Genomic DNA, 57,671 nt, shown 5'->3' on the forward strand with positions numbered 1-57,671 from the left:
TTAAGTTCTTTGCTATATTTTTTGTGTTTTTTAGACATAGAAAAACCCCCTTAGAGTATACACTTTTTAGACCTATTATAATGGCCTTTTATTTAAATGTCTACTATAAGGGGATTATACTAATTTTTAGACAGCCTCTTCTCATACATTTTATACCATGATAAAATGAATAATCTACTAATCTTCAATGTATATATTCACTTTACTAATGACACTCTATCACGTTTACAGCATCCAAACACTGCTCTATAATATTCTTATCACTTATACCTATTGCTGTTACTTTACTAGCTCCATTTAATATACTCTTATCACTTTTATTTGAAACTAAAGCTACAGGAACATTTTTTACAAGTGGTGATGCAACTAAAGCATAAACTAAATCATCTCCACTTGTTACATAGAACTCTTTTGCTCCATTATAGAACTTTTCAATAACATTTTTATTAGTTTGATATCTATCAGCACCACCAATTCTAGTTGCTCTATATCTACTCACTATGTAATTACTTAATGTAGACTCTCCTCCAATAGCATATACTGGAACAGGAGAAACTCCAAACCATGGGTCTAAATCCGTATCTTCTTCTGCTGAGGCTATGTCTTTTGTCAATATAATAGGAGCTCCATCTCTATACGCAACAGATGCAACACTCACTGCATCAGCTTCATCTTTAAATCCATTTACTAAAAACATTTTATCACTGCTTTTAATTTTTTCTATTTCAGCTGCAATTTTATAACTTGTATCTACTCTATCTACTCCATCAATTCTTATAACTTGCATTCTTCTCATAAGCAACATTTTTTCTACGTCTTTACTTATAGAATTTTCTCCACCTATTACATATATCTTAGTAACCCTATTAAGTCTTTGAAGTGTTGCTTCTGGTATATCATCCTTATTAGTTAATAAAATAGCTGCGTTGTTTACTCCTGCAAGACCACTAGCAGCAATACCATCTACCATTGTAGAATCAGAGTTGATAAGAACTGCTGTTGTAAAATCTTGCTTGTCTGAAATAAGCCCAGCTGTCTCATATTTATCTACCCCTTGAATATTTTCAATCTTATCTAGTGCGTTTATTGATGTTGGAAAACTAATACTTAACAATAGTGCTGAAATACCTAATGCTAATATCTTTTTACTAAGCCTCATGATTACCTCCCTAAAAACACAAATATATTTATTACTAGTATAATATAAAATCACTTAAAAATAGTATAAAAATAGTTACACTTTTTATATTTTAAATAATTCTAAATTAAACATAATTCATCGATTAAAATAACTTCATTCATTCTATATGCTAGCCCATCCCACGTTTTTTTTGACATATCTATAGACATCTTCTTATTTGATTTATTCAGTAAAGATTGTATTTTAGAATCTATTGAATTATACAAATTGTTTTCAAAAACATATAACTCTTCATCTTTTGGAATACCTTCTTTCTCCATAAAAGGTAGAGGAACATACTCTATCTTTCCAGAATCATTAATCTCACTACCAATCCATTCTTTAACACCAAGAATATCAGTACTAATTACATCTGTACCACAAGATAAAGCTTCTAAAACCACAACTGGTAATCCCTCATATAATGATGGTAACACAAATATTTGTGACCTGTTGAATAATTCAGCTAATTCTCTCTGTTCTAATTTACCTAGAAAATTCATCTTAAATGGAGATTTACTTGCTAGTTTGAATATCTCATTATATGATTCAATATCACTTCCAGTACCTGCAAAATTGACTTCTATTAAATCTTTACGATACTTTAATTTAGATATCGCTTTTATAAATGGAATAAGTCCCTTTGATTTGCATATCTTACCTGCAAATACTATTTTTATTTTATCATCTTTTACTTTGTAATTTTTATTATAAAAAATATCATCATTATAACCACTACCAATTACAACTACTTTATTTTCACTGACTCCAAAAGTCTTTATAATATCATATTTTTGATTTTCATGAAGGGCAAATATTAAATCCAACTTTCTTATATTTGATATTATGTATTCTTTCTCTAAATCAATAGTATTTAATTGTCTTAAACAAGTTCCATGACATATAGACATGACCTTTATATCTTTTACAATCTCTCTAACAAATGCAGTTAAAAGATATAAATGATGACATATTATAAGTTCTGGTTTAAAGTCATTCATAGCCTTATCTATATTTACTTTAAATTGATGTTTTAATCTATTTATCATGTCTATATTTAAATCTTTATATCTTGTACTTTCATATGGCATAGAATCACTCATGCCTACAACAGGAAAATTTAACTCTCCATAATTATACTTTACTGGATAAAAACTTACATCACTTGGAAAACAATTTACATCATCATTCACATCTATTCCTGCAATTACAGCTTGCTTATGACCTATCTTTTCAAACCCTTTTATCATGCCAGACAAGTATATACCACTACCTGTACTATTTGGTTTTTGTGTTATTATATGAAGAATTTTCACTTTTCGCTTACCTCCCTTCTAAAATTAAATAGTTTTATAAAGTCTAATCATTATATATATCTAAATATAAACAAGATGAATCATCTTTTACTTTAAATCTTGGTACTTTAATTGCTTTATAGTCATTATCTTCAAAATCTCTTACTTTGTTGTGTATATATCCTATACCAAATTTTTCTGCTATACGTATCAATTCTTCCTCTTTTATTAGATTATATCTATCGCATGCACTTGTAAAACCATCGCTCGTTAGCATCAATTGAAAATCTTTTTTTATTTCAATGTATCCATATATAGAATTTTCCACAGCTTCCTCATCAAAATCCAATATCCAATATCCATCTTTCGTATTTTTCTTCAACCTATTGCTTACTATTGTATCCATAACACTAGCTCTAATCTCATCAAATGTCATTTCTTCTAAGTTAGAAAGTTTGCTCATTTCATCAAATACAATATCATCAAATTTACAAATACTTCTATCTTTTATAACTTTAGAATCTCCATTTTTAATAAACAAAGCACAATCTCCTAATAAAAAATACTCTACTTTATTTTCATGAAATTTTACAACAGCTATAGAACTCGATGGTAAATCTAACTTTTTAACCTTAATCCCATTTAATCTTAATTCATACTCTTTTTTTACTTCTATTATTCCAGTATTAATAATACTCTTTAATGATTCTTCTTTATTTATATTTTTATATAGATACCTACTCCACCACTGAACATACCACCTTGCATCACTTTCATTTGATACTAAATTTTTTCCATTAAGTCCTGTAGCACCATCTAAAACCCATGCGCCAAATGGATTTATACCGACTACATCTTCATTGAATTTAGCTGTCCCTTGATTACATAATAGGCTATAGTTTCTTATATTTAAAGCCATATCAACCTCCAAATTGAATATCTAAAAATAAAGTTCTATTTAAAATTATACAGCAAATAAAAAAATCTACAACAAAACTTGTTGTAGATTTTTATTTAATCTATAATGTCTTTATATTTTCCATATTTTAATGATAGAATAATCTATTTTTAGTAAACGCCATAACTATATTGTACTTATTACAAGTCAATATAACATTGTCATCACGAATAGAACCACCTGGTTGTGCTATAAAGCTTACTCCACTTCTTTTTGCACGTTCTATATTATCTCCAAACGGGAAAAATGCATCTGAACCAAGTGCTACTCCTGTTAAAGTTTTAAGCCATTCCCTTTTTCCTTCTCCAGTTAAAGGCTCTGGTTTTTCTTCAAATAAGTTTTGCCATATACCATCAGCAAGTACATTCATATAATCATCAGAAAGGTATACATCAATAGTATTATCTCTATCTGGACGACCTATGTCTTTTTTAAATTTTAGGTTTAATACTTTAGGATGTTGACGAAGATACCAAATATCAGCTTTATTACCTGCAAGTCTAGTACAATGAATACGTGATTGTTGACCTGCACCTACTCCTATTACTTGTCCATCTTTAGCATAACAAACTGAATTTGATTGTGTGTATTTTAATGTAATAAGGGCTATAATTAAATCACGCTTTGCATTATCTGTAAAAATTTTATTATCAGTTGGAATGTCTTTTAATATGTCTTCATTTATTAATATTTCATTTCTACCTTGTTCAAAAGTAATTCCATAAACATCCTTTGTTTCAATAGGTTCAGGAGTATAATTTTCATCTATTTTTACAATATTATAGTTTCCGTTACGCTTTCCTTTTAATATTTCAAGAGCTTCATCTGTATATCCTGGAGCTATTATACCATCAGAAACTTCTCTTGCTATAATAGTTGCAGTCTCTTTGTCACATACATCTGAAAGTGCTATAAAGTCACCATAAGAAGACATTCTATCTACTCCTCTTGCCATTGCATAAGCACAAGCTAATGGAGAAAGCTCTAAATCATCAACAAAATATATTTGCTTTAAAGTATCTGATAAAGGTACTCCTACTGCTGCTCCTGCTGGACTTACATGTTTAAATGAAGTTGCTGCTGGAAGACCTGTAGCTTCTTTTAATTCTTTTACAAGTTGCCAACTATTAAATGCGTCTAAAAAATTTATATATCCAGGTTTCCCATTTAATACTTCTATAGGAAGTTCTCCATTTTTTATATAAATCTTTGATGGTTTTTGGTTTGGATTACAGCCATACTTTAATTCTAGTTCTTTTGCCATATACTCATCCCTCTCTATAATAAATTAATCATAAGTTTGATTAATCCTATATTAATTAAATTATTCGTACTAATAAAATTATATGGTATATTTATCCATTAATCAACTATATTTTTTAAAACTCCTATTCCTTCGACTTTACATTCAACTATATCGCCATGTTTTAAATATACTTGAGGATTCATTCCCATAGCAACACCTGCTGGAGTTCCAGTTGAAATTATATCTCCTGGCTTTAGAGTCATCCCTCTTGATAAATCACTTATTACAGTAGGTATATCAAATATAAAGTATTCTGTATTAGAATTCTGTCTTACTTCTCCATTTACCACACTACTTATATCTAATTTTAAAGGATGTTCAAATTCTTCTTTATGTACTATGCAAGGTCCCATAGATGTATGTGTATCTAAGCTTTTTCCTCTAAACCATTGAACATGTTTATCTTGAAGTGCTCTTTCACTTATATCATTCACTATTGTATATCCAAATATATATTCATTAGCATCCTCTTTTGATATGTTTATACCTTCCTTACCTATAATTACTGCAAGTTCTGATTCATAATCCAACTTCTCTACCAAATCTCCATGTAAACTTATCTTATCATCTACTCCGATTATTTTGTCTGCTCTCTTAGAAAAATAAATTGGATAATCTGGCATAACTACATTTTTTATAACTCCATCTGGGATTTCATTGACATGGTCTTTATAGTTTAGACCTAAACATATAATATCTTTTTTAGGTCTTACAATTGGGGAACATAATTTAACTTCTTCTAACTTATAACACTTTGCATTTTCAAATGAATTGTTTTTTATTTTTTCTAAATCTCCTGTAGATACATTTTCAATAAAATCATTCATATCTGTATATAATTTACTTAATCCCAAACTATTAATTTCATATATACTATTTGTTTCTGAGTTAAATACACCTATATTTTCTTCATTGCCAGTACAGAAAGTTACAAATTTCATTTTTATTCCTCCATTCAATAAGTTGATTAATAATATTTTATTTTTATTAGTTTATATAAATTGTAATAGTTGACTTTTAAACATATTAAATCTCCTCATTCCAATAATTTAAATTAACTTCTAGTGTTATCTACATTATACACTTTAATTCATAAAATAGATTACCTGAAATATACTATATATATTTATTCCAGTAATAATTATAGTCATATACGAGAACATATATTTAACTCTTTTATCATCCATATTTTTGCTAATAGATGAACCTATAATTCCTCCCAGCACTGCTCCTATTATCATAAAAGGTAATCCAGATAAATCATATATACCAAACCTTGTATTTATGAAAACTGTAACTAACTTTGAAATATTAGAAAATAAAATAGTTATAATAGAATTAAATGCAGCTTCTTTAGCTGATAATCCAAATAATATTGTAAATACAGCTACATTTATAGGGCCTCCACCTATTCCTAAAAAGGAAGATATAACCCCTAAAAAAATTCCAACAATAAAATATGTAATGTTAGTATTAAACCTAACATTTAAACTTTTATCTCTATATAAATATACCTCTACTAACAAAATAATCATTATAATATTTTGAGTTATTTTTATTAGAGAAGGATTATTTACATATGAAATAGATAAATCTAATAACCTTTGACCTATAGTCCCTCCTAATACTGACGCTCCAGCAATTAAAATAAGTCTAAAGTTTATTTTAAAAAGTTTTGATTTAATTTGCCTATATACAGAAACAATTGCCATCAATAACACAGTAAATGATGATAATATACTTATTGTCGAAATGTCAAATACCCCAATCAAATCTAGTACTGGCTTTATTATTACACCTCCACCAATACCTGTTATAGCTCCTATAGTTGTTGCAAGTATGGCTATTGAAAATAAAATTACATTCATTTAAAATCATCCTAACTAAATTTACTCTACTTAAAATCCTTTGATTATACATAATTTTTAATCACTTTAATTTAGGATTGTAAGTACAAAAACTATTTGTGTATTTGACACTTATATATTAACTCTGATATTTTTTCTAAGTCATTAAAAGTAGACATTAGAAAATCTTTATATCCACAGTAGTCGTTACTAGAATCAATATACATAGAACTTTTCATTCTTTTACATCCACCACCACATATTCTATAAAAATTACAATTTAAACAAATATTTTCTTTATTTATATCTTTATGTAAAAATTCTTGCATTGTAGATTTTCTTAAAATATCCAATAAAGTATTATCTTTTATATTACCTAAATTAAAGTTATCTAGTACATAAAAATCACATGGATATACACTTCCATCAGCCTCTATTACAAATTGTGGTTGGCATTTTCCGATTATCCCACAGGTGCTTGGAATTCCTGTAATTAAAATGGATATAAGGTTATCGAACAAATTAATACTTATATAATTACCTTTATTAAACTCATTTTTCCAAAACTTAAATATTATTTTATAAAAGTATGCAAAATATTTAGGTTCTAAAGAGTACTCTGACTTAGTTTCACAGTTTAAGTCATCTAAACAAGGGATAAATTGTATATATTTTACCTCGTTTACTTTTATAAAATTAAAAACCTCTTTGGGATTAAGCGCAATCTGATTTGTCAAAACACATAGTATGTTAAAGTCTATTTTATATGTTTCCAGTAGTTTTTTTGTATTTATTACATCTATATAACTTCCCTTATTATCTGAATATACACGATTTTTATCATGTAAATCTTCTAGTAAATCTAATGATAATCCTACTAAAAAATTATTTTTCTTTAAAAACTCACACCATTGATTATCAATAAGCGTTCCATTCGTTTGAATAGAGTAATTTACTGTTATATTTTTTTTCATTTTACTAACATACTCAATAAAATATTGGAAAAATTTTAATCCTGTTAAAGTTGGCTCTCCACCTTGAAAAGCAAATGTAACTATATCTCCATTATTCAAAATTTCAAATGTATTATTTACTATGTTTTTTACAGTATCTTCCTGCATAACACCATAGGATTTTACTCCTCTTAAATCACTCACATTTGCATAAAAACAATATCTACATCTCAAATTACATAACGATGAAACGGGTTTAATTAAAACTGATATACTTTTCATTATAAAAAACCTTCTTTATTATATATTTTTACTTGTTTAATGTTTTTACTTGTTTAATATTTTCTACTTATCAGATAATAGTCTATAATATTCATCTCTTCCTGGATAAGCTCTACCCTCTTCTATTTCTGTTTTCCATCTATTTGAACCTGTCCCTTTTACAGGACCTTTTAAAAGTGGGTCATGCGTTTCTAACATCCAATTATCAACTTTCTTTCTCAATTCATTTGCTATATCTTGATAATCTGAATCATTTATTAGATTATTTTCTTCTAGTGGGTCTTTTCTTAAATCGTAAAGTTCTTCTTTCTCATTAGGAACATAGAATTTATCTCTTACAGCTTTACCAGATAAGCTTAAATGTGAATCAACTGTAATATATATTTTAGGTCCATCTTCAAAGTTTCTAACATAGCTATATTCATTAGTTCTTATACCTCTCATTGGTCTATACTGGTCATGCCATGTCATTTCTGTAAAAAATGAATCTCTTCCTATATCTTCACTTGTCTTTAATAACTTAACAAAACTTTCTCCATCTATATTTTTAGGGATTTCAGCTTCAATTAAATCTAGTATGGTCGGAAGTAAATCAATATTACATAATAATGCTTCTTTTTTCACGTTTTTTTGAGAGGATTCAGGTAATACAATTATAAGAGCTGTCTCTAATCCTGCTTCTTTTAACATTCCTTTAGCTCCTGGAAAAGCAACACCATGGTCTGTTGTAAAGATAACAATTGTATTTTTATCTAATCCTGTTTCTTCTAATTTATTATATATTTTGCCTATTGCATCATCCAATACTTTTGCTGAACCATTGTATAGAGCTATATCTCTCCTTACATCCTCTGTATCAGGTAAAAACTTAAATACCTCTACTTCATCTAGTCCATCTGCATATGGTTCATATTCATCAAAATCTCTATGAGTCTCAAAAAATCCAACATTTAAATAAAATGGTTTTTCTTGATTTTTTTTATATGTTTCCAAAAATTTAATCACTTCTTCAGCAACTCTCGGAGCTCTATCACCTGGAACTGATATAAAGTTATCATATCCTAAGTCATAAGTTGAAGAAAATACTCTATCTTCTATTGGTGGAGCTTCATTTATAGTTTCATGACTTAATCCTATTAATGTTGTCTCATATCCATTTTTTTGTAACTCCATAGGAAGTGTTGTATGTTTAGCATCTATACAAAAACCTAGATGTGCAAGTCCAATTAATCCATTATTATGAGGATACAATCCAGTTAAGATACTACCTCTACTAGGGCTACATTGAGGTGCAACACAAAAATAGTTATCAAATTGAATTCCTTTTTTAGCTAGTTTATTTACATAAGGAGTTTCTACATTATATCCATAGCTATTAAATTTTCTTCCACTATCATGAGAAATCATAAGTAAAATATTTGGTTTCATTAATATTACCTCTTTCTATTATTGTCTATTTATTTACTGTAAAATGATACTGTTTCATAAGGTTTTAATCTTAACTTAGGTTCTAAATCTCTCTTTGTATAATTTCCTATTAAATATGTAAATGGTTTTTGTAAAAATTCTTCACTAATATCTACTTCAACTTCATAATCATAGAAATTATTAAATACTATTAACTGTTCATTTTCTAAGCTTCTTAAATAAGCATAAACCTTATCATTATCTAACAAAATCCCTTTGTAACTACCTTCAGATATAATGTCCAATTCTTTTCTTAAAGATATTAGACTTTTATAGAAGTTAAAAATTGACCCTTCTTTAAGCTCCCTTTCAACATTTATCTCTTTATAATTTTCAGCTATTTTAATCCATGGTATCCCATTTGTAAATCCAGCATTTAACTTACTTGACCATTGCATAGGCGTACGACTATTATCCCTAGACTTAAATTTTACAATATTCATTATTTCTTCTTTCTCAACTTCATTTCTCAACAGCTCATTGTATGCGTTATGAGTTTCAACATCCAAATAGTCATTGATTTCTTCAAAGCTTGGATTTATCATACCGATTTCTTCACCTTGATATATATGGTGTTCCTCTTAGTAAATGTATTGTTGCAGCTAACATTTTTGATGCTTCTACCCTATATTCTTCCTTGCAAAATCGACTAATTGCTCTTGGTTGGTCATGATTATTCCAAAATAAGGCACTCCATCCGCCACCTTTTTCGATTTGTTCTTGCCATTCATTTAAAATCTTTTTTAACAGTATAAAATCAAAGGGTCTGTTACTCCACTTTTCTCCATTTTCATAATCTACTTTTAAATGATGAAAATTAAATGTCATTGAAAGCTCTTTTTCTTTAGGATTGGAATATAATATACAATTTTTAATAGTTGTTGAAGACATTTCTCCAACAGTCGTTATACTTTCAAGCTTTCCAAAAGTTTCTTTGTTCATTTCTTTGATAAACTCATGAACAATAGGCTTGTCTGTATACATTTCTTTGCCTACATTATTTGTAGAATCCTTCAAATCTTCGTCTTTACCAATTACGTTTATTACATCAAACCTAAACCCTTTAACCCCTTTATCCAACCAAAAAATTTATAACTTTATATAGTTCTTTTCTGACTTCAGGATTACGCCAATTTAGGTCAGCTTGTGTAATATCATATAAGTGTAAGTAATATTTATCTGTATCTCCAAACTTAGCCCAAGCACTTCCCCCAAATTTAGATTTCCAATTTGTTGGTGGTCTATTATCTTTTTTTCCATCTCTGATAAAATAGAAATCTTGATATTTTTTATATATAATCAGCAATATCATATCCATTATCTTTTTGTGGTAACACAAAAAATGGGTTAATCCAAATTATATCCACCCCTAATTTATATAAATAAGGTAATTTATCTATAATTCCTTTTAAATCTCCTATTCCATCATCATTAGAATCATTAAATGACTTTGGATATATCTGATAAATAGCTTTTTTTTGAAATCCATGTATAAAACTTCCTTTCTTTTTGTCTAGACAAATTTTATATATTTATGATAAACCTTTTCGTTATCAAAATCAATATTTAATCTAAATAAAAAATATAATCTCAATCTTTTTTTATTAATCACATAGTATTCCTGTTTTTCCAAAGCTATACAATATATTTTATGACAATCAATATAAAAAACAACTAGGATAACGTTGACATAGGAAATTGTCTATGGTATATTAATTTCAAGATTTGTCTATACAACATTACATTTTAGGGGGAGGTAATTTTATGAGTATACAAAAAGAAAATGCGCACCATAAAGAACAGGTTGAACAAATTCTTGAAGCAATTGGTGGAATAGACAATATAATATCTGCAACACACTGTATTACTAGATTAAGATTTGCTCTACATTCAGAAAATAAAGTTAATGTAAAACAGTTAGAGCAAATAAATATAGTAAAGGGAAGTTTTACTTCAAATGGTCAATTTCAAGTTATTATAGGTCCAGGACTTGTAAACAAAGTTTATTCTATATTGTTAGAAATTACTGGACTCAAAGAAGCGACAAAGGCTGAGGTTAAGGAGATTTCTACTAAAAAATTAAACCCACTTCAAAGAGCTATAAAGGTGCTAGCAGATATATTTATTCCTATACTACCTGCTATAGTTGCCTCTGGTTTATTAATGGGTATAAACAATCTACTTGCAAATCCAGGAATTTTCTATGAACAACCTTTTTTAGAGGTTCATAGCAACTGGGCTGGCATATCTAATATGATTAATCTTATTGCAAATACTTCATTTGCATTCTTACCAGCACTAATAGGTTGGTCAGCTGTCAAAAAGTTTGGAGGAAATCCTGTACTTGGTATTGTATTAGGTCTTATTTTAATTAATCCAGATTTAATGCCTGGTGCACAATACTCTAAAACACCTGAAGCTGTTACTTATTGGAATATATTTGGGTTTAATATTGCTAAAATAGGTTATCAAGGCCAAGTAATTCCTGTTCTATGTTCTTCTTATCTTTTAGCAACAATCGAAAAGTTTCTGACTAAAAAAATCCCTGAGATGGTTCAACTTATTTTTGTTGCTCCTCTTACATTATTAATAACAGGTTTTCTAACTTTTTCTGTTATAGGACCTGTAACAATGTCATTTGCTAACTTAATCACAAATGGAATCCTTGGATTATTTGAAATTAATGCAATACTTGCAGGTGCATTGTTTGGATTTATATTATCTCCATTAGTTATAACAGGAATGCATCACTTATTCTTAGGTATAAACTTACAAATGATAGGTACTTTAGGATTTGCAACATTATGGCCAATACAAGTTATGGCTAGTCTTGGGCAAGGTGCAGCAGCTTTAACTATGTTTTTCATATTAAAAAACAAGAAAATCAAAGGAGTTGCATTAACAGCTGCAATTTCAGCTTGGCTAGGTATTACTGAACCAGCAATATTTGGTATAAACTTACGTTATCGTTTTCCTTTTATGGCCTCTATGATAGGTGCAGGTATCGCTGGAGGAGTTGTATCTTACTTTAATGTTAAAGCGGGTTCTATAGGAATATCCGGTATTCCAGCATTCTTATCTATATTTACAGAACAATGGGGTGTTTATTTCTTGGCAATGGGTCTTTCTATAACGATTACTTGTATACTTACATACCTATTCTCAAAGAGTAAATATTTTAATAAAGAATTTATAGAAAATTAAAGAAACACATAAATCAACTGTACTGCACTCCAATTTTTGAACCAAAAATCTAACGATTGGAATGCAGTACATTAGACGCTCTTTTTTAGTACTAAAGATTTCTTCGTCTTGCAAAATCCACAAATCTAAATGTGTCAACTCTATGTCTGGATTCATGATACTGAAATAACCTTGTATCTTCTAAATATACTTCACTTCTTATCACTACAACATGTGTATCTGTTCTAATATCTAGCAACAGCTTATCCTCTTCTGTAACAGGATTTACTGTTACCTCTCTATTTGCATAACCTATTTTTAATTCTAGATTTTTCTCTATATAATTAAATATTGAACTTTGAACTGCCCTTAATGGTATTTCTGGTATTATTTCAAATATAAAATAATCTTTATCTAAAATAACAGCTTCTCCATTAATTTTTCTAAGTCTTTCAACTGATATGACCTTAGTTTTTGTATCTATATCTAACTTCTTACAAATTTCTAAAGGCATAATCTCTTTTTTATTTTTGAGTACATTTATTTCCGTATCTAAGTTTTTATTTCTTTGTAACTCGTCGAAACTAATTAGCCCTGCTCCTTCTATCTCAAACTTATTTATATCTAAAACAATAGCACCTTTACCCTGTTTTTTTTGTATAAAGCCCTTCTCTAATAAAAGAGCCTGTGCTTTTCTAATAGTTTCTCTTGATACTTGATATTTTTGAGCAAGCTTTACTTCCGTTGGCAGAAGTTCTCCTATTTCATACACATTATTTCTTATGTCTTTTTCTAAATCTAAATATATTTCATAAAATTTTTTCAAGTAAATCACTCTCATTCATAATTAATATTCATACTTATCCCATTTTATATAAATATCATATTATAGACTAAACTGTCAAATATTATTAAATTTAAAAAAATCACTTCAACAATATAATTAATTATTTACTATGCAATACCTCCAAACAGCTAACAATTATTGTTGGTCTCCATACAACAAATGAAGAAGAGTACCTAACAGAGATTTAGATACCTCTATTGAATATTCTTAAATGATTTTGCTTTTTTGAATGTCCATATTCCCAGTAATAACAAAGCAATACTAGGTAATATAAATGGGAAATCCAAGTTAATACTACTTAATGGTGCGAATATCATCATCCCTAATGGCGTTGCTAATGTGCTAAATAAATCAACATAAGAAAACATTCTCCCTATATAAGTAGGGTCACTATATTCTTGTACCATGGTAATAATTGGTGTGTAATACAATGGACTTCCAATCCCCATAATGAGCATAAATAATGCGAATAACCAAATTGAGTTTGCATAAATTAGTAACCCCATTGATAACCCAAAAATACAAATGGAATAGCCCACGAGTTTCATATGTGAAATGGTTATTTTTTTATACCCTAAATAAAGACTTCCTAGCAAGGCTCCAATTGAAAATGCCATTTCGACACACGTCAAAACCCAGACATCATCATCCAAGCGAGTAGAAGCTAATAATGGTGTTAATTGTGACGCTGGAACAACAAGGATATTGAATAGTGTATAAAGGCTTATGATAGTTCTAAGTTTAGTTGATTTTGTTAAGTATTGAACCCCTTGTTTAAGCTCTAACCATCCATTTTCAGAAGAGTGTCTTTCTTTGTTTTTGATTGGGATAATTAGTAGCAGTAAAATACCAATAACAGCAGTGATAACATCTATCATTAAAACAACGCTAAGAGAGAAAAAACTCAATGCAATACCAGCAAATGCAGGTGAAATAAGTTGAATAATACTCCAAGTGGTTGTTGAGTAACTATTTGCCCTCATTAATTCTTCTTGTGGAATAAATGAGGGCAAGATGCTTTTTGTTGCTGGCATTTGGATACCACTTCCAATAGAACGCAGACTATTAAAAACATATATCCATAGAATAGAGTTGTTTCCACTTGCATAAATAACAGCTAAACACAATGTAGAAAGAGCAATGAAGCTATCAGAAAGCATAATAATCTTCTTCAAAGGGAAGCGGTCAGCAATTACTCCACCCACAAGCATAATAAGTGCCTGTGGTAGAAAAGTCGTAATTGTAATACCCGTAATTGCTATACCTGAATTTGTTTGTAGAGTTACATACCAGATTAGCGATAAAGAGACAATAGAAGACCCTAGCATGGAAACAGTTTGACTAGTCATAAAAATAAGTAACTTTCTTTGCCAACTTAATTTCATAAATACCTCCCAGTAATTCTTTTTAAATTTTCTTTTATTTGTATTTCATCAAAAATATTTGTATAAGTAGCTATAGAAGATTGTATAGATTTCTCGACAGATAATTATTCCACTATTTATTCCAGCCCCAAGTCCAACATCAATAATTTAATCTGCTGAAAGCCATGAATTAAATTTGAACACATGAAACAAGCTTTGGAATACCAATTGGTAAACTCGCATAATCCATAAAAAATTCTTTTGGCTCAGTAATAACACTCTGTTTCAAAAAATTAATTTCTTGCATATAAATCATCTCCTGTCATAATCATGTTAGGTCATGACACAGTGTTAGGTGCAAGAGGAAATTTTAAAATAAAACACATATAATAAAAGAACCAATAACAAAGTCTTTATTCCTTGTTATTGGCTGCTACTTTTTTAAAGAGGTACATAGTCGATGAATTATTCTATAATCTTCCAAATTGTCTTGTTTTTCCAAGATCAATTCATATTGTGAAATTTGTGTTGTTTTTATTTGCTGTTATAAATATTCCACACCAACAATTGCCGTAGTTTGATTATATTCTTGCAGATAGATTGGCTTCACTAGCTTTACAATCTGATGTCCTATACTGAATGTAATCGTTGATGTATCGTTTAGAAGCTTGTAAGAATTAATATTCTGTTGACTCAAAGCCCTGACTTTGTTTCCATAATATTCAAAGCGTAGTTTGACATTTGATAGTAGTTTGACATTTGATAATGGTTTATCAGTATCTTCATTAATCTTCTGGACTTTCACATTTCCTAATTTGATGATGTTGACTTTAAAGCTCGTTTGTTTAGAGCTTTCTAAGTGAAATTCCAACATAGCTTGCTCATTTAATTTTTTATAAGCAATCTAAGCACCTACTTCATTTTATGGAACTTTATGATAAGTAACATTTCCATTATTGGAGTTAGCACTTGGTGTAATCGTAATAATGTTACCCTCTTGTTTTAAATTGGCGTTTGTTAAGTTGGATTTTAACATCATATTGATTAATCAAAAAAAGACGCTCATTTTTTATGAACGCCTTCCTGTAAACTATCAGCTATATATACAAATATTTTTATTATCTACCTAATAAATATAGCAAATAAGCTCCTCAATAGTATACAAAGCCCTACATCTCTAAACCTTGATTTAACTAATCCAAGCACAATACCAAAAACAGTACCTATCATAACTTTTGAAATAATAACTTCAAAGGTGTAGCTTGAATTGTTATACAATATTATGTAATTTCTTATAACATCTATATATCCTATATTATAAATTCCAGACAATATAGATGTTATACAGATAATTTTACTCTTTGACTTTATAAAATTACTTAGATAGTTCCATATATATTCTCTAAAAAATAACTCTTCAAATATTGGAACTATCAATACAGACAAAGTCATCATAGTTACATTAAAAAATATATATCCCTTAGTGCAATAAGTTGCAATTATTGCTAAAGATAAAACCACTATAAAAAGTATCAGCTTACATTTTTCAATAAGTATATTGTTTTTATGTTCTTCAAAAGCCTCTGTGATTTTTCTATTTCTCACCTTGTTATACAAAGAATTATCTTTTAAAAATAAAATTAATGATAAGCCAACTAATGTAAAAGAAATTAAGTTTATAATATTAAAATTTTCAAGAGTAAATTCAAATTGACTTAGAAGTACATAATTCAAAATCATCCTTAATATTTGAACTATAAACATCAATAAAATAGAATCTATTATACATTTTTTATAACTATACTTCATCCCAATTTAAATCACCCCATGTATATGCTAATCGTAAAGTCCATTTAATACTCTACTTACAGTTGCTTTGCTCCAATTTGTTTGATTTGAAATTTCTTTATAACTTAAGCCATCTCTTCTTAAACTCTTTATATTATTTATATCATCATCAGTAATTTGTTTTTCTTTTGGCTTAAGGCTATTTTTATAGCTTCTTAGTCTATCCAATTCTGATTTCAAACTATCTACCTCAAACTGTTTTTTTTGAAGTTTACTCTCATAAGAATCTCTCATCTCATTAAACTCTTTAATGTAGTTTACTTTCCAGTCCTCATCCATTTTTGTTTTAAATATACCCATATTTTAACCTCCTTAAATTTTGTTACTCAAGTTATGTATCGATTATAAACATTAATTTCTATATTTATCTTTAAAATCCTTGTACATAACCCCTAGATAAGTTAGTAAAATTCAGATATATTTTTACAATTTTAAGTATATATTAACAATATCAAAAAATATAATGTCTTAATACAACATATTATATATTAAAAGCTATTAAAGTGAACCTTTTCATAGTCCAAATCAGAGTCACAGTATGCTCTCTTCTCTTCATCAGGATATCCTATAGAAATTATACACTCCACACTGTACTTATCAGGTATTTTTAACTCATCTCTAACATATTTATCAGCTTCTATATTATCATCATGTATCCTATTTCTTACTTGTATCCAACAAGAACCTAATCCTAGTTCATGAGCTTGAAGTTGTATATATGAAGCAGCTATACTTGCATCCTCTACCCAAACATCATTTTTTTCCTTATCTGCAATAATTACAATAGCTAAAGGTGCATTTTTTAAGAAAAATCCACCACCTTTAACTCTACATTGAGATAAATTAATTAACTTTTCTTTGTCATCTACCACTATAAATTCCCATGTTCTAAGCCCCTTTGATGATGGAGCTAAAAGAGCAGCTTTTAATATTTTATCTAATTTTTCTTTTTCTACTTCAATATCCTTGTATTTTCTAATACTTCTTCTTTTCTTTAGAAATTCAATCATCTAAATCATCCCTTTCATAATAGTATACACTAGGTTATATTATGCTCTTACTAATACTGAAAATCTATTATTTACCCCTTGTATTATAAATGCTTTTTATAATATTTTATCATAACAGTAGAAAGATTTCTCCTTTCCTAAAAAACTCATTTCTCCAATTTTGATAAAACCGCACTTTGTAAGTAGTGAATTCATTTTTGAATTTATTGAATATGTGTCGCTCTTTAAGTAGTATACACTGTTTTCTCCAGCTAATTTTTCAGCAAAATCAACTAATTTAGATGCTATTCCTTTCTTTCTAAAATTTGGATTTACAGCCATTCTATGTATTACTATTGCTTTTATATTAGATGACCAATTTAAGCCTAAATATTCTTCTGGCTCTTCATAATTAAGACATATAAACCCTGCTACTTCTCCATCCACTTCATAAATATATAAATCTTGTTTCTTAATATCTGAAACAAAGTCTTTTTCTAATGGGTAATTTTCATCCCATTGTGTATTATTATAAGTCTTCATTTCTTCCACTGTAGATTTTATAATTTTCATAATGCTTTCTAAATCATTCATGTTCGCTTTTCTAATCATAAAAATATCTCCTTAAGTTAATGTATTTATTTACTATCTCTTTACTTTAAACCATTCATTTTCTACGTTTTTGCTCATTTTTTCTAATAATTTAGTTGCCACTTGTTTTTCTTCATCTGTAAAGTTCTCAAAACATATCTCTATACTTCTATTCTCTTCTTCAATTATCAACTCATAAACTTCCAAAGATTTATCAGTTGGAGTTAAATTATATCCTCTTTTATCAAACTTATCCTGCTTTTTATCTACATATCCTGCCTTTATTAATTTTTGTATAGCCTTGGTTGTTGTAGCCTTGTCTACCTTTAACATATTTGATAATTCCACAAGATTTATACCAGGGTTTTCACAGATTCTTGTCAAAAATGTAAATTGTCCTTTTTGTAACTTTAATTCCTTGTACTTAATATCATTTATTGAATTTACTACTCTAGATAAAGTACCTACTTCTCTTAATATATTACTATATAAAGTCTTAATCAAACACACCTCCACCGAACCTCCCACAACTAAAGTCACAGGTTTTCTGCTTCATAGAATTTCGCATAATCAATATATTCATTTTTAGTTGAAAGTTCAACTTTATTTGAATTTTACCATATATTGGTTGAAAGTTCAATTAAAAACAATAAATTTATTTAATCTTTCTTTGTCTATTAATCAATTAATTTTAAAATTAAAATGGGTCTCTCAAAATGAACTTTTTCGTTTATGAGGAACTCTCTTTTGTATAAAATAAATACATTTTTATCATTTCAACAATGAAAAAAGGCTTCTCTCTATTTTGAGACAGCCTCTTTCTTTTAATCTATATTCTACTTTTTCCATAAATAAAATCTATATAATGTATTTACACACTTCATCCGCAAACTCTGTAGTTGAAGCTGAACCACCTAAATCTACAGTCAATTTACTTCCTTCAAGAAACACTTTTTCTAAAGCTGTTTCTATTTTTTGTGCATTTTCATATTCACCTAAATATCTAAGCATCATTACTGATGATTGAATGAGTGCTGTTGGGTTAGCTTTATTTTGACCAGCTATTTGTGGAGCACTTCCATGGACAGCTTCAAATATCGCACAGTCTTTACCAATATTTGCACTTGGAATTATACCTAGACCTCCAACAAGCCCAGCACCTAAATCAGATAGTATATCTCCATAAAGATTTGGCATTACCATTACATCGTAATTTTCTGGATTTAAAACTAAGTTCATAGCTGCTGCATCCACAATCAAATCATCATACTCTACACCATGTTTTGATGCTACTTCTCTAAATACATCTAAAAACAATCCATCAGACATTTTCATTATATTTGCCTTATGTATAGCTGTAACTTTTTTTCTCTTATTGTCTTTAACATAGTTACATGCGAAATCGACAATTCTCTCACTTGCACCTCTTGTTATTATCTTTATACTTTCAGCTGCATAATCACCTATTTTATGCTCTATTCCAGCATATAAATCTTCTGTATTTTCTCTTACTACTACTAAATCAACATCTTCATATCTTGATTTTATACCTTTAAAACTTTTAATAGGTCTCAAATTAACATATAAATCTAATGCCTGTCTTAGAGTTACATTTACACTTCTAAATCCTTTACCTACAGGAGTAGTAATTGGACCTTTTATAGCTATTTTATTCTTCTTTATACTATCTATAATATATTCAGGAAGTGGAGTACCATACTCTTCAATAACTGCCTCTCCTGCATTAACTTCTTCCCATTCTATTTTTACCCCAGTAGCTTCTACTACTTTTTTCATAGCTTTCGCAACTTCTGGTCCTATTCCATCGCCTGGTATAAGTGTCACTTTATACATTCAATATTCCCTCTTTTCATATTAATTAGCTTGATTTTTAGTGTAATTTAATTTTCCACCAGCTTTTAATACATCCACTTCTTTTGCTGATAATTCTACTTTAACCTTAAAAGAAGTTCCTTTAGTTGTGTTCTTAACTTCCAAAATTCCATTAGCTAAATTATCTAAAATATTTGGTATCTCCAGACTATCTAAAAGAGATAGGTTTTCATAATCTTTCTCATCACAAAACTCTATTGGAATTATACCACTATTTATCAAGTTAGCCTTGTGAATTCTTGCAAAACTCTTCACTATTACCCCTTTAACACCTAAGTATAATGGTGCTAAAGCTGCATGCTCTCTACTTGAACCTTGACCATAATTATCTCCACCAACTATAAATCCTCCACCATTGTCTTTTGCTCTTTGAGGAAACGCTGTATCTACAGTGTTAAAACAATAGTTTGCAAGATATGGTATATTACTTCTAAAAGGAAGTAACTTAGCATTTGATGGCATTATATGGTCAGTAGTTATATTATCTTCTGTCTTTAGTATAATTTTTCCATCTATAGACTGACTTAGCTCTGTATTAAGAGGGAAAGGTTTTATATTAGGTCCTCTAACTACTTCTACATCACTTCCTACATCAGCAGGTTTTATTATCATGCTATCATCTATCAAAAATTCATTTACATCTAAGTTTGTAAATTTAATATCAAATTCTCTTGGGTCTGTAAGCACTCCCTTGATTGCACTTACTGCTGCTACTTCTGGGCTCACTAAATATACTTTTGCTGATAAAGTTCCACTTCTTCCATAGAAATTTCTATTGAAAGTTCTTAAAGACACAGAGTCAGTACCTGGAGATTGCCCCATACCTATACATGGACCACAAGAATTTTCTAGTATTCTAGCTCCAGCACTTATTATATCTGCTAAAGCCCCATTTCTAGCAATCATCTCCATAACTTGTCTTGAACCTGGTGCTATTACTAAACTCACATCCTTATGTACCTTATTTCCTTTTAGGATTTGAGCTACTTTCATTAAGTCTTCATAAGAAGAATTTGTACAACTTCCTATTGCAACTTGGTCTATTTTAATTTTTCCTATATTTTCAACTTCATCTACATTATCTGGACTATGAGGTTTTGCAGCTAATGGTTTTAATTCATCCAAGTTTATAGTAATTTCTTCATCATAAACTGCATCTGCATCTGGTTTTAACTCTATCCATGTATCTTCTCTTCCTTGACTCTTAAAGAATTCTAATGTTTTTTCATCACTTGGGAAGATTGAAGTAGTTGCTCCAAGTTCAGCTCCCATGTTTGTTATTGTAGCTCTTTGTGGAACAGATAAACTTTTAACACCTTCTCCACCATATTCATAAACTTTACCTACTCCACCTTTTACAGTTTGTTTTCTTAACACTTCTAGTATTATATCCTTTGATGATACCATATTATTTAATTTCCCAACTAGGTTGACCTTACAGACTTTTGGTGCTTTTATATAGTATGCTCCTCCTGCCATAGCTAATGCAACATCTAATCCACCAGCTCCAATAGCCATCATACCCACACCTCCAGCAGTAGGTGTGTGGCTATCAGACCCTAAAAGTGTATCTCCTGGTGTTGAAAATCTTTCTAAAAACACTTGATGGCAAATACCATTGCCTGGCTTAGAGAAATAAACTCCATATTTATCAGCCACTGTTTGTATATACTTATGGTCATCTGCATTTTCAAATCCTTGTTGTAACATATTATGGTCTACAAATGCCACACTTCTTTTAGTCTTTACTTTATCTATTCCCATAGCTTCTAGTTGAAGATATGTCATTGTTCCAGTAGAATCTTGTGTTAAAGTCTGGTCTATTTTTATACCAATTGAGTTACCAGCAATAGCTTCTCCATCTACTATATGTTTTTTAATTATTTTATAAACTATATTATCTCCCATACTTTCCTCCTAAACAATTATATCTTAAATATATGAACCTCTAACTGCTTCTTCTTCTGTTGTACCTTTTTCATGTGCTAGTATATCACAATATAATTGAAGAATCTCTTTATCCATCAAACTTCTTTTTAATCTTATAGATGTAGCTCTTATAGCATTTAATAGTTTGGTAGCGTTTTCTGGAGAAATATACATTTCATATTCACTCAATTTGTTTATAACTGCAGCTCTTCCTGAATGTTTACCTATTACTATTTTTCTTTCAAGATTTACTTCACTTGGGTCAAATGGTTCATAGTTATGTGGGTCTTTTAAAGCTCCATCTGCATGTATACCAGATTCATGTATAAACATATTATCCCCAACTACTGCTTTCCATGTAGGAAGAATTCTTCCTGATGCCTGTGCTACATACTCACATATTCCTCTAAATTTTCTAGTATCTATATTATTTAAATCACATTTATAGACGCACTTAAGTGCCATTAAAACCTCTTCTAATGCTGCATTTCCTGCTCTTTCTCCTAATCCATTTACTGTAACACCAACATAATTTGCTCCTGCTGCTATTCCTGCAAGTGCATTTGCAGTTGCCATCCCAAAGTCATTATGTGTATGCATTTCTATGTCAAAATTAGTTCTTTCATGAAGAGTTTCTATTGCATTCTTTGTAGAAAAAGGATTCATAACTCCTACTGTATCACAGTATCTAAATCTATCTGCCCCTGCTTGTTTTCCAACATTTATAAATTCAGTTAAGAAGTCTATATCTGCTCTTGAAGCATCTTCTCCATTTACTGAAACATATAGTCCATTTTTCTTTGCAAATTCAACTGTTTTGGCCATGTTTTCTAAAACCCAACCTCTAGAAGTTCTCAATTTATTTTCTATATGAATGTCAGATACTGATATCGATATAGCTACTGCATCAACACCACAAGAAATAGATTCTTCAACATCTTTTATTACTGCTCTATTCCAAGCCATTATATCTGATTTTAAATTTCTACTACATATGTGCTTTATTACATTTTTTTCATCTCCACCCATAGTAGGTATACCAACTTCAATTTGGTCAACACCTAGGTCACTTAACATTTCAGCAATCATTATTTTTTCTCTATTTGCAAATACAACCCCAGCTGTTTGCTCTCCATCTCTTAAAGTAGTATCTACTATTTTTATTTCCTTTGCTCTATCTTTTGATATAATGCACATATTAATGCCCCCCTTAGTATACTTTTAATTTTAAAAACATTAGGTCTTATTTTTCATTGACATCTCTAACTTATGATTATTTTTTTATTTTTTATTCATTTTAATTTCATTTGCAATTTATTTTTTTGACTTTTCATATCTTGTAATCTATTATATTACTTTGTATCATTTATTGCACTATATTTTTTCTTTTTTGTGAAAACTTCTTAAAAATGAAAGTTATTATGTTTTTCTTGCATTTTAATTTAATTTTTAAATAGATTTATTTTCAAAAAACCTTTAAAAATAAACCTCTAAAATTCCTACTAAAATTTAATTTAAGCTATATTCCATTTTAAAGTATCTGCATATATTTCTAAACAATATAAATAATAATCAAAAAAATTACTAAAAATACTTACAAATATGATATTATTAATTGATTAATAAAAAAGAAAATTTTTCATGAAAGGTAAGATAATAATGGATTTTAAGAACTTAGGGATTAGTGAAAATACAATAAATATTCTAAGAAAATCAGGAATAACAACACCTACACCTATACAAAAAGAAAGTATTCAATTGATAAAAGAAGGAAAAGATATCATAGCAGAAGCTCAAACTGGAACAGGAAAAACACTTGCTTTTTTACTTCCGATATTTGAAAATATATCATTAGATATAAATGATATACAAGTACTTATACTTTCTCCTACAAGAGAGCTAGCTATACAAATAACAGAAGAAGCTATGAAACTTAAAGAATATAAAGATGTAAGTATTCTAGCAGCCTATGGAGGAAAGGATATTGGTTCTCAAATAAATAAACTAAAAGGAAATATTCATATGATTATAGCTACACCAGGTAGACTTTTAGACCATCTAAATAGAAAAACTATTGACCTTAGCAAGTTAAAAACTTTTGTTTTAGATGAAGCGGATCAAATGTTACTTATGGGATTCAAAAATGAAGTTGAGGCTATTTTAAAAGAAACTTCAAATAAAAAGCAAACACTATGTTTTTCTGCAACTATGAATTCTCAAGTAAAAAAATTGGCTTATAGATATACAAAAAATCCTGTTGTAGTTTCTATCCAAAAAGAAGAAATTACTCTTAACAATATAAAACAAGAAGTAGTGGAAACTACAGATAGAAAAAAATTGGATGCCTTATGTAAGGTTCTAGATGAAGATAATCCTTTTATGGCAATAATATTTTGTAGGACTAAAAGAAGAGTTGATAATCTCGAAGAGGCTCTTGCTATAAGAGGATACAATTGTCAAAAACTTCATAGTGATATTGCTCAATCAAAACGAGAAAGAATAATGAAATCATTTAGAAATTTAGATATACAATACTTAATAGCTACAGATGTAGCTTCTCGTGGTCTTGATATATCTGGAGTAAGTCATATATATAATTACGATTTGCCAGAAACACCAGAAGACTATATCCATCGTATTGGTAGAACTGGTAGGGCTGGTGAAGAAGGCTATACATGTGCTTTTATTGACCCTAAAAATGAACGAATGTTGAGTGAAATAGAGACAGCTATAGAATCTAAAATTACTAGAAGAATTATAGAATTGTAATCTATAAACTAATTAAAATGCCAATAGTATATAAACACTATAATATACAGAAAGCAGGTATCAACTTTTTCTTTATTATAATACTATTTTATATTGCATAAAAAAGCTGTAACCTTTATGATTACAGCTTTTGCTATTTCATCTACTTCTGCTTCACATTCCCATTTAGTTGGATTTTCAGCGATTATCTTAACAAATAGAACTATAGGTTCAAGGTTTTTATCTACAAACAGTGGCAAAAGACATGAAATTATCCAATATTTCCAATCATCATCTTCTTCTGCAAGAACATCTATTATTAATGGAGTAATTAACTCTTGATGTAGAGCTAAAACAGGTAAAATTTCTTTTGCAACAGGCCAGTTATAATCTTGCATCCATTCCAATAATCTATAACAAATCGGCCTTATATCTTCATCAGATAATAATTTTAATTTTTCGATATTACTATTATAAATTTTCAATATTTTCGTTTAATTCGGCTGGCCATTTAACTTCTGGATGTTCCTTTGCGAACTTCTTATTCTTATAATGACCTAATGTAAGGAAAGGAATTACTATAGTGAATAGACCCAAATAACCACAATATCCATATCCGTATTTAACTATATTACTTAATCCTGTAAGAGATATAAGCATTGACACTACCATTATTGCACAAGCTGTAAATACCCTTCTTTTCATTTTTGAAGAAAGGAAAGAAAGTGCTTTATGGTCTTCAAATCTATTTACAAGACCAAATATAGTAGTTACTCCTGTAGACATTAAGCAAAGGAATAATGCAACATTATAAATTATGTATATAGTATGATTTCCAGATTGACCTGCAACATACAGAGTAGGAAGTGTTGTTTGCCCAGCAGCAATAATTTCTCTATACCATCCCATTAACATAGTTACAGCAAGCCCTAGTGCAATTGCATTCATAACAAATGAAAGTACCATTGCCTTAGTAGCTTCTTTTGAATTCTTAAGAAGTGGTCTTGAACATCCTGCAAGTGTAGGTATAACAACCGATTGAAAACCTGCATAAATGAAGGTATTAAGTATTGGCTTGATATAGCCAGGTGTGAAACTCGTTCTATTTGATAATATTTCAGTTATTTCTGGTACTTTAGCTTTTATACCAACTATAAAAATAGTAAGAGTACATACTAGAATAGCTATTGTCATTGCTGTAGCTGCTTTAGATACAAGCATAGCTCCAAATATAGTAAAGACAAGAAGTACAATTCCAATGATAAATACAGCTATAAAGTAATTTACCCCTATACTTTGAAACACTGCTGCTGCACCTGCTATAACAGCACTTACAGCTATTAAAACCATCAGATAATAATATATTTCCCATATTATTTCAAGTTTTGGATATGGACTCCAAAGCTCACAAAATAAATCCTTATAATTCCTACAATCATTATTATTATACATTATGATAACTTCTCTCATGGTAGCAGTAAGTATAATCATTGCTAAAATTGCCATAAGTGGTGCTGTCCATCCATACTGCACATAGTACTGAGTTTCTTGATTCCCTGTAGCAAACCCTCCTCCTGCATGTGAACTAAAAAGAACGCTTGCAACTCCAAAAATAGCTAAAATAGAGCCTGTTACTTTTGCTTTCTTTACATTTTTTTGCATGAAATCATCCTCCCTAGAAATGATATTAAAAGTTTATATTTTAACACTTTATTGATAAAACAATAACATTTTTGTTCATTAAATTCAACCATATTTTTCCAATAAATTTACATTTATATCTGATTTTCACCTATATGTTAAATATTTTTTACATATTTATTTTATTTTAATCTTGTTTTCAAATCTTTTTCGTTTTTTAATTTCATGAAATTTCTTTTTTAGTGTTAAATTTTACACAAAATATCTTTTATTATATTATAATTATTACTTAATAATAATATAATAATAATTACATTACATAAAATCTCCTATATTATCATATTCATTGGAATTATTGAGTCTGAAAAAAATAATCAATGTAATTTAAAAAAAGGGATAGATGAATATAAATAACTTTAATTTATTTACATTTATTCTATCATTATTAATACATGATAAAATTGTTTATTAATGAAAATATATTCTTATTAAAAATAAATTTTTTTACAATATTTCATATAAAAATACATAGCTTTATTTTAAAATAAATATAATAAAAAAGATACTTTCTATAGAAAATATCTTTTTAACCTTCAACTCAAACCTTTTAATATCTTTAATTTTCATAATAAAAGTGGTCTGTCTCAAAATAGAGAGATAAGCCTCTTTTTCATTGCTAAAATGATGAAAATATGTTTGACTTCATACAAAAAAGAGTATCTCATGAACTAAAAAGTTCATTTTGAGACACTCCCTTTTATGAAATATATTTCTTATTTACTTTTATAACTATCTACAAGCTAATAGTTCCAAACTTCAACCTATACATGTTGTATATTTGTATAATTTGATATTTCAGAATTAACTGTATATAAATCACCAACACTTAAATCATGTACATCTTTATGACCAGATATTCTAGCAAAAGTCTTAAGCTCTTCTAAACTTACATTTAAAAAGTTTGCCACTCTATCAGCACTATTTTCTATATGTAATCTTTTTCTCAATTCCTCATCTTGAGTAGCTACTCCTACAGGGCACTTACCAGAACCACATATACGATATTGTTGACACGCTGCTGCCATAAGAGCAGAACTTGCAATGGCAACTGCATCAGCTCCCATAGCTATTGCTTTAGCAAAATCAGTAGATATACGAAGTCCACCTGTTATAACTAAATCTATATCTAATCCATGTGTATCTATATATTTTCTAGCACGGTAAAGAGCAAATATTGTTGGGATTGAAGTTGCATCTTTAAGCAATTTTGGGCTTGCTCCAGTAGCTCCACCACGACCATCAATAGTCACAAAATCAGGTTTAGCATAAGCTATAAATTCCATATCTTTTTCAATATGACCTGCTGAAATTTTAACACCTATTGGACGCCCTTCTGAAATATCTCTAAGTTCATCTACAAGTTTCTTTAAATCTTCTTTGGATTGTATTTCTTCAAAACAAGATGGGCTTATTACATCTTGACCTACAGGCTTATTTCTTATCTTTGCTATTTCTTCAGTCACTTTTTCACCAGGAAGGTGACCTCCCATACCAGGTTTTGTACCTTGACCAATTTTTATCTCTATAGCATCAGAATTTTTAAGATTTTCTTCAGTGACACTGTACTTATTTGGCACGTATTCAAAAATATACTTGTATGAAGCTTCCTTCTCTTCTGGTAATATACCACCTTCACCACTACACATAGCTGTCTTATTTTTAGCTGCACCCTTTGCTAAAGCTATCTTTAATTCTTTAGATAAAGCTCCAAATGACATGTGAGAAATATAAACTGGATTTTCTATAATCATAGGTTTTTTTGCTTTTTTACCTATTATTGTTGTTGTATTTACTTCATCATGTTCATTTAGAGGCATTGGATTTAATTGAGCACCCATAAGCAAAATATCATCCCAAGAAATTACTGGTAGTTTAGTTCTCATAGGTTCTATTATAGATTTTCCTGTAACAGCCATTTCATGAATTATATCCATATGTTTTTCAACTTCATCATCTCTTCTTAAATATGTACTTAAGTAATTTAAATCTCCCGCTTTTTCACTATTTAATTTAGATTCATCTTCAACTATATCTTCTATTTCCTTTTCATCTTCTTCATAGTAAACAGTACTTATCTTTCCAAAATAACTACGACCTTTTGTACATACAGGACACTCCCAGTCTTCACTTAATTCGTCCCATGTTTTATCATTCTTAGATTCATCATAAATATATCCACAAACACTACATTTATAAATTGACATATTATTTTCTCCTCATGTTATATTGACATTAAATAAAATTAAAACTTGAATTTATATAAATTTATAGGAGGCTATTTGTATGAAAATACGTTTATAGCCTCCTTTTTGACTCACTTTATTCAAATATTACAGTTCAGCCTTCCATAATCCATGTAAATTACAGTAAGCATATGCAGAAATAACTTTCTCATCATCATTCAAAGCAAACTTAACTACAGGTTCTCCATCTACTGCTAGACATTTACGTTGACCACCTTGTTCAGTCATAAGATACACCCATGCTATGTGATGTTCTTTAGTCATTGGATGAGCAACACTACTTATTTTAACAGTAACATTATTTCCCTCTACTTCAATTACAGGTACATGCTTTTCAACTGCTGCATCTGTTGTATTAGGAACAAGTTCCTTCATAGGTTTTCCACAACAGAAAATAGGTACACCGCCATTTTGTATCATTCCTACAAGGTTTCCACAAGTCTCACATATAAAAAATTTTTGTTCACTACACATAAACTCACCTCATTAATTATTTTTAGAATTTGAAAACTAACCTACTTGATTACACTTTCTACAATTATTACAAATCCCTTTAAAACTTATGTTATAAGATGTTATTTTTATGTCTGTTTCCTCTGCTATTGACTCTTTTAAATTATTCAGAACTTCAGATTCTAAATCGTATACCTCTCCACATACTTCACATATGATATGATAGTGATTATCCATTCTACCATCAAATCTATCTGGATTTCCTGGAATACTAACCTTCCTTATAAAGCCATGTTCCGTTAACTGAGCTAAATTTCTATACACAGTTCCTAAGCTTAAATTTGGATTATCTTTTTTTAAGTTTTCATATAGGTAATCCGCAGTAGGATGAACCGGATTATTTAATATTTCATTTAAAATCAGTTCTCTTTGTTTAGAAAATTTCATAGTTAACATTCCTTTTAATTATAATAATTTTTAATAGTTTTCAGCTTTTATATTAAAGTATGCTTTTGGATGGTCACATACTGGGCATTTTTCTGGTGCTTCAGTACCTACATACACATGTCCACAGTTTTGGCATTGCCAAACAACTTCTTCATCTCTTTTAAATATTTTTCCTTCATTTAAGTTTTCTAAAAGTTTTAAGTATCTTTCTTCATGCTCTTTCTCTATTTTTCCAACAGCTTCAAATAAATAAGCTATTTTGTCAAATCCTTCTTCTCTAGCTTCTTTAGCAAATTTTGCATACATGTCAGTCCATTCATAGTTTTCACCTGCTGCTGCATCTTTTAAATTTTCCTCTGTTGAAGGCATACCATCATGTAAAAGTTTAAACCATAATTTAGCATGTTCCTTTTCATTGTTAGCAGTCTCTTCAAATATAGCAGCTATTTGATTATAACCTTCTTTTTTAGCTTTTGAAGCATAGTATGTATATTTATTTCTTGCTTCTGACTCTCCTGCAAATCCTGCCATTAGATTCTTTTCTGTTTTAGTTCCTTTTAAGTTCATAATTAATTCCTCCTTTTTAATAATAGTAATGATTACTATTTCTATATTTATATAATATATTAATTTCCACTTTTTGTCAACTATATATAATATTATTTTTTTTATTTAAATATTCTTATTTTCAAATATTTTATTTAAAAGCTGTATTTGACTACAAAATATTTTTAAATCTCAATACTTAATCATCTTCTCATACAAATTATTTCAGAAATTTTGTTAGATATATTTTATAAACTATTTATTTTATATATTTTTATATAAAAATATATAAAATAAATAGTTTATATATTTTTATATAAAAATTAAGAGATAGTGACTAGTCACTATCTCTTAAAGTAATTCTTTTATTCAACTTTACTGAATTGCTTCTTATTTTTTATAATATTACTAACATATTGAGATACTCTAACTATTTTCATCTAATTCTCCTAAAATCTTATGAATATGAATCATCAAATATAACTCTTCTTGTCTTGGTAATTCTCTAGAGTATTCCTTATATATATAAGCCCTTACCTTTTTCACACATTCATATTCTTCCTTACAATTTTTTTGAACTTGCTCATATATAAAATCTATCTTTTCTTTTGATGATTTGTTAGCCAGAAATCTTTGTGAAAAAGCCTTTAGATGCATTACAAATCTCCTATAATAAAATGATTCTTTATTATATACAATAGAAAAGTGATAATGAACTATTTGCAAAATAGCATTTACAATTTTAGCACTTCTCTTATTTCTATCACTATAAGGATTATCTTGTTGTGCATTTATAAAATGGCCTGCTATATTACCAATCTCTTCTTCTGGTAGGTCTAAACCAAGAACCTCCTTAAAAACAGTAATTGCATATTTTCCTATATCATATTCTTTTGGATTAAACTCCTTGATTTCAAACAAATAGTGGTTTTCAATCATTATACCTTCTTTAAAGCGTCTCACTGCAAAGGCGATGTGGTCAGTTAAGGCTAAATATATATGGTTCATAAGTTTTAAGTTATATTTTTCTATTCCATATGCAATTATCATTTGAGCTATACCAAAGTATTCTGCATCTATTTCTGATGCTAGTTGTATAATACTCTTTTTTATATTTTCATCATGAAGAACAAAAGTTTTTTCTATATCTTTTTTATTTAACTCAGAACCAGCTTTATAATTATGACCAATCCCTTTCCCCATCAATATTATTTCTTCATCATTATCATCCTTTGCAAGTAGCAACGAATTATTTAATACCTTTGTAATGTACATACTAAAACCCTCAATATATATTTATGTTTATTTTACTATTTTATTGTTCTCTATAACTTCTTTGTACCAGTAAAAACTATCTTTCTTGATTCTTTTTAAATCTAAAACTTCATGGTCAGTTCTATTTATATAAACGAGTCCATAACGTTTATTAAAACCTTGAGAAGAACTTAAAAGGTCTGTAAATGACCATGGACAATATCCAATCATCTCTACACCATCTTCAATAGCTAGTTTACATGCATTTATATGACTTCTTAAATAATCTATACGATAGTCATCATGAATTTTTCCATCTTCTAATGTATCTTTAGCTCCAAGCCCATTTTCTGTTATTATAACAGGTAAGTGATATCTTTGCCAATATTCATTTAAGGCAAATCTAAGACCTGATGGGTCTATTGCTGCTCCATACTCAGAAGCCTCTAGGTTAGGATTCATTGACATTTTAAATAATCCATACATACTAAAATCAACAGTTCCTTCTCTTAACCCAAATGGATGTTGTAAGTCCTCAGGTAAAGCTTCTGCACAATTTGTTCTATAGTAGTTTACAGCTATAAAATCCATTTTAGACTTTTTAAGTATTTCTTTATCCCCCTCTTCCATATGAGGAACTATATTTCTTTTTTCAAGATAGTTCATGTAATACCCTGGATATTCTCCATAATGATGCATATCAAGCATATAGTACACTTTAAAATTATCATTCATTCTAGCTGCATATACATCTTCTGGTTTAGAAGTAAGAGGATATGTTACAGATGATGATACTGCTGCTCCAATTTTACTTCCTTCTATCATCTCATGGCATGCATTGACTGCTAATGCATGTGCCAAACAAAGATTATAATCCATCTGAGCACGCATTTTATCTATCTTCCATGAATCTGTTTCATCATATATATTAATTCTCTCTTCTACTCTTACAATTAAATTCTGTTCATTATGAGGTTGCCAATACTTTACTCTATCTCCAAAATGCTTAAAGCATATTTTAGCAAATCTTTCAAAAGCATAAACAGTCGCTCGACTTTCCCAACCATTATATTTCTCTACTAGTGTAAATGGAAGGTCAAAGTGATATAAAGTTACGAATGGCTCAATATCGCACTCTATTAGTTTATCTATTATCTTATTATAAAAATCTATACCTTTTTGATTTATTTCTCCTTCACCATCTGGAATTATTCTTGCCCATGAAATTGAAAAACGATAAGTTTTCATCCCTAATTCTTTCATCAATTCAATATCTTCTTCATAGTTATGGTAAAAGTCTGATGCAACTTTAGTATCTGCTTGTAAATGAGACTTTTTAAAAGAATTGTAGTCAGCTACGGTTTTTCCTTTATTATCGTCATCCCAAGCCCCTTCCACTTGAAATGCAGAAGATGATGCTCCCCATAAAAAATCTTTTGGAAATCCTGTATTCATAAATATTTCTCCTTTTTATATTGATTATTTTCTTTGTTGATTCATTTCAATAAGTTCACTTTATATTAACTATTTTCTTTGTTGATTTATTTCAATAAGTTCACTCTACATTAACTATTTTCTTTGTTAATTCATTTCAATAAACTTACTTTTAGATATATTTAATTATTAACTTAATTATCTCTAGTCAAATTAGCTTAATTACTAGCTAATACTAATGAAATTATATTATCATTTGTTGAAACATAACTAGATTTACAAGAAACTACTTGTCCAAAATCAAAGGTATTGTTTACTATAACTGGTGTAGTTACATCGTAACCAGCTTTTTTTATTTTATCTATATCAAAAGATATAAGTTTATCACCTTTCTTCACTAAATCCCCTTGATTAACATGTTTTGTAAAGTATTTACCATTTAACTCCACTGTGTTAATTCCAACATGTATTAACATTTCTGCTCTATTATCTAATTTTAATCCTATTGCATGTAATGTTGGAAATAAAGAAACTACTTCACAATCAGTAGGAGCTGTTATTACACCTTTTGTAGGTAATACAGCTATGCCTTCTCCCATAGCTTTTGATGCAAACACATCATCCTTTACTTCTGATAATTCTATACATTCTCCTTCTACAGGCGAAGTTATATCAATAACACCATCTTTCTTTTCTACTTTTATAGATGAATTTTCTTTATTAGAAGATTCTTCTAAATCTTCAAACCCAACTAGATAAGTTGAAATAGCTGAACCAAAAAACGCTATAGCACAACCACCTAGATAACTTAAGAAACCTAATGCACCTGCTTCAGCATATACAGGTATAGTTAAAACACCTTGGTTTGCAAATGCGTTACCATAAGCTCCACCCATTCCCATTATGGCACCTCCAACTGCACCACATATTACAGCACATACCATAGGTTTTTTTAATCTAAGATTGGCACCATATATTGCAGGTTCAGTTATACCAAATAAAGCTGTTATAGTTGCAGACATAGAAATTGTTTTTAATCCTTGATTTTTAGTTTTAAAGAACACTCCTAGTGCAGCTCCTGCTTGTGAAAAGTTTGCAGCTCCTGCAAATGCCAATAAATTTTGTCTTCCTGTTTGAGCAACATCACTTATACCTATTGGTAACAATGCTCTATGTGCACCAAATATAACCAACACACACCATAACCCACCTACAAATGCTCCACACAATGCTGGGCTTAGTTCATAAATATACTTATAAGAAAAGTTTATGGCATTTCCTATATAGATTCCAATTGGTCCAAATAAAAATAATGTTGCAGGTAACATTATAACCAATGATAAAGTTGGAACCATTATTATTTTAATTACTTCAGGTATATACTTTTCTAATACTTTTTCAACATATGAAAGAGCCCATATGGCAATAATTATTGGAATAACAGATGATGTATACGTAGCTTTTGTTACTGACAAACCTAAAAATCTAACAGCCTCTTCACCTGCCATCAAAGCAGTAAAAGTTGGATAACAAAGTGTAGCCCCTAATACCATAGATATTATTTTATTTGCATTAAATACTTTCGCCGCAGTATATCCTAGTATAATAGGCATAAAATAGAATATAGAATCAGCCATAGCATTTAAAATAATATAGCTTTGAGTTTCTTTTATATCTACTCCATTTTTATTCATATAATACATAGCAAGAACTGATAAAATACCTTTAATCATACCAACTCCTGCTATAGCAGGTATTGTAGGTGTAAATATACCAGCTACTGCTGATAATATAGAATTCATTATACCTTGTTTTTCTTCATTTTCATTTTTCTTACCTGCATCATTTGATTGAGGTACAATTTTTATAACCTCATCATATACTTTTTTTACTTTATTGCCAATTACAACTTGTATTTGACCCATACTCTCAACAACAGTTATTACTCCTTCAGTTTTAGATAACTTATCTTTATTCACTTTAGAAGCACTTTTGACTTTAAATCTAAGTCTTGTCATACAATGAGTCACTTCATTTATATTCTCTTTTCCTCCTACATTTAGTAGAATTTCTTGAGCTATATTTTTATAATCCATAAAAAATCCTCCATTTTCAATTATCGGCTTTTTGTTTTATGGCCATTTAAACAAAAAAATCGAACCAAATAAATAGATTATACCCATAGTACTCTATAGATAATCTATAAAAATTGATTCGATCTTGCCTGCATTACCAGTAACACGTCTACTGTTATATATTCAAATTTGTTAATTTTATAGTATCATAAGCGTTTTCTTAATTCAACTATAAATTATAATTTTTTAGTAAATAATAATTATATATTTAAATTTTTTTTAATACAGAAAGTACTTGATAAAAAAATCTAAATGGTATATTATTTGCATTATAAATATACCATCTGGAGGATAACATGAAAAAAATATCTAATCAAAAATTACTTTTACTTGCTATTGTTGTGTTTTTCTGGTTTTCACAATATGTATATATACCTTTCCAAAGTCCATATTTAAGTGCATGCAATGTATCTACAAACATGATTGGTATAATAATAGGTGCATATGGAATCTCACAGTGTTTACTAAGGCTTCCTGTTGGAGTATTTGCCGACTCCATAAATAAACATAAAATATTTATACTATCTGGAATTTTCTTTGCTGGTTTAGCATCTCTTATAAGAGTCTTTTCTCCTGAGGGCAATGGTTTTCTTATAGCTAATATTTTGTCTGGAATATCATCATCAACTTGGATTTCTTACATGGTTCACTACACCAACTTTTTTTCTACAGAACATCAACAAAAAGCTACAAGTACGATAATATTGGTAAACAATCTAGGAATGTTGATTGGATTTGTTATGAGTACTTTATTTTATGAAAAATTAGGAATGACAGCCTTATGTATCATGAGTGTATTGTCTTCATTCATTGGAACAATTCTAGCTTTAAATATAAAAAATCATAATTCAAAAAAAACACATGAAAAAACATCAGTTAAAAACTATTTATCTATCTGTAAGGATAAAAGACTTATATTTTTTTCTTTCATGGCATTGATTCAACAAGGTATTCAAATGTCCACAACAATGTCATTTACTACTCAAATTCTTAAAAACTTAGGTTCTAGCTCTACCCTTATAGGCTTATCTTCTATATTTTATATGTTATGTGCTGTTGCCTCTTCTGGCTTTGCTTCTACTAAGTTTTGTACTAAATACGGACCAAAATTTTGGATTCCTTTGGTGTTTATTTTAATTTCGGCTTACTGCTTTTTAGTTCCAACAATAAGACGTGTTAATATAATATTTGTACTACAATTGCTACCAGGTATATCTACAGGAATACTTCTTTCTTACCTCACTAGTGAGTCCATGAAAAACGTCCCAAAACACCAGAAATCTACAGCAATGGGCTTTTTTCAAGCAATCTATGCTATAGGAATGTCTGTATTTCCAATGATAGTTGGTAAAATATCAGATTATACTTCAATACAGTATGGATACTTTGTCTTGGCTATTATATCTATAGTAGCTTCTATCTTGTCTTATACATATTATAAAAAAGTAGACTTAACTCTTAACTATGATATAATACAATCATAAAAAAATTATATGTTTAGGAGTTTTTATGAAAAGCTTAAATGCCACTGAGAAAATTATTGATTATATTAAATTGAACATTCTAAATGGAACTTTTAAAATTAATAGTAAATTACCAAGTGAGAGAAAGATTGCTGACCTGTTCAACATAAGTAGAATACCTGTAAGAAATGCCATAAATATACTCTGTAAGGAAGGAATACTTAGAGCTGTACCTCACTCAAGCCCTATAGTTGAAGGATTTAAAAAAGTCGACCTGTTTAATGATAATGAAGTCTATAAAAACCATAACATACAAGAATTTTATGTTGAATCTTTAAGGGCAAGGCAACTTATCGAAAGTGAAGCTACTAGATTAGCAATTTTAAACGCTACATCCAAAGAACTTCAAAAAATAAAACATACTTACATAAAGTCAATCGAGGAACTGTATAAGGTTTCTCAGGGTTTAATAGAAGAATGTTATGATGCTGACTTGCAATTTCACAAAGAAATAATTTTAGCTTCTCATAACCCAATTTTTATAAAGTATTATGAGCTAATACCTAAAACAGTTTCTTCTAACCAATACTTCGGTTTTAAATATAGAAATTCTCTCAAAGATATGATTAGCCACCATAATGAGATAATGATGGCATTCGATAGTAAAGACTCTGACTTAGGTTATACATCAATGTACAATCATTTAGAAGATGTAATTCAGTTATTTCAACATGATTAAACTTCTATTTTACCTTAAATACAACTAGCATATAAAAATGGAGTGTATCAAAGTGAACTTTTTAGTTCATGAGGCACTCTTTTTTGTATGAAATCAAATATATCTTCATCATTTCAACAATGAAAAAGAGTCTTCTCTCTATTTTGAGACAGTCTCTTTATTTCTTGTGTAAAATATGTAAAAAGGCGTCGCTCTATTCTTAGTGCGACACCCATGATTAATTTAAGTCTATTAAAATTTCACTTACTATAGATTTTGCATCTTCTATTATATACTTTGGATCGACTTCATAAAATTCTCTATCTACAAATCTATCAATCTTCTCTATACTTTCTATAGAATCGCTTGTAACAAATAATACTATAGATGCATCTTCTATGTCATAAATAGAAAGTTCATTTTTTATATTATCATTATCTTGAATTTCATAAACTAAATCAAATCCTAAATCATTTGCAGCTTCTTTAAGAGAATTTAAACTTCTTTCACTTTCACAAACTGCTACTATCTTTTTATTCATATTTCAAATACCTCTCTAATTCTACTCTGGTACAATCATTACTATACATTTTGCTTGTTTAACTACACTTGCTGTTACTGAACCTATCATTCTAGTAAGACCTTTTTTAGTAGATTTTGTCATAACTATAAAATCTACATTATCTTCTTTCGCTTTTCTAATTATCTCATCTCCTGGATACCCAAAAGTAAAGTGTACTTTAACATCATACTCTCCCATTATCTCTGCTGCTTTATCCAGGATTCTTCTTCCTAAGTTCTCAGAATTCTTTATCTCTTCAGCTAGGGATATGCCATCAATAAATACTAGTTCTTTTACATTCATTATTTCTACTTCGACTTCATCTTTTTTGAATATTCCTTGTATAAATTCCAAAGAATGCATACTTCTTTCTGTCCCATCAATTGGCACTAATATTTTCTTTTTATTCATGTCACATCTTCCTTTCTCACTTTAGAATATTTAAGTAAAATATATATTCTAAGTTATAAAAATATATAATAAATCTTTACTTCAGGAATTAATATTAATAATTATTGTGTTAATTTTATAATATATAGCTGGCAGTGTCAATAAACAAAATTGTAATTAAAAAAATAAATGGTATTAACTTGTAAAAGTATTTTCTTTCAACAAATTTTTAAAAGCTTCTTCTGAAACTGGTTTAGAAAAATAATATCCTTGAAGATATTCACAGTTCATAGCTATTAAATCTTCAGCACACTTAATGGTTTCAACTCCCTCTGCTACAGCCTTCATATTCAATTTATTTATAAGCGCTATAATCGTTTCAACTGTAAGTCTATGTCTACTGTCTTCATCTATAGACCAAATCAAACTCTTATCTAACTTAACTGATGAGAATGGTAAAGAAAGCATATTAGTAACTCCAGAATAAGCAATTCCAAAATCATCAAGTGCAAACTTAACACCTAAATCAATTAATCTTTCCATTGTTTCTTTAATTATATCAAAAGAGCCCAAGGCTACAGTCTCTGTAATTTCAAGTTTAAATTTAGTCGGTGATACTTTGTATTTATCCATCAGATAAAGTAAATCATCTGCTAAGTTTTTTTGCATACATTGTACTACAGAAAGATTCACAGCTATATTATCTAATTTTAAACCTTCAAAATCATCACTATCTATAAATTTACATACCTTCTCAAAGACTACTAGTCCAATTGCGTTAATCAACCCAGTTTGTTCTGCAACTATAATAAATTCATCAGGAGGTATAAAACCTAAGTCTTTATGTTTCAACCTAAGTAGTGCCTCAGCTGAAGTAAACCTACCTATGCTATTAGAAAATATAGGTTGATAATACACTTCAAATCCATCATGTTCTAATGCTTCTTTTAAACAATTTTTAATCACGTGTTTCTTTTTTATCTTTTCACTTATAGATGCATCTGCATAAATAACACGCCTTGACTCAGAACGTTTTGCTTCATGTATAGAGAAATCTATAGAAACAATAATATCTTCTGTTGTTTCAGCATTTTCTGGATAATAAACAACAGCTATGCTAGTTGCCAAATTAAAACTTATCTCTTCCACCAACCAAGGTTTTTTGAATCTTTCTTCTATCTTTTTAATAATATCCTCTGGTTCTATACATAATTGACTATTGACAACAATAGAAAATATATCTCCTCCTATTCTATATACATGATTTACATCATGAATATTAATCAAATATTTTCCAACTTCTTTTAATGCAATATCTCCATTTTTAGTTCCAAAAGTTTCATTCATAAACTTAAAGTCATCAAGTGCAATTGTAACAATAAATCCTGACTGTTCAGTATTGATATTCAAATCCAACTCTTGAATAAAAGACTGTCTATTGAGTACACCAGTAAGGTCATCAATAATAAGACCTCGATTCTGCATAGAAAGATATGTCAAAAGTAAACTACATGCACATGCAGCTCCTGTAAGAAGATACTGTAAAAAAATTGCCTGTAAGATAATTGCCACAATTGAAACTATAAGAAAACCTCTAATAGCCCATATTTTTGATTCGTGCATTGCTTTTCTATATTTAAAAGATAAAAATGCTGAATATATTGCATAAAAGAAAAAAGATGAAAAAGTTGCAACATATCCATAACCTCGTATATAACCTGTTTCTTTTGACAATCCAAATAGAATATGTGTAAAAGGATTTGTAATAGATAAGATTATACAAACTATGAGTGGTATAGATAAAAATAATAATTTTTTTTTCATATATCTTATATCTTGATAAATAATAGCCATAACATAAAATGATATAAATGCTGCTGGTATTGGCAATAACAATAAGTATGCTTGATTCAACAAAAAAGTAATAAAAGTTGGAATTTTATCTATATTATTAAGACAAAATGAACCTAAAATATTTGAAATTATAAATAAAAATGAGAATATTAAAAGTGCACAATATATTTTGTTTTGTAAAGTAGGTATAAATTTACTTCTAAAAAAGTATACCATTAAAAAAATAACTATAATTGCAGAAAAAATCTCATATTCTATATGCCATACCATAAATTTCCCTCACTATTGCCATTTAATTTATAATTATATTATTCTTCTTGAGTAATTTTATGGAAAAGTTTTTACCTTATAACTTTTACTTCAAATCTCCATTAAAACCCTAAATTTATTCTAATCATTGTTGTGCATATAGAAATTAAGCAAATAGTTCTTTTGCCTTAGTAGCAATTCTTTCACCAAATATTATAGCCTTCTCGTCTTGTACTTCTGGACCTTCAACTGAATGTACATGTCCCAAATGTATAAATGGCTTTCCTAAAGACCCACCTCCAGAGTACACAAGCATTCCTTTAACCATCAAGTGACCTACTATAGTAAGTATTGCAACATCTGGACCTCCACATATATAATCACATGTAGCAAAAACAGCCCCTAATTTTCCAGCTAAGTTTATTTTTTTTGAATCTTCATCAAACCATTTTTTTACTTCCCAAGTTGTATTTGCTAAATAAGTTGGTGTTCCAAATATTACTGCTTTACTTTCACTTAAATACTCTGAATCAATATTATCAAATCTCATAAGTTTAACATCTATTCCATCCACTCTTTTAGCTCCATCTTCTATAAGCTTAGCTACTCTTTCTGTATTTCCACTTCTTGTTTGATATAATATTGTAATCTTCAACTTTAACTCCCCCTTATTTAATAAAAATAATTCATTATATGTCAAATTATAGCACTAATTTTGCTATACTACAAAGGCTAGTCGATTATTTTTTTATTAATATTTATCTTAAAAAATACCTAAATTTATTACTTTAAAAAATACCTAAACTTACTTTCAACTTGCTTATTTCAATTTCAACTATATCTGATATATCTTCAAAAGACATTCCTCTATCATAAAGTTTTCCTGCAATCTTTATTTTTGCATTTTCTTCTCCCTTTTTAATTAATGCTCTGTTTTCTTTTTCTATTACATTTCTAACATATCGTTTTGCAAATGGCTCGTTATTATCACATAAAGTCTTGTATTTTTCCTTATCTCCTTTTACAAAGCTAAGTGCCCTTTTATCTTGTTTTATAGCTTCTGTACAAATTTCTTCTGTTTGTTCTTTTACAAATTTTAGTGCCATTCCATATTGTCTTACTGCTTTTAAGCATATACCAACAGTTTGTTCCTTCACAAATTCTAGTGCCATTCCATTTTGTCTTACTGCCCTTAAACAGATTGTTTCCGTTTGATTTTTTACAAATTTCAAATCAAGCCCATTCTGTCTCACTGCTTCCATACATATTTCCTCTGTTTGATTTTCTACCCATTTTAGATTATAGCTACAATGTTTAACTGCTTCCATGCATATTTTTTCTGTTTGATTTTTCACCCTTGCCAGTCCAAATTCGCTATTTCTAACTGCTTCTATACATATTTCTTCTGTTTGTTCTTTTACATATTCCAAAGCAGCTCCATTTTTTTCAACGGCTCTTAAGCATAACTCCTCTGTCTGATTTTCTATGTATTTTAATGCTGTTCCATCTTGGTTGATAGCCAACATATAGATTTCTTCCGTTGGCTCTTCCACAAATTCTAACATTTTCCAATCTTGTTTAACTGCTTCTATACATATTTTTTCTGTTTGATTCTGAACACATTTTATTGCATTACAATTTTGTCTAACAGCTTCTAGACATATCTCTTCTGTTTGATTCTTTATGTATATTAAATTCAATCCATTTTTTCTTACTATTTCTAAATATTCATCTTCAGTCTTATTATCAAAATCCTCATTATCTATTGATTCAAATATATCATTTTTATCCTCTTGCATATCTTAAACTCACCCCTTATAAATTTTATAAAATTCAATAAATTTACTCTCAATTTTATTCTATCAAAGAATATAAAAATTTTTGAGTCTTGTTTTTTTTTACAGAATCATTTGTATGTTAAAAAATAAATTAATTACTCTAATTACAGTATACAATACTCAAAATATGTGGTATATTTTAACTATAATATATTTTTATATATTATTGTCAGAATATTTAAAGTTAAATTTATATGAAACATCTTTATTTATATATCACTTATATTTGGATATATTTTTCTTTTTTAGTTTTCGGGTTAGTAAGGGGTTAGTAATTTAGGTTTTCATAGGATATTATTTTTATAATTGGTTTTATTTTTGTGTAATTTACATGTCTTGTAATCAATAAAACTAATTATCATTTAAATAATTCCTTGATATAAATTTAATAAAACTTAGAATCCTTATCTAAGCTTAAAATACTAAAACTATTGGGAGGATATAAATAATGGACCAAATTAAACGCTTACATGAATTACAACAAAAATCATACTTGACTAAAGAAGAATTTGAAGAATTAAAAAACAACACATATATTGAAAAATTTGAATTAAGAGATGAATGTGATAACTCTTATATTTACACATTTTACACTAATGACAAATGCAATGATATAAAATTTATAAAATCACAATTTATTGTTACACTTATAAAAATCGGTTTCTTATGCGAGTGTGGCGGTGTATTTAGACAAAAGAAAATAGTTGATGAATATGATTATGGATATAATGCTATATATAAATGTGATTCTTGTGGAAAAGAACTTGATAAAGAAGTAGAAAATTATGATTAAATAACAAAAGAGCTATTCAGAGTGTTTTTTATGAATGCTAGATAAAAATTCACTCTAAATTTAAACTGAACTATCTCCCTCTTAGAGGGCAGTTAAAATATGTAAAACTGTCCTCTAAGAGGGTTTTGTTATATCCAAAATTAAGTATAATAATTTTAAACATCAAAAGAGACTGAAATATAGATAGTAATTATAAATGTAATAAAAAAAGTACTAATGATTGACACTAGTACTTCATAACTACTTTTACACGTTTTAACTGTATAAAACAGTTTGTACGATTCACATTGGATAATGGTAATTTTTTGTGCATTAATCTTAATTCAAGTCATCTTAATTGTTTAATTCAATTTCATACTTTTTTATTTTCTTATATAAAAGACTTTTGTGTATTCCCATAACCTCTGCTGCCTTAGAACATTTCCAATTGTACTTCCTTAGCACATCAATAATTAAACTCTTCTCATAATTCTCAACCATTTCATGAATTGAGCAGTTACTATCCACATTACATTGAGCTACTCTGCTGATATTATCCATCTTAGATGGAAGGTCACACATCATAATGACCATATCATCACTTACAGCATAGGCGCTTTTTATTACATTTTGTAGTTCTCTTATATTTCCTGTGCCTGTTTCACCTGTTAAAAGTACTGGGAAGTTTATTTTAGAAGCTTTCACACCTGTTTTCTTAAGTTCTATGAAATCTCTATTTTCACCTATGAGCTTGTCAAAACCACCACCTAATGCATATCCATTAACTGCTGCTATTACTGTTTTCTCAAGAGCTTCAATTTTATCAAAAATTCCCTGAGCATAACCTGCATATTTTCTGCCTTCCTCACTTTTATAGTTTTGCATCTGACGTATATCAGCACCAGCTACAAAAACTTTACCTTCTCCAGTAATAATAACTCCTAATATTGCCTCATTTTCTGATACTGCATCAATAACTTGAGATAGTTCTCTAAGGGTGTCATTATTAAGAGCATTTAAAGCCTTAGGTCTATTTATAGTAATAACACAGACTTTATCCTTAACTTCCACCTTAAGATTGTTCAAATTTTCCATTACAGATTCCATCATATTCCCCTATTATACATTGTTATTTTTTCTACATTTCTTGTTAATATATAGTAGCAAGTTCTACGCCAACTCACATTTAATTTCTTTATTTTTATTAAAAAATTATTTTTTTTGGTAAAATAAACAAAATATATATAAATTTCACTGAATTTTTAATAATCTTTAACTTTAAAATCGATTAAATTGTAATTCACTAAAGAATTTTTCTTCAATAAAACCCATAAAACAATATTTTTATCTCAATTTGGAGAAAATGCTTAAAAAATGCAGTCTCATTTTTGATATTTCCATTAAAATAATTTAAGTGACATCTCTATAAATTTACTTTCACCATAATAGATGAGTCTTTATTCAACATATAGGTAGTTTATTTTCTATTAATTTAAATTGTTAATACTTTAGTTCAGTACATATATATCTCTGTTCTATTTGTTGTCATCAACTTAACTGAATTTACATTTATAGACAATCAAGTCTTGCTCAAAATTTACTTTAAATTTCTTAATTTATAAATACAAAAACACCTCTAACTTATGTTTACATATTATTTGCAAACATAGTTCAGAGGTGTATATATTCATTTCAATAATTACTTATTTTATAAAATTTATAATATATTAAAATTGATGTAATAATTACAAGTTTCAATATGTTATAATATCTATTCTATTTCCCAGTTATGATATATATCTTGAACATCATCATCTTCTTCAAGCATATCAACCAATTTGTTCATCATTTTTAAATGAGATTCTTCAGTTAATACAGTCGTAGTTTGAGGTATCATCTTCACATCAGCTGATATAAACTCATATCCTTTAGCTTTCAACTCATCACGAACACTAGAAAAATCTTCTGGTGTAGTTATTATTTCATAACCATCTTCTTCTGTTATAAAATCTTCAGCTCCTGCTTCTAATGCAACATCCATCAATTCTTCTTCTGAAACTCCATCTCCTAAACCAACTAATATTTGTCCTTTTTTGTCAAACATAAAAGACACACATCCACTAGTTCCTAAGTTTCCTCCGTTTTTATCAAAGTAATATCTTACATTACCAGCAGTTCTGTTTTTGTTATCTGTTAAAGTTTCTACTATAACCGCAACTCCACCAGGTCCATATCCTTCATAAACTATAGTTTCATAGTCTTCTCCAGCACCTGCTCCAGCACCTTTAGCGATAGCTCTATCTATATTATCATTTGGCATATTGTCTGCTTTAGCTTTTTCTATAGCTGTTTTTAACGCTGCATTGTACTCTGGGTCTGCTCCACCATCTTTAGCTGCAACTGCTATTGCTCTAGCATGTTTAGTAAATATCTTTGCTCTTTGAGCATCTTGTTTACCTTTTCTATTAATTATATTACCTATACGTCCCATATTTCCACTCCTTAATACGTACAATTAATTATTCTAATTTTCATCACTTGTAAATTTTATCACAAATCTTATAAATAGTAAATTAGAACTTAGGAGGTTGTGCAGGCGTTTTTCTTTTGTGTTCACTTAATCTATGAAGCCTTTCTATTATCTCTTGGTCTCTTTGAGGAACTTCATCTAATCTACCTTCTAACACAGCATCTATCATATTGTAAGTAGTCCCCATTTCATTTTCATCTGTTTGTCCTTCCCAAAGACCTGCTGAAGGAGCTTTATTTATTAAATCTTCATGAACACCAAGTTCTTTTGCCCATTCATACACTTCTCCTTTAGTTAAATTTGCAATTGGTAAAATATCAACTCCACCATCACCAAATTTAGTAAAATATCCTGTGTGTATTTCTGCAGCATTGTCTGTACCAACAACTAGATATCCTAGATTGTTAGCAATTGTATAAATAGTACTCATTCTTACTCTTGCTCTTAAATTTGCATCTGTCATTTTTAAATATTCTTCTCTATATAAATGTTTATCTTTTAAATTTCCTACTACCATGTCTAATATAGCACTTTGTGGTTCTATAAGGTCTAAATCAAGGTATTCTATATCACATCCCTCTATAACCTTAAGTGCATCTTCTCTATCTTGAGGATTACTTTTTATGCTCATTATAACTCCCATAGAGTTTTCTGGAAATGCCTTTTTAATTAAATTAGCAACTACTGCTGAATCAATTCCTCCAGATACACCAACAATTAATCCTTTTGCATTTGCCTCATTAACCTTATTTATAAGCCATTCTACAGTTTTGTCTATTTGTATTTTTATATTTGACATTGTTATCTCCTCTCAAATTTGCTACTTTGTTTTAATATATTATACCATATATTAATATGTTGTTTTAATATGTTTTTTTTTATTCAAAATTAAACAAAGATGAAAGATTATATTTAATCTTATTTTATATAAATATAATTTGCCTGTTTTGGTAAAACTATTTCAGAAGGTGATTTTTATGAAAAAAACTGATGATTTAAAGAAAAAATATTTTGATTTTAACTTAAAAAATACGATAATTGGAGTTTTTACAGGATTTATAAATGGAGTGTTTGGTTCTGGAGGAGGTACTCTTTTAGTTCCAATATTAAATGATATCGTTAAGGTAGAAGAACATAAATCTCATGCAACTGCTCTTTCTATAATAATTTTCTTAACGACAGCAAGTTCTGTTTTATATGTATCTAAAGGTACTTACGACATTAATTTGACAATTAAGGTTGCAGTTGGAAGTATTCTTGGTGGTATTATAGGAGCTAAATTACTAAATAAAGTTACTGGAAAGTTTCTTAGAATTTCTTTTGGAATAATCATGATAATTGCAGCATTAAGGATGGTGTTTTAATGTTATTTACTCTAATTGGATTTTTTGCAGGAATTATTGGAGGAATGGGAATGGGTGGAGGAACGATTCTTATACCTGCACTCGTTTTACTTGCTGGTATAGATACCAAAATAGCACAAAGTGTAAATCTACTTTCATCTATACCTATGACACTTATAGCGCTGGCTATACATATAAAAAATAAAAATGTAGTTTTTAAATTGGTCATACCTATAGCTGTGTTTGGAGTTTTAGGAGCTGTATTTGGTTCACTATTAGCTAATTATCTGTCTTCAGATATATTAAAAAAAATATTTGGGGTATTTTTACTTTTAGTTGGTTTATTTGAAGTAAAAAAAGGATTCTGTGCAAAATCTGATAAAAAGCCATTAAATTGATTTAGATTAAAGCAATTTAATGGCTTTTCATTTAAAAATACTAATTGGTTATTTAAGAGTATTAACTATTCTAATACTTTTTAGATTACAGTAAAATTTCTCCATTTTGTTCAGACAAATAAAATTCTTCTCCCAAAACTATTTTTCCTGTTCCACTTGTTATATCAATCATTTTTTCTGACAATTTTTCTACATCCTCTAACTTTGAATATACTATTATCTCAACATTATCTTCATATACAGTATCTTTTATAAAATACCCCAAATTCATTAACTCATTTTGTACTTTTCCAAGTTGAGTATAGTCTATCTTAACCTTAACTTCTTGATACATTACCTTATAAATTATCTTACCTGCTTCAAGTCCAAGTTTAGCACCTTTTGTATAAGCTCTAACTAAACCACCTGCACCTAATTTTGTTCCTCCAAAATACCTAGTAACAACAACTGCTACATCTCTCAAATCTTCTTTTTTTATAACCTCTAGTGTAGGTATACCTGCCGTTCCTTGTGGCTCTCCATCATCACTATATCTTTGTATATTCATATTTTGTCCTACTGTATAAGCCCATACATTATGAGTTGCATCTTTATGTTTTTTCTTTATTTCATTTATAAATTCTAATGCTTCCTCCTCACTCTTTATAGGCTTAGCATATCCAATAAAAACAGATTTTTCAATCGTTATTTCATCTGTTCCAAATTCATGTAAAGTCCTGTAATTGCTCATTATAATTCCTCCAATTTTAATCATTTGCTAATATACACATCAAATATATATTTATTTATAAAATTATTCTATAAAAAAATATATAGACTTTTAACAGTTCTTTAATCAACATCATAAGACAATTATATACTAAAATTGTATACTTTTTAATTTTTATTTTAAATATAACTTACTGATTTTAAATATAAATTGCTAAAGTTCTAAATTGATAAATCATAATTTAAACAGACTACATAATTTACGTTTAAAACTGCTTTAATTAAAAAAGGAAGGGGCTATCCCTTCCTCAGAATTCTCTAAATTCACAATTAATTTGCTGGAACATCATCGCCCTCTGAAACTAATTTCTTTAATTCCTTAAACTTTTTATAAGATACTTCTACTAAAGCTTGCTCTTTATGATGTGACAACATTTCTAAAGCATCCTTTACTTTGTAAAATCCACCTTCTTGGAATTCAGGAGCAAGTACACAGTCAGTGTTACAAGCTTCCATAACATACCACATTATTGCATTACAAACTTCTTGTTGTCTACTTCTTGAGAAAAATTCATACATAGTATCGCCAGCCACATCTATCATTTTAGCATCTATGCCAGTTTCTACTTTAACTCTTTGAACAGCACTCTCATATGGAAGTCCTCCTCCAAGTATCTTTCCTTTTGGAAGTGTCCATTCACCTCTATCATTTTTTACAATAAGTACTTTATTAGCATAAAACACTACTCCACCTGCACAACGTCTTACTATCATTTGAAACCCCTCCCATTAATTTATTTATTACCTTGTTAAACTCTAGAAATACATCATTAAGTAAACAAATTACTTTAATAAAAAATTACTTTTTCAAATTTTTTGCATTTTCCAATGCTTTAATGGCTTCGTCATAAGCTCTAAGCACATACTCTTTTTCAAAATTCTTATTCTTGTCTTTTAACTGCTGTAAAATCTTTAGGCTATTTTCATCTCCCAATTTTGAAAGAGCTTTTGCACAATACTGTCTAGTTTGTGCATTTTTATCGTAGAGACCTTTTTGCAAGATTTCTCTACTACTTGGTGATTCAATCTTTCTGATTGCTGAATAAGTTATTCTTCTAATATCTGAGTGTCTGTGGTTTGTGAGCTGATGAAGCAACTTTAAGAATCTATCATCTTTTAGCTCACCTGTCGCCCAAATTAAAACAATTAAATCTTCAGCATTTTTTTCCACAAGGATTCTTTTGAAAACCTTTCTCTTAAAGTATACCATTTTTTCGTCATCTAAGCTATCCATAAAATCAAGTCTCTTAATTTTATCTAATTCTAAAAATTTATCTAAAATATCCTTAGATGCCTCAAAATCAGCTTTTTGCATTTCCTTTATTTTTAATTTTGCTTGTATAAGTTGTTCACTTGCTTCAGTACTTGAGATATTTCTAATTTTACTAATTTGAGATACCGTTTTAGATTCTTTATAAAGAAGATAGGTTATAAAATAATCTTCAAGATTATCTATGTTTTCCCAATTTATATCCATATTCAACCTATTTTTCTAGTATGTACTCTCTATAGATATTAAAATCTTCTTCATCTAAGTTTACATCTAGTGTTATACCATTTTCCCCATACTCAAAATTCTCCACATTATATTTATCTTTTATTCTACTAAATATATCACCTCTCTCATAAGGTAACATCAAGCTTACTGAATAAGTATTTTCCATTAAAGCAATTTCTATCATATTTAATAGCTTATCCATATTTATGCCTTGTTTTGCAGAAATATACACAATATCTTCTTGACTTTTAGGATATATATCCAGTTCTAGCTTATCCACTTTATTATATACAAGTATATGTTTTTTATCGTTTACACCAAGTTCTTTTAATACACCTTCAGTCGTACTTTTTTGCAATTCATAGCTAGTATTTGTGGCATCAATTACATGCAAGATTAAATCTGCATACTGTACTTCTTCCAATGTCGCTTTAAATGCTTCTACTAAATCGTGGGGAAGTTTACTTACAAATCCAACAGTATCTACTACTAAAAATTCTTTTTTATTTGGCAAAAGAGCTTTTCTTAAAGTTACATCTAAAGTTGCAAAAAGCATATCTTTTACAAAAACTTCTTTTTCTTGTTCATAATCCTTGTGTGTCTTTATTAATTCGTTTAGTAGGGTAGATTTTCCTGCATTTGTATACCCAACAAGAGCTACAATTGGTATATTTGATTTTAAACGCTTAACCCTCTGTGTTTCTCTATTCTTTTTTACTTCTTTAAGTTCACGTCTTATGTCTGCTGCTTTATTAAGTATATGTCTTTTGTCTATCTCTAGTTTTTGTTCACCAGGACCCCTAGTACCAATCCCTGCACCGGTTCTACTCATCTCACCACCCATTCCATAAAGTCGTGGTAATCTGTATTTTAATTGTGCTAATTCAACTTGCAATTTACCTTCTTTACTAAGTGCCCTTTGAGCAAATATATCTAAAATCAAAGTAGTTCTATCTATTACTTTCCTTCCAACAACATTCTCTATATTTCTAATTTGAGCACCAGATAATTCATCATTAAAAATTACTAAAGTGGCATCTAATGAGTCACTATATGCTCTTATTTCTTCTACCTTACCTTTTCCTATATAATAAGCTGCATCTACAGAATGTTTATTTTGAATTAAGCTACCCACAACCTCTGCACCAGCAGCTTTTGTTAATTCTTTTAATTCTTCCATGGATTCATTAGTGTCTATATCATCACTTTTTTTCACTATTGTAGTCAAATTCAGACCTACAAGAAGTGCTTTTTCTTGAATTTCTTTCACTTAATCACCTCATTTTTTGTTATAAAGCATATTCTAATTACAAAATACACTTACATTCTTTTTACATTATTTTTCCGTTGACTAATTATACCATTAATACTATGATTAATAATACTATATTATCGACTATTCATAAAATTATTTAGTATAATTATATTATCACCAAAATCTTATATAGTATAAAAGATTTAAATTTTATTTAATTAGGAGGAAAATATGGGCGAAAATTATAAGTTTTTTAATCACAAAAATTGTGAATTTTTCCCTTGTCATAAAACTAATAAACCAGAGGAATTTAACTGTTTATTTTGCTATTGTCCATTGTATGCTTTAGGAGAAAACTGTGGTGGAAACTTCAAGTATACAGATAAAGGTATCAAGGATTGCAGTAGTTGCATGCTACCTCATAAAAAAGATAATTATAATTATATTATGGGAAAATTTCAAGATTTAGTTAAAATTACTAGTAAAAAATAATTTTTCATTAGAAATAGCTATGCATAAATATTTATTAACTACTTTTAGTCTAAATATTATTACATAGCTATTTTTATTGTATACATTTAATCTATCTTGTTTTTATTTTAGACGATTTGCGTAACTTATACATTATAAGAAGCAATATGCTTACTAATAAAATCAACATTAAAATCATCACACCAGCATGAAAAAAGAATTCTTCTGGCAACATATTTATAACTGGGTCTAAATCAGGATTAAATATCCAATAATCGTTTCTAAATAATAGTTTATGAAAAATAATAAATGACTTTTCAAAATTCAATAAAATTGGAACTGCTAATACTAATGGCATAATTATAAGTGTTATTGATGTAGTTTTCAATATTTTTCTATTTTTATTTTTTACACTCAATATAATTCCTACTAAAGAAACTACCATTAATAATTTAGCTAATTTATTGATATTTTGAAATATATTTCTCACTTCTTCAAAATGTATCTTTCCTTCTGGAGAAGATTTTAATGTTGGTAACTCGAACTCAGACACATTTTTATTTAAATTATAATCAATTAGATAATCGTAGTTCAATTTTATATCATCTTTAGATAAACCAGATAACTCTGATATATTTAAATAATCAATGTCAAAATAATAAAGTTGTTTAAATCCAACAGTAAAATTAATAGCACCTACTATTATAACAATGCTAATACAAACTGAAAAAAGTATATTTAGAAACTTTTTCATGAAATCCCCCCAGTAATAAATTAAATCACTACACTATTTTAGTTGTAAAATCTTCTATATTCCATACATCATCAACAATGTCTGAATAGAATTCTGGTTCATGACATACCAAAAGAACTGTTCCCTTAAATTCTTTTATGGCTTTCTTCAATTCGTCTTTTGCTTCAACATCTAAGTGATTTGTAGGCTCATCTAGTACTAAGAAATTTATATTTTTTAGCATTACTTTACAAAGTCTAACCTTTGCAGCTTCTCCACCACTTAGCACTCTCATTTGACTAGTTATGTGTTCATTTGTAAGTCCACATTTTGCAAGAGCTTGTCTAACCTCAAAGTTTGAAAGCCCTGGAAATTCACTCCAAATCTCGTCCATAGGTGTATTGCTATTTTCTCTTGAACTCTCTTGTTCAAAATATCCAACTTCCAAATAGTCACCTAATTTAACACTTCCTTCAAATGGTTTTATTATTCCAAGTAAAGTTTTTAATAGAGTAGATTTTCCAATACCATTCATTCCTTTTAATGCAATCTTCTTTCCTCTTTCTAAGTGGAAATTGAGTGGCTTTGTAAGTGCCTCATCATAGCCTAAAATTAAATCTTCTGTTTCAAAAATTATTTTACTTGCTGCTCTAGCATCTTTAAAAGCAAAAGTAGGCTTTATTTTTTCTTTTGGTCTTTCTAATATTTCCATCTTATCAAGTTGCTTTTGTCTACTGTTAGCCATTCCTCTAGTTGCTACTCTAGCTTTATTTCTAGCTACAAAATCCTCTAGTCTCTTTCTTTCTTCAACTTGCTTATCATAGGCTTGTTCTTCTTGACGTTTCTTTATATCATTAAGTCTTACAAATTCATCATAGTTTCCTTTATATCTATTTAGTTCTCCATTTTCCATATGATATATTACATTACAAGTATTGTTTATAAATTCAATATCATGAGAAACTAAGACAAAACTATTCTCATACTCTTGAAGATACTTAGTAAGCCACGTTATATGTTCTTCATCTAAATAGTTTGTAGGCTCGTCTAATATAAGAATAGTTGGATTTTCAAGTAGAAGTTTAGTAAGAAGTACTTTCGTTCTCTGTCCTCCACTTAAGTCAGTTACATCTTTATCAAGACCAATTTCTCCAAGACCAAGACCATTTGCAACTTCTTGTATCTTTGCATCTATCATATAAAAACCGCTATTTTCAAGTATAGTTTGTATTTCTGCTGTTTCTTCAAGAAGCTTACTCATCTCATCATCATTAGCTTCTCCCATTTTGTCGTACATAGCAATCATTTCTTGCTCTAGGTCAAACATATGCTTAAAAGCTTCTCTAAGCACTTCTCTTATACTTTTACCTTTACTTAGTACTGTATGTTGGTCTAAGTAACCTACTGTAGCTCTTGAAGACCACTTTATATTTCCAGCATCTGGCATAAGCTTTTTTGTTATTATATTTAAAAAACTCGATTTTCCTTCTCCATTAGCGCCAACTAGTGCAATATGTTCACCTTTTCTAAGTCTAAAAGATACATTTTCTAATATTGTTCTTGCACCAAATCCGTGACTTACGTTTTCTACTACTAGCATTTTAACACCTCTCAAAAAAATTTTACACATTCTATACTATAATATATTCTTTTTAAACTTAAATCAAGTATTACCAATATTTTTAGTTATATTTACGACAATTTAATCTAAAATAATCTTTATCTTTATCTTATGTACAATAAAAAATAGAGATAAAAATTAGGAAAATAATACCAACCTAACTTTTTCTCTATTTATACTCTATTTAAAATACTCATCTAATCCATCTGCTACACATTGCATCATTTTTCTTTGATACTCTGGATTTGACATCATTTGGTCTTCATTGTAGTTACTCATAAATCCCATTTCTACTAACACAGCTGGTACTTTTGACCAGTTAAATCCAGTCAAGTCGCCTCTTTGAACGATTCCATTAATTTGTATTCCAGCTTGTTCCATATTTTGTTTAATAAATTCAGCACATTTATTACTCTCTTCATATATAGGAGCTGTATATTTTCCATCTTTTTCAGGAATTAATATGGATGCACCAGTCTTTGAAGAATTATTTAAACTATCTGCATGTATTCTTACAACCATATCTGCGTTTTTATCATTAGCAAGTATCGCTCTTTCTGAGTTACTTATATTTACATCATGTGTCTCTCTAGTCATTATTACATTATAACCTTTAGCTTCTAATATACTTTTTAAAACAAGAGATGCTTCCAAGTTTAAAACGTATTCTGGTTTTTTTGTAGCAATACCCTCTGTTCCTGAAGATACTCTCGCTTTTTTAGAGGAAGAACCTGGAGCTACTGGTTCTAAATTGCTATCTCCCTTTCCTTGATGCCCTGGGTCTATACAAATTAAAAGTTTTTTATTTTTTTGAGTTTCATTTTTATTATCTGATGATTTTTCTTCTGATGACTTATCTTTATTGCTTTTCGAATTAGATTTGTTTTCATCTTTATCTTTAGTATTTTTGTTTGAATCTTTATCTGATTTTTCATTTGTAATATTTCCTGAACTAATCAAATTTGTAGTCTTGTAAAAATTACTAACTGGATTTGATGTTCCTATAATTATGATTCCCATGGCAATTATACAAGTAACTAACAATCTATATTTTTTCATTTTTTGCTCCTTTCTAATGATAGACAGCCATTATTTATTTTTATTTATATGAATATGTATCTATTTTATCATATACACTCTTTATTTTATTTATTTTTATGAAAACTAAGGTGTTATTGAGTCAGTTTTCCAAGCATTAAAAACTAATTCTTGCACAACATAATATAGAAGCAGCAAGAAAACTTCAATTCTATTATTAAAATAATTTAATAAGAAAGAGGTGTTTTATGCAACTTAAAAATTTTCATTTTAAAGATAAAGCTTTAAATAAAAGAATTAACTTAGCTAAGTCTAAATTTACAATTGTTCTAACCTTTTTATTTTTATTATATTTTTTCTCAAATAATTTAATTTATGCACAAAATTTACAAAAAAATGAACCTGAATATTTAATACCAATCGGAAATGTACTTCAAATTGATGCAGAACTAAAAAACATTATTGTTAGAAATCCTGGAGAAGCATCTCCGTTTAGATTAGGTGATGCTATAGTCAAAGTAAATAATGCTGAAGTTGATGGATATAGTGACTTCGCCAATACTTTAAATGCTTTACCAGAAGAAAAACCAGTATCTATTTTATTAAATAGAGGTGGTCAACTTATAACAATGAAAACTACTAAACACATATTAGAAAAAATTAGCTTTAACAACTTACTTTCTGGATTTGCTACTTTAACATATATTAATCCAGAGACATCAGAGTTTGGTGCAGTAGGTCATCCAATAAGTGTTGGTAATGCTAGAAAGATACCGATTAAAACAGGTTCAATTTCTACAACTAAACATCTTAATATAGAAAAGTCTTATAAAGGTAGTGTGGGATGTATAAATGCAAAACGAGAAAATATTATTGGTAGTTTTACAGAAAATACTGATTTTGGAATAAGAGGTCAAATTAATAACTTTGATATTTCTAATTTAAAAAAATATAAAGTAGCATCTTTAGATGAAGTTAAATTAGGAAAAGCTCAAATAATTCTACAAGACAACTTTAATGAATGTAAAAAGTATAATATTGAAATTATAGATATAGAAAATCAAAAACATCCAGAAAGTAAAAGTTTTAAAATTAAAATTACAGATAAAAAACTTTTAACTCAGACTGGTGGTATTGTACAAGGTATGAGTGGTACTCCAATAGTTCAGGATAATAAAATAATCGGAGCAGTATCTCATGCTATTGAAAATGACCCAGCTGTAGGTTATGGTGTATTTATTAAATGGATGTTGTAAATAATATAAACAAATCACTTTTAGGATGTTAATAAATGATTAATAATATATTTGGTCTAAAGGTACTCTTATTTAGCCTACAGACCAAATATATTAGATATTTTACATAGTATAAAATATAATTTTTTATTCAAATTTATATTAATATTATTTCCAAAATTTTTATTTATAAACTGCTATTTTGAATTTATTTAAAAATATACAACTTTATATTACTTATTAGTATTCTTTCCAGTGTTAGGTAAAACATTTCCTAGATTTTTTTCTGGTATATTTACATAACTTTCTGGAACATCACCTACTATTATAGTTTCACAAATAGGTATTTGAGCTTTAATCTGTTTTGTTGAAGTTATAAGTGGTATTACTACCTTAACTTGTGTTTGAGCTTCTAGATATATTCTATGTCTTGTTTGATTTATACCTGACGACTCAAATTCCGTTTTAAAGTTTACTGATACTGTTCCTATAGGTTCAATAGATACTTCAAGTTTAGGACCGTATTTAGCTAATATAGGACTTCCTAACGCTGTTCCTATAGGTATGTAAGAACTTGCTGTCTTATCCTTTTTTAATTCATCTTGTATTTCTAAAGCTATTGCAGATGCAATCTCATTCATCATTATAGTATTTGCTTGTATCATAGTTATTTTACCATTATTATCAAGCTGTATATCCATTAAATCTTCATAATTTATTTTTCCTTCTACCATCTCAGCAACAGCTTTATTTATGGACCTATTTGCTAGCTCAAGAGCTTTAGTTTCTGCTAAAACTGTTATTGTTGGTCTTAAAGTTTTATCTATATATATAAAACTGCCTATAAATACAGACAAGAAAAGAATTACCAAAAAAATAGCTATAATTTTTCTAAATTCATTTTTCGTTTTTCTATCTACTATTCTATTCAAAATTATCCCCTCCTATTTATTTATATGTAGCTTTGGCATAATTTTTATAGTATTTGTCAAAAATAAATAAAATAAAAATATAGACTTTTTAATACATTATGTTTATACATATCTACAATGTACAGAATATTATAGCAAATTCATTTTTTCTATTAATTACAAAATTACTCCTATTTGTGTTATAATATTGCATTAAGTAAGGAGGTTAAAATCTTATGAATAACGATAATGATAAAAATGGAAATAAAATCAGAAGAAAAAAAGTTAGCTCCTCTGGTAATACAAATAAACCAATTAATAGAGCTTCAGCTAACAAGACTCATTCAACAAAAAATAAGAAAAAATCTAAAAAAAGCGATAAATTTAGAAAACTAAGAGTATTTGGGATAGTATTTTTAGTTTTACTAGTTGTTGGTACAGCAGGTACTGCTGGTCTAGTATTTGCATCACTAAGAGATGTCAATCCAGTTACAGAAGCTGTGCTGGATAAGCAGACAAACCAAACAACTACAATTAAATACGCTAATGGAAAAACATTATCTACAGCTCCAAGTGTAAATAAAAAGACTCCTGTTCCATTAGATAAGATTTCCCCTCATCTTCAACATGCTGTAATTGCAATAGAAGATGAACGTTTTTATGAACATAAAGGTGTCGACATTAAAGGTTTATTTAGGTCAGTATTAAAGACTCTCACAGGTACTAAACAAGGTGGTAGTACTATTCCTATGCAGGTATCCAAAATGTTGTTAACAACTGAACAACAAACTATACCTCGTAAAATAAAGGATATTTACTATGCACATGAGATGAGTAAAACAGTAAGTAAAGATAAAATACTGGAAACTTATTTAAATAACTTCTTCGTTGGTAGAGGTTTAGCAGGTGCCGAGGCTGGTGCACGTGGTTATTTTGATAAGTCTGCATCTGACCTTACTCTAGCTGAGTCAGCACTTCTTGCTGGTTCAACTAAAAATCCATCAAGATTTTCAGCATATAAAACTTCTAAATTAGATGGAAACGAAACTAAGAGTGATTTAGAAAACAAATTATTATTTTTTGTTAACACATCTGATGATAAGTTAGATGACCCTACTCAAGTAGATTTTG

57 protein-coding genes (1 of these 57 running past the window's edge) are annotated in these 57,671 nt (G+C 28.7%); 10 read left to right on the forward strand and 47 right to left on the reverse strand.

The window, feature by feature from the left end:
* Positions 1-205: 205 nt before the first annotated feature.
* From KGF42_RS00005 to KGF42_RS20370, 12 genes are all read right to left on the reverse strand, one after another.
* Positions 206-1,159, reverse strand: coding sequence for a cell wall-binding protein Cwp25 (locus KGF42_RS00005; RefSeq protein WP_227825478.1), 954 nt, complete (start codon positions 1,157-1,159; stop codon positions 206-208).
* Positions 1,160-1,260: 101 nt separating this feature from the next.
* Positions 1,261-2,496, reverse strand: coding sequence for a glycosyltransferase family 4 protein (locus KGF42_RS00010; protein ID WP_227825479.1), 1,236 nt, complete (start codon positions 2,494-2,496; stop codon positions 1,261-1,263).
* Positions 2,497-2,539: 43 nt separating this feature from the next.
* A complete protein-coding gene (locus KGF42_RS00015) occupies positions 2,540-3,394 on the reverse strand; it encodes a hypothetical protein (RefSeq protein WP_227821522.1) in 855 nt (284 codons plus the stop codon).
* A gap of 127 nt (positions 3,395-3,521) precedes the next feature.
* On the reverse strand, positions 3,522-4,697 hold the full coding sequence (locus tag KGF42_RS00020) for a phosphoribosylaminoimidazolecarboxamide formyltransferase (RefSeq protein WP_227821523.1): 1,176 nt from the start codon (positions 4,695-4,697) through the stop codon (positions 3,522-3,524).
* Between the two features lie 98 nt (positions 4,698-4,795).
* The gene (locus tag KGF42_RS00025; RefSeq protein ID WP_054272804.1) at positions 4,796-5,680 is read right to left on the reverse strand and encodes a fumarylacetoacetate hydrolase family protein; all 885 of its coding nucleotides are present in this window, start codon (positions 5,678-5,680) and stop codon (positions 4,796-4,798) included.
* A 144-nt stretch (positions 5,681-5,824) separates the two neighbouring features.
* The gene (locus tag KGF42_RS00030) at positions 5,825-6,607 is read right to left on the reverse strand and encodes a sulfite exporter TauE/SafE family protein (protein WP_227825480.1); all 783 of its coding nucleotides are present in this window, start codon (positions 6,605-6,607) and stop codon (positions 5,825-5,827) included.
* A 92-nt stretch (positions 6,608-6,699) separates the two neighbouring features.
* Positions 6,700-7,821 (reverse strand): radical SAM/SPASM domain-containing protein, encoded by a 1,122-nt coding sequence (locus KGF42_RS00035; RefSeq protein ID WP_227825481.1) that lies wholly within the window; start codon positions 7,819-7,821, stop codon positions 6,700-6,702.
* A 63-nt stretch (positions 7,822-7,884) separates the two neighbouring features.
* Entirely contained in the window at positions 7,885-9,249 is a 1,365-nt protein-coding gene (locus tag KGF42_RS00040) for a sulfatase (protein ID WP_227825482.1), read from the reverse strand.
* A gap of 29 nt (positions 9,250-9,278) precedes the next feature.
* Entirely contained in the window at positions 9,279-9,833 is a 555-nt protein-coding gene (locus KGF42_RS20355; RefSeq protein ID WP_413926972.1) for an alpha-glucosidase C-terminal domain-containing protein, read from the reverse strand.
* A gap of 10 nt (positions 9,834-9,843) precedes the next feature.
* Positions 9,844-10,368, reverse strand: coding sequence for an alpha-amylase family glycosyl hydrolase (locus KGF42_RS20360; protein WP_413926973.1), 525 nt, complete (start codon positions 10,366-10,368; stop codon positions 9,844-9,846).
* Positions 10,361-10,606: an alpha-amylase family glycosyl hydrolase gene (locus tag KGF42_RS20365; protein WP_413926974.1), complete on the reverse strand. Its 246-nt coding sequence runs from the start codon at positions 10,604-10,606 to the stop codon at positions 10,361-10,363. Before KGF42_RS20365 ends, KGF42_RS20360 begins: the two co-directional genes overlap by 8 nt.
* Complete coding sequence (locus KGF42_RS20370) at positions 10,578-10,655, reverse strand: alpha-amylase family glycosyl hydrolase (RefSeq protein ID WP_413926978.1); 78 nt, start codon at positions 10,653-10,655, stop codon at positions 10,578-10,580. Before KGF42_RS20370 ends, KGF42_RS20365 begins: the two co-directional genes overlap by 29 nt.
* 397 nt (positions 10,656-11,052) lie before the next feature.
* Between KGF42_RS20370 and treB the strand changes: the two genes are divergently transcribed.
* Entirely contained in the window at positions 11,053-12,492 is a 1,440-nt protein-coding gene (treB, locus tag KGF42_RS00050) for a PTS trehalose transporter subunit IIBC (RefSeq protein ID WP_227821537.1), read from the forward strand.
* 91 nt (positions 12,493-12,583) lie between these two features.
* On the opposite strand, the gene treR is transcribed toward treB, so the two are convergent.
* From treR to nifV, 10 genes are all read right to left on the reverse strand, one after another.
* On the reverse strand, positions 12,584-13,297 hold the full coding sequence (gene treR, locus KGF42_RS00055) for a trehalose operon repressor (protein ID WP_107594407.1): 714 nt from the start codon (positions 13,295-13,297) through the stop codon (positions 12,584-12,586).
* A gap of 215 nt (positions 13,298-13,512) precedes the next feature.
* The gene (locus KGF42_RS00060) at positions 13,513-14,703 is read right to left on the reverse strand and encodes an MFS transporter (protein ID WP_227821538.1); all 1,191 of its coding nucleotides are present in this window, start codon (positions 14,701-14,703) and stop codon (positions 13,513-13,515) included.
* 1,101 nt (positions 14,704-15,804) lie between these two features.
* A complete protein-coding gene (locus tag KGF42_RS00065; protein WP_227825483.1) occupies positions 15,805-16,491 on the reverse strand; it encodes a CPBP family intramembrane glutamic endopeptidase in 687 nt (228 codons plus the stop codon).
* Between the two features lie 27 nt (positions 16,492-16,518).
* Positions 16,519-16,830, reverse strand: a complete 312-nt coding sequence (locus KGF42_RS00070; protein WP_054272796.1) for a helix-turn-helix domain-containing protein — start codon at positions 16,828-16,830, stop codon at positions 16,519-16,521.
* Positions 16,831-17,018: 188 nt separating this feature from the next.
* Positions 17,019-17,540, reverse strand: a complete 522-nt coding sequence (locus KGF42_RS00075; protein WP_227821540.1) for a nitroreductase family protein — start codon at positions 17,538-17,540, stop codon at positions 17,019-17,021.
* A gap of 96 nt (positions 17,541-17,636) precedes the next feature.
* On the reverse strand, positions 17,637-18,131 hold the full coding sequence (locus KGF42_RS00080; RefSeq protein ID WP_227821541.1) for a GNAT family N-acetyltransferase: 495 nt from the start codon (positions 18,129-18,131) through the stop codon (positions 17,637-17,639).
* A 33-nt stretch (positions 18,132-18,164) separates the two neighbouring features.
* Complete coding sequence (locus tag KGF42_RS00085) at positions 18,165-18,614, reverse strand: MarR family transcriptional regulator (RefSeq protein WP_227825484.1); 450 nt, start codon at positions 18,612-18,614, stop codon at positions 18,165-18,167.
* Positions 18,615-18,968: 354 nt separating this feature from the next.
* Complete coding sequence (locus KGF42_RS00090; RefSeq protein WP_227821543.1) at positions 18,969-19,964, reverse strand: isocitrate/isopropylmalate dehydrogenase family protein; 996 nt, start codon at positions 19,962-19,964, stop codon at positions 18,969-18,971.
* A 21-nt stretch (positions 19,965-19,985) separates the two neighbouring features.
* Positions 19,986-21,911: an aconitate hydratase gene (locus KGF42_RS00095; protein WP_227825485.1), complete on the reverse strand. Its 1,926-nt coding sequence runs from the start codon at positions 21,909-21,911 to the stop codon at positions 19,986-19,988.
* 24 nt (positions 21,912-21,935) lie between these two features.
* The gene (gene nifV, locus KGF42_RS00100) at positions 21,936-23,129 is read right to left on the reverse strand and encodes a homocitrate synthase (RefSeq protein ID WP_227821545.1); all 1,194 of its coding nucleotides are present in this window, start codon (positions 23,127-23,129) and stop codon (positions 21,936-21,938) included.
* A gap of 444 nt (positions 23,130-23,573) precedes the next feature.
* On the opposite strand from nifV, the gene KGF42_RS00105 reads away from it, so the two are divergent.
* A complete protein-coding gene (locus KGF42_RS00105; protein WP_227821546.1) occupies positions 23,574-24,701 on the forward strand; it encodes a DEAD/DEAH box helicase in 1,128 nt (375 codons plus the stop codon).
* 83 nt (positions 24,702-24,784) lie between these two features.
* Here the strand turns inward: KGF42_RS00105 and KGF42_RS00110 are convergent, their stop codons facing one another.
* From KGF42_RS00110 to KGF42_RS00150, 9 genes are all read right to left on the reverse strand, one after another.
* Positions 24,785-25,165 carry a DUF5071 domain-containing protein gene (locus KGF42_RS00110; RefSeq protein WP_227821547.1) on the reverse strand — a complete coding sequence of 127 codons (381 nt, stop codon included), beginning with the start codon at positions 25,163-25,165 and terminating at the stop codon, positions 24,785-24,787.
* The gene (locus KGF42_RS00115) at positions 25,152-26,342 is read right to left on the reverse strand and encodes a hypothetical protein (protein WP_227825486.1); all 1,191 of its coding nucleotides are present in this window, start codon (positions 26,340-26,342) and stop codon (positions 25,152-25,154) included. The genes KGF42_RS00110 and KGF42_RS00115 overlap by 14 nt, the downstream gene beginning before the upstream one ends.
* 800 nt (positions 26,343-27,142) lie before the next feature.
* On the reverse strand, positions 27,143-28,585 hold the full coding sequence (locus KGF42_RS00120; RefSeq protein WP_227821549.1) for a glutamate synthase-related protein: 1,443 nt from the start codon (positions 28,583-28,585) through the stop codon (positions 27,143-27,145).
* Positions 28,586-28,711: 126 nt separating this feature from the next.
* Positions 28,712-29,098, reverse strand: a complete 387-nt coding sequence (locus KGF42_RS00125) for a desulfoferrodoxin family protein (protein WP_227821550.1) — start codon at positions 29,096-29,098, stop codon at positions 28,712-28,714.
* A 36-nt stretch (positions 29,099-29,134) separates the two neighbouring features.
* Positions 29,135-29,524: a Fur family transcriptional regulator gene (locus KGF42_RS00130; protein WP_054272784.1), complete on the reverse strand. Its 390-nt coding sequence runs from the start codon at positions 29,522-29,524 to the stop codon at positions 29,135-29,137.
* Positions 29,525-29,554: 30 nt separating this feature from the next.
* Complete coding sequence (rbr, locus tag KGF42_RS00135; protein WP_074437961.1) at positions 29,555-30,091, reverse strand: rubrerythrin; 537 nt, start codon at positions 30,089-30,091, stop codon at positions 29,555-29,557.
* 405 nt (positions 30,092-30,496) lie between these two features.
* The gene (locus KGF42_RS00140; RefSeq protein WP_227821551.1) at positions 30,497-31,345 is read right to left on the reverse strand and encodes a PRD domain-containing protein; all 849 of its coding nucleotides are present in this window, start codon (positions 31,343-31,345) and stop codon (positions 30,497-30,499) included.
* A 27-nt stretch (positions 31,346-31,372) separates the two neighbouring features.
* Positions 31,373-32,779, reverse strand: a complete 1,407-nt coding sequence (locus KGF42_RS00145) for a glycoside hydrolase family 1 protein (RefSeq protein ID WP_227821552.1) — start codon at positions 32,777-32,779, stop codon at positions 31,373-31,375.
* Positions 32,780-32,976: 197 nt separating this feature from the next.
* Positions 32,977-34,854 carry a beta-glucoside-specific PTS transporter subunit IIABC gene (locus KGF42_RS00150; RefSeq protein ID WP_227825487.1) on the reverse strand — a complete coding sequence of 626 codons (1,878 nt, stop codon included), beginning with the start codon at positions 34,852-34,854 and terminating at the stop codon, positions 32,977-32,979.
* Positions 34,855-35,189: 335 nt separating this feature from the next.
* On the opposite strand from KGF42_RS00150, the gene KGF42_RS00155 reads away from it, so the two are divergent.
* Together KGF42_RS00155 and KGF42_RS00160 are read left to right on the forward strand one after the other, a co-directional pair.
* The gene (locus tag KGF42_RS00155; protein WP_227825488.1) at positions 35,190-36,377 is read left to right on the forward strand and encodes an MFS transporter; all 1,188 of its coding nucleotides are present in this window, start codon (positions 35,190-35,192) and stop codon (positions 36,375-36,377) included.
* 25 nt (positions 36,378-36,402) lie between these two features.
* On the forward strand, positions 36,403-37,095 hold the full coding sequence (locus tag KGF42_RS00160; RefSeq protein ID WP_227825489.1) for an FCD domain-containing protein: 693 nt from the start codon (positions 36,403-36,405) through the stop codon (positions 37,093-37,095).
* A 217-nt stretch (positions 37,096-37,312) separates the two neighbouring features.
* On the opposite strand, the gene KGF42_RS00165 is transcribed toward KGF42_RS00160, so the two are convergent.
* The 5 genes from KGF42_RS00165 to KGF42_RS00185 form a co-directional block, all read right to left on the reverse strand.
* Positions 37,313-37,615 (reverse strand): PTS sugar transporter subunit IIBC, encoded by a 303-nt coding sequence (locus KGF42_RS00165; protein ID WP_054272763.1) that lies wholly within the window; start codon positions 37,613-37,615, stop codon positions 37,313-37,315.
* 21 nt (positions 37,616-37,636) lie between these two features.
* Complete coding sequence (locus tag KGF42_RS00170; RefSeq protein ID WP_227821556.1) at positions 37,637-38,047, reverse strand: universal stress protein; 411 nt, start codon at positions 38,045-38,047, stop codon at positions 37,637-37,639.
* Between the two features lie 174 nt (positions 38,048-38,221).
* Positions 38,222-40,150 (reverse strand): EAL domain-containing protein, encoded by a 1,929-nt coding sequence (locus tag KGF42_RS00175; protein WP_227825490.1) that lies wholly within the window; start codon positions 40,148-40,150, stop codon positions 38,222-38,224.
* A gap of 145 nt (positions 40,151-40,295) precedes the next feature.
* A complete protein-coding gene (locus tag KGF42_RS00180) occupies positions 40,296-40,784 on the reverse strand; it encodes a flavodoxin family protein (protein ID WP_054272760.1) in 489 nt (162 codons plus the stop codon).
* Between the two features lie 133 nt (positions 40,785-40,917).
* On the reverse strand, positions 40,918-41,928 hold the full coding sequence (locus tag KGF42_RS00185) for a DUF4116 domain-containing protein (protein ID WP_227825491.1): 1,011 nt from the start codon (positions 41,926-41,928) through the stop codon (positions 40,918-40,920).
* A 487-nt stretch (positions 41,929-42,415) separates the two neighbouring features.
* Here KGF42_RS00185 and KGF42_RS00190 point away from each other — a divergent pair, with 487 nt between their 5' ends.
* Positions 42,416-42,760, forward strand: coding sequence for a hypothetical protein (locus KGF42_RS00190; protein WP_003418478.1), 345 nt, complete (start codon positions 42,416-42,418; stop codon positions 42,758-42,760).
* 333 nt (positions 42,761-43,093) lie between these two features.
* Here the strand turns inward: KGF42_RS00190 and KGF42_RS00195 are convergent, their stop codons facing one another.
* The 3 genes from KGF42_RS00195 to nadE form a co-directional block, all read right to left on the reverse strand.
* Positions 43,094-43,846 carry an enoyl-CoA hydratase-related protein gene (locus KGF42_RS00195; RefSeq protein WP_227825492.1) on the reverse strand — a complete coding sequence of 251 codons (753 nt, stop codon included), beginning with the start codon at positions 43,844-43,846 and terminating at the stop codon, positions 43,094-43,096.
* Between the two features lie 664 nt (positions 43,847-44,510).
* On the reverse strand, positions 44,511-45,230 hold the full coding sequence (locus KGF42_RS00200) for a YebC/PmpR family DNA-binding transcriptional regulator (protein WP_227825493.1): 720 nt from the start codon (positions 45,228-45,230) through the stop codon (positions 44,511-44,513).
* 82 nt (positions 45,231-45,312) lie between these two features.
* Complete coding sequence (gene nadE / locus KGF42_RS00205) at positions 45,313-46,068, reverse strand: NAD(+) synthase (RefSeq protein ID WP_054272730.1); 756 nt, start codon at positions 46,066-46,068, stop codon at positions 45,313-45,315.
* Between the two features lie 178 nt (positions 46,069-46,246).
* On the opposite strand from nadE, the gene KGF42_RS00210 reads away from it, so the two are divergent.
* Positions 46,247-46,633 (forward strand): sulfite exporter TauE/SafE family protein, encoded by a 387-nt coding sequence (locus tag KGF42_RS00210; RefSeq protein ID WP_227821561.1) that lies wholly within the window; start codon positions 46,247-46,249, stop codon positions 46,631-46,633.
* Positions 46,633-47,010, forward strand: a complete 378-nt coding sequence (locus tag KGF42_RS00215; RefSeq protein WP_227825494.1) for a sulfite exporter TauE/SafE family protein — start codon at positions 46,633-46,635, stop codon at positions 47,008-47,010. The genes KGF42_RS00210 and KGF42_RS00215 overlap by 1 nt, the downstream gene beginning before the upstream one ends.
* Before the next feature lie 85 nt (positions 47,011-47,095).
* Here KGF42_RS00215 and KGF42_RS00220 read toward each other — a convergent pair whose 3' ends face one another.
* The 4 genes from KGF42_RS00220 to hflX form a co-directional block, all read right to left on the reverse strand.
* Positions 47,096-47,740: a YigZ family protein gene (locus tag KGF42_RS00220; RefSeq protein WP_107595144.1), complete on the reverse strand. Its 645-nt coding sequence runs from the start codon at positions 47,738-47,740 to the stop codon at positions 47,096-47,098.
* A gap of 308 nt (positions 47,741-48,048) precedes the next feature.
* Positions 48,049-48,492: an NUDIX domain-containing protein gene (locus KGF42_RS00225; RefSeq protein WP_003437525.1), complete on the reverse strand. Its 444-nt coding sequence runs from the start codon at positions 48,490-48,492 to the stop codon at positions 48,049-48,051.
* Positions 48,493-48,577: 85 nt separating this feature from the next.
* Entirely contained in the window at positions 48,578-49,255 is a 678-nt protein-coding gene (locus KGF42_RS00230) for a HEAT repeat domain-containing protein (RefSeq protein WP_227821564.1), read from the reverse strand.
* A 7-nt stretch (positions 49,256-49,262) separates the two neighbouring features.
* Positions 49,263-50,546, reverse strand: a complete 1,284-nt coding sequence (hflX, locus tag KGF42_RS00235; protein WP_227821565.1) for a GTPase HflX — start codon at positions 50,544-50,546, stop codon at positions 49,263-49,265.
* A gap of 216 nt (positions 50,547-50,762) precedes the next feature.
* Between hflX and KGF42_RS00240 the strand changes: the two genes are divergently transcribed.
* A complete protein-coding gene (locus KGF42_RS00240) occupies positions 50,763-51,023 on the forward strand; it encodes a cysteine-rich small domain-containing protein (protein WP_227821566.1) in 261 nt (86 codons plus the stop codon).
* A 91-nt stretch (positions 51,024-51,114) separates the two neighbouring features.
* Here KGF42_RS00240 and KGF42_RS00245 read toward each other — a convergent pair whose 3' ends face one another.
* From KGF42_RS00245 to KGF42_RS00255, 3 genes are all read right to left on the reverse strand, one after another.
* Complete coding sequence (locus KGF42_RS00245; RefSeq protein ID WP_227825495.1) at positions 51,115-51,756, reverse strand: TIGR01906 family membrane protein; 642 nt, start codon at positions 51,754-51,756, stop codon at positions 51,115-51,117.
* 28 nt (positions 51,757-51,784) lie between these two features.
* Positions 51,785-53,335 (reverse strand): ABC-F family ATP-binding cassette domain-containing protein, encoded by a 1,551-nt coding sequence (locus KGF42_RS00250; RefSeq protein WP_227821568.1) that lies wholly within the window; start codon positions 53,333-53,335, stop codon positions 51,785-51,787.
* Between the two features lie 201 nt (positions 53,336-53,536).
* Entirely contained in the window at positions 53,537-54,415 is an 879-nt protein-coding gene (locus KGF42_RS00255; protein WP_227821569.1) for an N-acetylmuramoyl-L-alanine amidase, read from the reverse strand.
* A 227-nt stretch (positions 54,416-54,642) separates the two neighbouring features.
* Between KGF42_RS00255 and KGF42_RS00260 the strand changes: the two genes are divergently transcribed.
* Positions 54,643-55,650 (forward strand): SpoIVB peptidase S55 domain-containing protein, encoded by a 1,008-nt coding sequence (locus KGF42_RS00260; RefSeq protein ID WP_227821570.1) that lies wholly within the window; start codon positions 54,643-54,645, stop codon positions 55,648-55,650.
* Positions 55,651-55,862: 212 nt separating this feature from the next.
* Here KGF42_RS00260 and yunB read toward each other — a convergent pair whose 3' ends face one another.
* Positions 55,863-56,561 (reverse strand): sporulation protein YunB, encoded by a 699-nt coding sequence (gene yunB / locus KGF42_RS00265; protein WP_003418439.1) that lies wholly within the window; start codon positions 56,559-56,561, stop codon positions 55,863-55,865.
* A gap of 215 nt (positions 56,562-56,776) precedes the next feature.
* Between yunB and KGF42_RS00270 the strand changes: the two genes are divergently transcribed.
* Positions 56,777-57,671: the 5' portion of a transglycosylase domain-containing protein gene (locus KGF42_RS00270; RefSeq protein ID WP_227825496.1), read on the forward strand. The gene runs 1,802 nt beyond the window's last position; only the first 895 of its 2,697 coding nucleotides appear in the window; the start codon lies at positions 56,777-56,779; the stop codon falls past the right edge of the window.

It is taken from the genome of Clostridioides sp. ZZV15-6383, from assembly GCF_020657735.1.
GTDB classification, from domain to species: domain Bacteria; phylum Bacillota; class Clostridia; order Peptostreptococcales; family Peptostreptococcaceae; genus Clostridioides; species Clostridioides difficile_D.

Bases quoted from the DNA above. Each gene is read 5' to 3' on its own strand.
- KGF42_RS00005 (WP_227825478.1), bottom strand. From the start codon at position 1,159: ATGAGGCTTAGTAAAAAGATATTAGCATTAGGTATTTCAGCACTATTG.
- KGF42_RS00015 (WP_227821522.1), bottom strand. From the start codon at position 3,394: ATGGCTTTAAATATAAGAAACTATAGCCTATTATGTAATCAAGGGACA.
- KGF42_RS00020 (WP_227821523.1), bottom strand. From the start codon at position 4,697: ATGGCAAAAGAACTAGAATTAAAGTATGGCTGTAATCCAAACCAAAAA.
- KGF42_RS00025 (WP_054272804.1), bottom strand. From the start codon at position 5,680: ATGAAATTTGTAACTTTCTGTACTGGCAATGAAGAAAATATAGGTGTA.
- KGF42_RS00030 (WP_227825480.1), bottom strand. From the start codon at position 6,607: ATGAATGTAATTTTATTTTCAATAGCCATACTTGCAACAACTATAGGA.
- KGF42_RS00035 (WP_227825481.1), bottom strand. From the start codon at position 7,821: ATGAAAAGTATATCAGTTTTAATTAAACCCGTTTCATCGTTATGTAAT.
- KGF42_RS00040 (WP_227825482.1), bottom strand. From the start codon at position 9,249: ATGAAACCAAATATTTTACTTATGATTTCTCATGATAGTGGAAGAAAA.
- KGF42_RS20355 (WP_413926972.1), bottom strand. From the start codon at position 9,833: ATGATAAATCCAAGCTTTGAAGAAATCAATGACTATTTGGATGTTGAA.
- KGF42_RS20365 (WP_413926974.1), bottom strand. From the start codon at position 10,606: ATGGATATGATATTGCTGATTATATATAAAAAATATCAAGATTTCTAT.
- treB (WP_227821537.1), top strand. From the start codon at position 11,053: ATGAGTATACAAAAAGAAAATGCGCACCATAAAGAACAGGTTGAACAA.
- KGF42_RS00060 (WP_227821538.1), bottom strand. From the start codon at position 14,703: ATGAAATTAAGTTGGCAAAGAAAGTTACTTATTTTTATGACTAGTCAA.
- KGF42_RS00065 (WP_227825483.1), bottom strand. From the start codon at position 16,491: ATGAAGTATAGTTATAAAAAATGTATAATAGATTCTATTTTATTGATG.
- KGF42_RS00070 (WP_054272796.1), bottom strand. From the start codon at position 16,830: ATGGGTATATTTAAAACAAAAATGGATGAGGACTGGAAAGTAAACTAC.
- KGF42_RS00075 (WP_227821540.1), bottom strand. From the start codon at position 17,540: ATGATTGAATTTCTAAAGAAAAGAAGAAGTATTAGAAAATACAAGGAT.
- KGF42_RS00080 (WP_227821541.1), bottom strand. From the start codon at position 18,131: ATGATTAGAAAAGCGAACATGAATGATTTAGAAAGCATTATGAAAATT.
- KGF42_RS00090 (WP_227821543.1), bottom strand. From the start codon at position 19,964: ATGTATAAAGTGACACTTATACCAGGCGATGGAATAGGACCAGAAGTT.
- KGF42_RS00095 (WP_227825485.1), bottom strand. From the start codon at position 21,911: ATGGGAGATAATATAGTTTATAAAATAATTAAAAAACATATAGTAGAT.
- nifV (WP_227821545.1), bottom strand. From the start codon at position 23,129: ATGTGCATTATATCAAAAGATAGAGCAAAGGAAATAAAAATAGTAGAT.
- KGF42_RS00105 (WP_227821546.1), top strand. From the start codon at position 23,574: ATGAAAGGTAAGATAATAATGGATTTTAAGAACTTAGGGATTAGTGAA.
- KGF42_RS00115 (WP_227825486.1), bottom strand. From the start codon at position 26,342: ATGCAAAAAAATGTAAAGAAAGCAAAAGTAACAGGCTCTATTTTAGCT.
- KGF42_RS00120 (WP_227821549.1), bottom strand. From the start codon at position 28,585: ATGTCAATTTATAAATGTAGTGTTTGTGGATATATTTATGATGAATCT.
- KGF42_RS00125 (WP_227821550.1), bottom strand. From the start codon at position 29,098: ATGTGTAGTGAACAAAAATTTTTTATATGTGAGACTTGTGGAAACCTT.
- KGF42_RS00130 (WP_054272784.1), bottom strand. From the start codon at position 29,524: ATGAAATTTTCTAAACAAAGAGAACTGATTTTAAATGAAATATTAAAT.
- rbr (WP_074437961.1), bottom strand. From the start codon at position 30,091: ATGAACTTAAAAGGAACTAAAACAGAAAAGAATCTAATGGCAGGATTT.
- KGF42_RS00140 (WP_227821551.1), bottom strand. From the start codon at position 31,345: ATGTACATTACAAAGGTATTAAATAATTCGTTGCTACTTGCAAAGGAT.
- KGF42_RS00145 (WP_227821552.1), bottom strand. From the start codon at position 32,779: ATGAATACAGGATTTCCAAAAGATTTTTTATGGGGAGCATCATCTTCT.
- KGF42_RS00150 (WP_227825487.1), bottom strand. From the start codon at position 34,854: ATGGATTATAAAAATATAGCTCAAGAAATTCTACTAAATGTAGGAGGA.
- KGF42_RS00155 (WP_227825488.1), top strand. From the start codon at position 35,190: ATGAAAAAAATATCTAATCAAAAATTACTTTTACTTGCTATTGTTGTG.
- KGF42_RS00160 (WP_227825489.1), top strand. From the start codon at position 36,403: ATGAAAAGCTTAAATGCCACTGAGAAAATTATTGATTATATTAAATTG.
- KGF42_RS00165 (WP_054272763.1), bottom strand. From the start codon at position 37,615: ATGAATAAAAAGATAGTAGCAGTTTGTGAAAGTGAAAGAAGTTTAAAT.
- KGF42_RS00170 (WP_227821556.1), bottom strand. From the start codon at position 38,047: ATGAATAAAAAGAAAATATTAGTGCCAATTGATGGGACAGAAAGAAGT.
- KGF42_RS00175 (WP_227825490.1), bottom strand. From the start codon at position 40,150: ATGGTATGGCATATAGAATATGAGATTTTTTCTGCAATTATAGTTATT.
- KGF42_RS00185 (WP_227825491.1), bottom strand. From the start codon at position 41,928: ATGCAAGAGGATAAAAATGATATATTTGAATCAATAGATAATGAGGAT.
- KGF42_RS00190 (WP_003418478.1), top strand. From the start codon at position 42,416: ATGGACCAAATTAAACGCTTACATGAATTACAACAAAAATCATACTTG.
- KGF42_RS00195 (WP_227825492.1), bottom strand. From the start codon at position 43,846: ATGGAATCTGTAATGGAAAATTTGAACAATCTTAAGGTGGAAGTTAAG.
- KGF42_RS00200 (WP_227825493.1), bottom strand. From the start codon at position 45,230: ATGGGACGTATAGGTAATATAATTAATAGAAAAGGTAAACAAGATGCT.
- nadE (WP_054272730.1), bottom strand. From the start codon at position 46,068: ATGTCAAATATAAAAATACAAATAGACAAAACTGTAGAATGGCTTATA.
- KGF42_RS00210 (WP_227821561.1), top strand. From the start codon at position 46,247: ATGAAAAAAACTGATGATTTAAAGAAAAAATATTTTGATTTTAACTTA.
- KGF42_RS00215 (WP_227825494.1), top strand. From the start codon at position 46,633: ATGTTATTTACTCTAATTGGATTTTTTGCAGGAATTATTGGAGGAATG.
- KGF42_RS00220 (WP_107595144.1), bottom strand. From the start codon at position 47,740: ATGAGCAATTACAGGACTTTACATGAATTTGGAACAGATGAAATAACG.
- KGF42_RS00225 (WP_003437525.1), bottom strand. From the start codon at position 48,492: ATGATAGTAAGACGTTGTGCAGGTGGAGTAGTGTTTTATGCTAATAAA.
- KGF42_RS00230 (WP_227821564.1), bottom strand. From the start codon at position 49,255: ATGGATATAAATTGGGAAAACATAGATAATCTTGAAGATTATTTTATA.
- KGF42_RS00240 (WP_227821566.1), top strand. From the start codon at position 50,763: ATGGGCGAAAATTATAAGTTTTTTAATCACAAAAATTGTGAATTTTTC.
- KGF42_RS00245 (WP_227825495.1), bottom strand. From the start codon at position 51,756: ATGAAAAAGTTTCTAAATATACTTTTTTCAGTTTGTATTAGCATTGTT.
- KGF42_RS00250 (WP_227821568.1), bottom strand. From the start codon at position 53,335: ATGCTAGTAGTAGAAAACGTAAGTCACGGATTTGGTGCAAGAACAATA.
- KGF42_RS00255 (WP_227821569.1), bottom strand. From the start codon at position 54,415: ATGAAAAAATATAGATTGTTAGTTACTTGTATAATTGCCATGGGAATC.
- KGF42_RS00260 (WP_227821570.1), top strand. From the start codon at position 54,643: ATGCAACTTAAAAATTTTCATTTTAAAGATAAAGCTTTAAATAAAAGA.